The sequence below is a fragment of the Rhodovarius crocodyli genome (assembly GCF_004005855.1).
Classification (GTDB): domain Bacteria; phylum Pseudomonadota; class Alphaproteobacteria; order Acetobacterales; family Acetobacteraceae; genus Rhodovarius; species Rhodovarius crocodyli.
On record NZ_SACL01000011.1, the window covers coordinates 1 to 52,155 of the forward strand.

Sequence of the window (52,155 nt, forward strand, 5' to 3'; positions counted from 1 at the left end):
GCCGGCCTCCTGCTCGCGCAGGATCCCGATGATCTGCTCTTCCGTGAACCGTGATCGCTTCATTCGTCCGTCCTTGGGTCGGGCGGACTCCAGTTATTTTTGGAGGAGTCTCAGGGGGGCACGTCACACGCCACCGCGTGTCGTCAGCGGGCCGACCCTGCTGACCGGCATCTGCTTCTGCGAGAAGTGCGGCGGGGCCATGACGATCCGCACCGGCAAGGGCGGGCGCTATCGCTATTACACCTGCTCGATCAAGGCGCGGCAGGGCGAGACCGGCTGTTCCGGCCGCTCGATCCCGATGCCGCAGCTCGACGCCATCGTCTGCGATCATATCGAGAACCGGTTGCTCCAGCCCGAGCGGCTGGAGGAGATACTGGCCTCGATCCTCGACCGGCGTGAGGAGCGGGCCGATCGCCGACGCGAGCATATCGCCGAATTGAACCGGCGCGCGGCCGAGACCGAACTGCGCCTGAAGCGTCTCTACGAGGCGATCGAATCAGGTGTCGCCGATCTGAACGACCCGGCGCTGAAGGAGCGTGTCGTCGCCTTGCGCGCGCTGCGCGATCAGGCGCAGGCTGATTCGGAGCGGGCGCAGGCGCAGCTCGAAAGCTCCGGCCAGATGGCCGTGACGCCGGCCGCGCTGCGCAAGTTCGCGACCTCGGCCCGCAAGCGGCTCCGGCAGGACGGGGGCGGCTATCGGCGGGATCACCTGCGCGCCTTCGCCCAGCGCGTCGAGGTCGGCGAAAGCCATATCCGCATCATGGGATCGAAGGGAGAATTGCTGCGAACCCTGACGGCGGTTTCCGGTGGGAAATCGGCGGCAATCGGCGTGCCCACTATGGGACTGAAATGGCGGACAGGGTGGGATTCGAACCCACGGTAAGCTCACACCTACGCCGGTTTTCAAGACCGGTGCCTTCAACCTCTCGGCCACCTGTCCACTCGTAAAATCAGCGGGTTAAGAAAAAAACCGCTGTGTAGTCTTATCACTGTGCCGACTTTTGTGCCGACCCCCTTGAGGGAAGATCTTCACTCCGGCCGATCAACGAGCCATGCGGAATATACCTCAGTGGTGCGCACCGTGGAATGCCCGAGCCAGCGCGCCAGCCGATAGATCGAACCGCCCTTCTGCAGCCACCGGATTGCAAAGGTGTGCCGCAGGTCATGGAAGCGGAAATGGGCCACGTCGCAGCGCGCGTGGGCTTCTCTCCAGCGGTTCGCCACTTGGTTGAATCGCTCGCCGTCCCGATTCCGGAAGACGGGCTGGTCAGACCGGCCAGGCTGGCCCAACCACGTCATCAACAGCCGCCGGACGCTCGGCCTCATCTCGATGACACGCGGCGCCTTGGTCTTCGTCCGCGCGAAGGTGATGGTGCCGGCGGTGAAATTCACCTGGCCCCTCTCAAGGCTCGCCGCCTCCTCCTGCCGGCAGCCTGTCTTCGCCGCGAACCGCGACAGGGCGGCCAAGCCGGGGTTGGTCAGCTCCATCCGGAGGATCACGGTGGCCAGCTCGCGGAGCCGAACGGGCTTGATCGGCTCCCGCGTCTCCACCAGCCCGTCCTTCTGCTCGGGCACCGGGTCGTACTCGATCCAGCCCGCGCGGCGCGCGACCTTGAAGATGCGGCTGGCCACGGCCAGGTCACGGCGAACCGTCGCCTGGCTGCAGCCCGCGCCCATGCGCTCGGCGATGAAGTCATTGAGCTTGCCCTTGGTGATCTGCTTCAGGGTCAGCTCGCCGAATGCAGGGTCCAGCATGCGGATGGAGGCTTCGTAGCGGCGCCTGGTAGCCGGCCGGAGGCGCGGGAAGTCGATCTTCATCCACCGCTCGACCGCCTCTTCCCAGGTCCGTTTCTGTTCCGCCTCCGCCTTCACCGGGTCGGCGCGGATCTCCTCTGCTTCCCTCAGGAGCTTTTCGACGCGCCCTTTTGCGATTTTCGGACTACTTGTGCGTAGAGACCGCCGGATTTCTCGACCATTGACCTGGATCCGGGCCCAGATCGTGTCGCCCCTGAGAAAGGTGTTGTCAGGGAGTTGAGGCTGTTGTGTTGCCATTCGTTGGGAACCGCTCCATGGGTTACAATGTATTCCTTCACATCATATGCACGGAGCGTCCACCGAGATCCGATGCGCGATGCCGGCAGCTTGCCGGTGGCGATCAGCTTAGCGACCATCCGCCGGGATACGCCCATCAGCCGGGCGGCCTCCGGCGTCTGGATCCGGCGCTCGTCTTCAGGCGCAGGTGATGCGGGAAGAGGTTTGCTCATAGGTCGAAGAGGGGTCCGGCGCTGACCTTCGCCGGCGGCGCGGCCGGCGGGCGGGCCAGGGCAACCTCGCCACCGCAGCGCTCGGCCAAGCGGCGCTTGATGTCGCCGTAGTAGGTGGCGTCCGCCTCGATACCGATGGCGTCGAAGCCCTCCCGGAAGGCAGCTTCCAGGGTGCTGCCGCTGCCGCTGAACGGATCCAGGACGGTCCCGCCAGGCGGTGTCATCAGCCGCACCAGCCACTGCATGAGAGCGAGAGGCTTCACGGTCGGATGCTCGCTCCCTGCCCGGTCGTTCTCCCCGGCCTTGGCCGAATAGAAAAACCGGCTGGCGGTGCCGCGGTCGCCGTGGAAGGCGCCGGAAACCCGCTTCCGGTCTCCGAAAGCATTCTTGGTGGTCGCACTGGGCTCGTCGCCGCGCACCGGCGCGCGGGCGCCCTTGTCGGCGCCGAAGGCGGCGAACGCCTCCTCCACCTCATCCGAGCCGTCATGCAGCACATTGGCAGGCCAGCGATCAAGGCCCGGTTGCCGGTCCACGGCACGGAAGCCCCATTCGCCTTCACGAGAAGCGCGCTCAACGGGTTGACCGTCGCCCTTCACGCCCTGGTGCAGCCGATCGTCGGGCGCGAGCGGCACCCTGCTGGCGTCGATGTTCAGCCCGCCGGTCAGGTAGCGCAGCACGTTCCGGGGCACGCTGGACCATATCGGCTTGCGGGCCAGAACGATGGGTTCCCACGCGGGCTTCAGCGCGGTGCCCCACCCCTCCCACTGCGCCGCCACCGGGCCTGGCCCGAGCAGCTTCACAATGGACTTCGACACGTCATGGCTCTTCGGCCAGCCGGAGCCGTAGAGCCAGGCCAGGCAGTCGCGGATCTCGAATCCGGCATCCTCGATCGCCACCGCCATCCGGTGCCAGGTGCGGGTGCCCCCGAAGGCGCCCAGATGCCCGCCCGGCGGCAGCAGATCCCAGGCGAGGCGCCAAGTCGCCTTGCGGAAGGCGATGTCCGTGTCCCAGGTCTTACCCATGAAGCCGCGCGAGATGCGCTGGAAGGCGCCATCCGAGCCGAATGGGGTCTCCACCGCGTCATCGCCACCGAAGCGGTCGATGATGCTGGTCAGGTTATAGGGCGGGTCGGTGACAATGGCGTGCACCACCCTACCCTGCTCGGCCAGTCGCGCCATGACATCCACGCAGTCGGCATGGATCACCTCGATGGCCGGCCGGCGGGCGGTGGTGGCGTTATCCATGTGCCACCGCCCAGGCGAAGAGCTGCGGGATCCGCGATAGGTCAACATGGCAGGTGTGGCGCGTGTGGCCGTTCGCCAGGCGCTCGCCCGGGTGCATCTCCATGATCCGGCTGGCGTCGATGGCGTCGGCAAGAGCGATGCCGCTGAAGCTCGGCACCTCGCCTTCCTGCACGCCTTCGCGGATCATCCAGGCCTGCACCAGCCTGCTGTTGATCTCCTTCGCCTGGTCCAGGGTCATGGTGCTGTAGGGGAGCGGCGTCATCGCGGGTAAGTCTCCACCATGCTGGCCGCCACCGCCTTGCCCAGGTCGGTCAGGTAGAAGAACACCATGTCGGGCGTGCCATCGAGGAAGCTGGGGTTCATGCGGCTGGCGGCCGGCGGCGTGAAGATCAGCTCCTCGTAGGCGAGGCGCAGCAGGGTCATGTCGCTGGCATGGGTGGCGAAGTGGTCGCGGTAGCCGGGGTTGCGGCTTGTCACCCCATAGGCGTGGGCAATGGCATGCTTTTCGTCGTCGGTAAGGCGTTCCAGGACGGGATGAGGGTGGGACAACCACACGTCCCTTTCGGGCAGCCGGCGGGCACTCAACTCAGCCCAAAGGTTCCCTGACCAGCCACAGTCTTCCATCCTCGACACGAGTTGTGCCTTGGCCTTGGCTGCCGTTGGCGCATAGACGCAATCCGGCTCATCGGCTGAGGAGGCACGCACCTCATATGCCTTGCGGTGGCGGCCGATCATGGCTTGCTCCGCTTCTTGGGTTTCTCAGGGAGGTAGTAGGCTGGGATTGGGGGCAGCTCGATGCCGAGGGACTGGAACATCTCCGCCGTAGCCGCAGCCGCCTCCTTCGCATGCGCCTCCGCAGCGGCGGCGTGCGTAAAGGCGCCAGGCGTCACCTCCTGCACCTTCATCAGCAGCTTCAGCGTCTCCGCCATTTTCTCGGGGGTGTTCTTCCAGCCGTCGATCTGAACGCCGGCAGCGTCGAGAATGGCCGATATCCTCTCGGCGCCGGTGGCGCCGCGTTCCAGGCGCTCCTTCGCGGCGTCCATCTTCCATTTCAACTCGCGCTCGACGGCCTCACGCACCGCCGCATCATGGCTCCGCACCTGAATGGCCTGGCCGGCGCGCAGCAGCGCGGCAACGAAATGCCGGGGCAGGATGTCTTGGCGCTGGTGGCGGGCGGCCTGACGGCTGACGGTGATCTTCAGGTCGGCGCCGACCTTCATCAGGCCCCAGGCCACCGGGATATCGTCCGGCTCCACCGACATGCTTTGCGGCACCACCAGCCACCAGCAGTCGCAATACTGCGCGATCGCCTCAGCCTTCGCCGGTTCCAGCAGCTCGCGTTTCAGATCCTGCTTGGAGACCTTGATCTCGAAGCCCTCGATGCTGAGGCCACGGCTGGGCCACATGTTCATCATCACGGCATCGGCGTGCCGCTTCACATTGAAGCCGGTGCCGTCTGCCACCTCGAAGACGAGCACGCATTCACCGGCTGGGTAGCGGCGACGCAGTGCGTCGCAGATGTCCTGTGATCGCATGGCGCCCTCAGAACGGTATGCCATCGTCGTAGGAAGGGGTTGCCCCCTGTTCCGACGCCGGGCTGTTGAGCGTTGTGACGGTCAGGCCGCGGACTGCGGCAACCTTCAGGGCCTCCAACACGAAGAAGGGCCTGCCGGGGTTCCGCTCCGCCAGGCGTCGGGCCTCCCGCTCCGCGCTCTCTTCCGTGTCATGACGATGGGAAGGCGGGCGCTGGCCAGTCGGGCACCAGACCAGCCAGAATTTCTCGGGATGAGCCATGTCAGGCCTCGTGCTTCGCGGTGGTGGCCGGCTGGGGCGGCCAGGGCAGCAGCTCGGTGCCGCCGGGGATGTAGAGGGGATGGCGGGGCTTGCCGCCCTTGGTCAGGCCAAGATGGAAGGCGGGCACCTCGGCCTTCGCGATCAGCTCGCGGGCGCGGGCCACGCGGTCCGGCCGGGCATGGGCGCCCCAGGCGCAGATCACCCTTTCGCTTCTGGACAGCGTTGCCTGAATGCACTCGTCATTCACCGGCCCGACCGGATCGGGGTGGGTCCACAGGGCCTCGGGCTGCGGGCTTCGCAGCGCATAGAGGTTCACCACCACCAGGGAGCTGAATCCCCACGCCCATGAGAAGGCCATGACGCGCCGCAGGGTCGGATCGTCCTGCGCCGCGTCGGCCGTCGAAGGGTTGAGCATGATCCAGGAGACGCCCGGGCGCCGGATGGCTGCCACCCCCGACTTCACCCGGCCGAGGGTGTAGCGATAGGTGCCGCAGGTGCTGAGGTGGGCCGTGTAGCCCTCCTTCGGGATCAGCAGCTCGCTCATGCCGCCACCTTCGCCGGAGCGTCGATGTTCCGGATCTCGACGCGGCCAGCCATCGCGACCACCTCGGGGTTGGCTGCCCAAGCGTCAGGTCCGTGTAGCTCATCCCAGAAGGCGGAAAGCGCCGCCTGCGGGGAAGAGTGGCAGAGGCCGCAAAGGTCATATCCGAAGCCCGGAACCACGAAGCAGTTGGGGCGTATCATCTTCACCCCTTCCGCCAGGCAGTCCGCGGTGCTGATGCGGTGAAGGGGCTCGCGCTTGACCTCTTCAACCAGCATGGTGATGCGCGATGCCCAGCGCGGGAGGTAGAAGGGTGCGCGCCAGGGGCCCTTTCCGGCATCCGTCCCGCCATTCGTGGATCCCACCGGGAAATCCACGCAGCTGTGCCCGCGCGCATCTTCGTCCAGGCGTGGATCCTCTTTCGGGATTGTGCGGGCTGGCCACCATTCCTCGCCGTCGCGCGAGCCATACCAGAGGTTCCATGCCTCCCTCGCCCATAGGCGGTCGCCTGGCTTCACCTTCTGCCAGACCGAGGGTCGGAAGCTGCCGGCTCTCCCAAGCAGCACCACGACATTGCGCGGGACCGCGCGGGCCGGCTGCCCTTCCTTCGGCGGCTCGGGCGAGTAGTCCGACCATGCCAGCCGCCGCGTCATCGTCTTCTGGCCGGCAAGCAGGGCCAGGATCATCGGGGCGCTGAAGATGATGGGGTAGTCAGCCATGGTCCGCCTCCACAGGCGCGGTGGCGGGCGCGGGCGCGTCAATGTTGCGCTTCACCAGTCGGACCCTGGCCGCGGCGACCCAAGGATTCTCCTCCCAGGTCGCGGCGCCCAGCCGCTCGATGCAGTGAGCCTTCCACGCTGCCAGGCCGGCGGTCACCGGCTTGAAGTCGTAGATGCTGCGCGCCAGGCCCTCGGCGCAGATCTCGCCGAGCGTGGTGTCGTGAAGCCGCTCGCACCGGACGCTCTCGACATGCAGGGTCAGGCGCGACGCCCAGCGCGGCATACGGTCGGGGCGGCGCACCTGCGCCTCGATGAGCTCCGGGCTTCCGGCGAGGTAGTTGACCGGGGTGGCCGGCAACCGCTTCGCATCGGTCCCGTCGAAGCTGTGATGGACGGCCCACGGCTCGCGCACCCACAGCCGGTCGCGCTGCTGGAACGGTGCCAGAATGCACGTTGCGGTCTTCGGATGGTGGATGCCGACAAGGCTCGGCACCTCCACGCGCTCGCCGCGCACGATGCGGAAGACGCCCACGCCCCCGAGGCTGGTGTGCTCCCACGAGCTCAGGTTGCCCGAACCCACCTTGGCGCGAACGCGCGGCATGATCCTGATGATCGCCCGGACCATGGTCTTGCGGCCGTCCAGCAGCGCCATCACCTCGTCAGGGCTCATGTTGATGGAGTGGTCAGCCATGAGCGTCGGCCCCCTTCCAATTCCAGAAGCCTTGCGCGCCGGTGGCGGGGACCGGCGGTTCCAGCGCCCGCACCTCCTCCATCGGCCAGGCGAACATCTGGTGGTTGATCCGGTCGCTATCGACGTATCTGGCCGGCAACTGGCTCGCCAGGATGGGCGTGCCGAGGCGAACGGTGCACACGATGTGGCTGAGCGGCAGCGCCAGGCCGGCAAGGCAGCGTTCTAGCAGCTCGATGGAGGGCTCGACTTCGAGACCTGTGCCCATCTCACCTTCCTTGCGGAGCATCAGAAGCAGCTCCTTCAGCTCGTCTTTCTTCATCGGGCGCGCGCCGGCGTGAATGGCCAGGCGCCTGCCGACCAAGCTCTTCGGCGCCGGCCACTTGCGGAACTCCCACGGCTTCAGCTTCAGGGCGATCAGCGTGGCCCAGGGCTGCCAGACCGTAATGGCGGGGATCGTGTCAGCCATGCCCGAGCTCCTTCCGCGCATTGGCCAGCGCCGCGTTCAGCCGGGCCATGGCATCGTGGCTGCCACCGGGCTTGTCCGGATGCGCTGCGCGGGCGAGGCGCCTATGAGCCTCCTCTGCGTCGGCGAGGGTGGCGCCCGGCGCCAGGCCGAGCGCGGCGCGCCAGGCCTCCGGCGGCGGAAGCGCAGTCAGGCCCGTGAACATGCGGTGCAGCATGTGCTTCGCGCCCCAGCGTTCCAGGCCGCGCAGCGCCTCGATCGACTTCGCGATGGCGCGCAGATTCCCGGCGACGCTGTTCCAGCGGTCGCACGGGATGGCGATCGCCAGCCCGTTCCGGGTGCAGTAGGCCACCACGCCGGGATCCCGAGGGCTTTCCACGCCCAGGGTGACATCGCTTGACAGCACCACGTTGCTTGCGCCGAAGCGCCCCAGCTCTGCCTGGCACTCGCGGAGCGCGTTGGTCAGCGAAGGGTCGTTGCGGGCAGCCCAGCGCTCGCGCTGCCCGCCCGGCGTCCGCGGGAAGCCGTCTGGCCAGGCCAAGGGGAAGGCGGTCGGGGTCCAGCTCATGATCCGGCCACCGCCTTCGGCCCGAACATCTCCCGCGTCTTGATCAGGTCAGCGGCGTGCGCTTCCCGGTCCCAAGGCCAGGGGATGACGATGGCCAGCAGCAGGATGTCGTGCTCGGCCTTATTGATGGCGGAGTTGAACTGGTTGTGCTGGTTGCAGAGCCACACCGCATGCTCGAAATTCTCGGCGGCGTGCACATCATCCGGCCCGAGGACGTTCACGCACCACAGCAGCTTGGCGCGCTGGCTCTCCTGATAGTGGTGCCGGCGCCATTGCCGGAAATGGTGCACCCCCTGCGCCAGCGCGCGGTCCATCTCGTCAGGGGTAGGCCAGCGGATGTCCGCCGGCACCGGGAAATGGGGTCTGCTCAGGCGGAACGCTGGGTCGTTCTCCGCCTCCGACCCGACGCCAAGGACGAATTGCCCGCGGCGCGACCGCAGATGGAAGGGGGTGCCATCAATGGTGCCCTCGACATCGGTTCTGCCGAGCGTAGCCGACCTGTTGGCGATGACGGTGCCCGCGTCCAGCGGCGGGATAGGCGGGGTTCTCATGCGACGGGCTCCGCGGCTGCGGGCGCGGTGGTGGCCAGATCGGCATCCATCAGCGCGTCAATGTTGTGGGGGATGACGCGCACCGACATGGCGCACATCCAGCTATCGGCGGTCGCGCCCGGCATGCTCCACCGAAGCGCGGCATGGGCGGAAGGCAGCACGGGCCCGGTCCAGGGAAGGTCCGAGACCCAGCCGCCCCGGTGCTCCGGGAAGCCCATGCCCTGGGCCATCTCCTCGGTGATGTCGGCCAGGCGAAGCACCTGCACGGCCAGCACCTGCAGCGTGAGCCGGCTGTAGGGCCGCCCCATTGAGGAGCTGGACCGCCAGCGCGGGCCCTCGCCCATCTCGCGCGCTTCGTCGGCGGGCCACTGGCCCGGATAATCGGTGCAGCCGGGCGGCAGGTCAGCCCGAAATTCGAGCCGGCACTCGTCGGCCGGCACCGGGTTCTCCTCCGGCCAGACCAAGCCCCAGGTCTCCTTGACCCACACCAGGTCGCCGGGCGCGGCCAGCACCGGGAACACCGGCAGACACTGCCGATCATCGACGGTCCACCAGCACCAGTGCCGGCTCATGCGGCGCGGGTTCAGCTCGCTGGCCCGGCCGTTGCAGTAGGCGTCCAGGTATGGCGCGGGGTGCTTCGGCGGGTGCACCGCGCTGCTGGTCGGCGCGGGCGGCACCGTCACGGGCATCAGGACGAAGCGCAGCGTGCCCTTCCTGACGGCGCGGATCTGGCGCGCCATCAGCCTGATGGAGGTGGCCTCCTTGCGGGCGGTGGCGGCGTTCATTTCCCGCGCGCCCACTCGGCATAGTCGCGGGAATAGGCCACGGACCACCCGAACTTCTTCCGGAGATCTCTCCCGCCCCCACCACGGCGGACGATGGCCGTGGCCTCGGCGAAATCCTGCTGGTTGGCCGGATCATCGGGATCCGGGTCGCCGTCCTCAATGCCGCGCGGCGGGCCGCCCTTGGGCACCACCGGCGTCTGCGCGGCCGCCGGCGAGGGCTTCGGCGCGGCAGCTTTGGGCGCGCCACCCACCTTCCACTTGCTCGTCTCGGCCAGCCTGCGAATGGCCAGCGGGGTCACGCCGTACCGTTCCGCGATGCCGGGCACGGGATCGCCCTTCTCGAACAGCCCCTGGATCACCCGGCGCTCGGCGGGCGTCAGATCGGTGACGCTGCGCGCTTGCGCTGCTGCCGGCGGCGGCGCCTGCTGGATCTCGATGCTGGTGACGGACGCTGGCGCGGCAGCGGCATCGCCAGGATCCTGCTCGGCCGCCCGCTTCGCCTGGCGCTCTGCCATCGCGGCAGAACGGCGCTTCGCCGAAGCCTCAAGGTTGCGGCGCCCAACTGCCGTGCGGCACCAGACGCGGAAGGCCTCATCCCAATCGAGCTTCTGCGCCTTGTGGCTCACCTCCGTCAGCCAGAAGCGGCGAAAGGCGTGGGCTTCCAGGTCAGCGTCGAGCTGCTGGCCATCGGCGTAGCCGCGCAGCTCGTCGGACATGGCCCAGCTCTCGGGGATACGCGTCGGCTCGGCGCGCGGCTGGGGGGCCACGGGCGCTGCCTCCGGCACCGGCCCAGGCGCGGGCGGCGCGTCCGGGTCAGATGGCGCTTCGAGGGTCGCTTCAGCCTCGGGCTCGACGTGCGCGACGAGCTCCTGAGCCTCCTCGGGAGCGGCGGGCTCAGCCGCCGGCGCGGCGGCCGCCTCCTCGACGCTGGCCAGTGCTTCCACCGCGGCCACCTCGGCCGCCGCAGGCGCATCTTCGATCAGCAGCAGCTCGCCCGGCTCATCCTCTCCCGCTTCGCACGGCTCGGCGGTGGGGCCTGCCTCTTCCGCCTCGGCCATGGCGGCGACTTCGCCGGTGGCCGGTTCTTCGGTCGGCGGGGTCTCGATCATCGGCGCCAGCTCGGACGCGACCTCGTTGCCGGACCAGGCAAGGGGATCCACCTCAGCGGCGATGGAAAGCTGGGCTTCCGCCCCGGCCAGCGGCTCGACAGCAGGGGTGTCGAAGACATACCGAAGAGGCTGGATGTCGCTGGCGTCGGTCTGGTGCCACGCGGTGACGAAGGCGTTGCGTTCCTCCTCGGTCATGACGGGGAGTGACAGCTCGCCGTCACCAGTGACGATCCCGGTGTCACCGATCGTCACCAGCACATCGTCGGGGGCGTAACGCTGCGGGCTGACCGCCTCCGGCATCAGCGCCGCCACTTCGACGGCTGCGCACGGCGGCTCGCTGACCTGGACCGGGATGGCAGGCGGGCTCCTGTTGGCAGGCACCTTGTTCAGCAGTTCGGCGTTCGCGTCGCGCCAGCGATCCAGGCGCGCATCGTCAGGCAGGGTCGGCGCGGCGCTCGGCGTGAACGGGCCCAACTCGGGTGCCTCGGGTGCCTTGCCGGCGGCGAAGCCGGAGAAGTCTTCGGGCGTGCCGGTGAAGCCCGCCAGCAGCCCATCCGCAGCGGTGGCGCTCGCGTGCGCCTCCACCCTACGCTCCTCAGCCTGGCGCGCGTCCAGGTCCATCCGGTCAGCGGCCTCCTCGGCCGCCTCAGCGTCGGTTTCCAGATCGCTGGTCAGATAGCTGGCCATGTCGCGCATCTGGCGGCGGCCTTCCAGCAGCCCCTCGCGAAGACCGGCGGCGTAGGCGCGAAGCTCCGCTTGCGTGCGGAAACGCTCATAGGTGCGGCGCATCAGCGGAACCACATGCTGCAAAGGTTGCGATGGAAGGCACCGGCGTCGCCGCGCCTCATGGCGTCGGTCAATTCGGCGATCGCGCCGATGACCTCCTTGTCCGCCGGCGCTCGGGTGGTGCGCTGTTCCTGGCGGAACAGCTCGGCCGTGCGCATCAGTGCGTAGCGGTCCTGGACGCTGATCGGCGTCAACGGATGCGGCATGCTCAAGGCCGCCGTGGGGTTGTCCATGGGAGGTCTCACTTGTTCTTGGCGCGGGGCGGCAGGCCGAGGGCGTGCGCGCGGCTGTTGACGCTCTGGGCGTTGGCCATGCCGAGGGCTTCGGCCATGGCGTCGGCAGCGACGCCGGTTTCCCAGAGATGGGTGAAGGCGGTGGCATCGACGTGCCGCCGGAAGCGCGGGCCGAAGCCCATGGCGTGCGCGCGGTTCGACACGGCACGCTCGTTGGGGAAGCCGAACTCGGCCTGCATCTCGGCCAGGCTGGCGCGGCCGTGCCACATGGCCCGGAAGGCGATGGCGTCGATCGGGTTCATGCCGTGACGCGGCACGGGCGCGGCGGGCTCGGCTGCCATGGCACGGCGGATCTCCATCGCCATCGAGAGCCGGCCCTGCGCATAGGCGTCATCGGCGATGCGCTGGGCGAGATCCGCGATCACCAGGGCGTTCTTCCTCGGCGGGAGGGGTGACATGGCATTCACCGGGGCAGTTCCGCGGCCATGCAGCCGGCGGAGGTGAAGTAGATGAAGCGGCGGCTTTCCGGCTCGCGCACGCGGTAGAGGCGGACGCCATCAACGCCTCCGACATGCGTGGGAACCTGGCGCCGCATGACCGCAGCGCGCTGTTCCTCATGGAGGCGGGTTCGCTCACTGAACGCGGTCTCGCCGTCCGCGGCGCCATCAGGCCGGCAGGCCGACAGCAGCAGCACCAGGACCAGGGCGGCGGCCAGCAGCACGGCGGTGGGAGGCACCAGTTCCCGGAGAAGGCGGGCGACGGTCCTCACTGGACCTTCGCCTGCTGCTCGGTGGCGGCCAGATAGGCGCCGATCTCGCCGCCCAGCTCGTGGACAAGCTGCGCCAGCATCTGCTGGGTAACGGCCAGCCACGCATCGTAGGGCGCGCCCATCTGCTCCGGCCGCGCCATGAAGTGCGTCATGGTGGCCAACACGCTGTCGCGCAGGCGGATTTCGGGGGCGAGCTTGCTGTAGAGGACGGCGTGCAGCTCCTGAAGGCGCGTCATCCTGGCTTCCCAGGCCTGGGGAACGAAGGTGGTAGGCTCGGCGTGCACGCCCTCGATCCAGTGCTGCACCATGCGCAGCATGAGGCGGCCTTCAGCGTCGAGCACGGGCGGCAGGATGGGCTCCGCCCCCGGCTCGGCGGCGGGAGCGGTGGAATTCTCGGTGGTCACGGTCGGCTGTTGCCTTGTGCGGGGCGCCTTGCGGGGGCGGGCGCGGTGGTGGCTGGACGGGGGGTGAAGACCGGGCCGGCGAGACACGCGACCATGTGCCAGGTGCGGTCAGGCGGGAGGCCGGCTTCGGTGATGGCGGCCGCCTCGTGGCAGGTTGAGGCGGTGACTTCGCGGGCCACGCAGAGCATGGCGCGCGACGGCGCGGCGGGCGGCTGACACAGGTAGGCGAGCATCAGCACCGTGCCGCTCATGCGGAACCGGCCGTGGGTGTGGCGGCGGATAGCGCGATGGCCTGGGGGCTCGGCTCTTCGGCGAACAGGTCGCGGTAGAAAAGGATGATCTCCGCGGCGACGGCGAACTCTTGATCTGCCGAGTTGCCGGTCTCGCCCATGGTGAGCAATTCACCCAGCATGGCACAGACGGCGCAGATGGCGGCTCCTCGGGGAAAGCCGTGGGCCTTCGGATAGACCACATCGCCCAACGCCTTCACGATGCTGGCGAGGGTCGCACCATCGACTTCGGCCATGGCCAGTTGAGCGAGGCGCTTGGCCTCTGCCGGCGGAAATCGGACGGTCATGCTGAACCGACCGTGGGCGGAAATTCGAGCTCAGCCGGCTTCTTGTGGATGAAGCCGAACGAATGCTCGATCAGGTTCGCCGCGACCATGGCCTGGAACCCATCATCACCGGCCAACCCAATGCTTCTGGCCACCAGCGCGCACGCCGCCGTTATGGCCATCAGCGCCTCGTTGCCCGGGAGGCCGAATGACCGCAGCAAATCGGCCACCGCCCGGATCGCTCCATCGACGCGAGGCCACTCGCACATCACCCCGAAGGACTCCGCGAGGTTACGCGCCAGAAGAACGCGCTCCTCCGACGACGCTGCCTGGATCCGCTGAGACAGCGCGGCAATCTGCTCGGCTCGCTCGGCGGGCGTGGCGTTTGCCACGGCCAGGAACAAGGCGTTCATCTCTTCCGGGCTCATGCGGCACCTTTCGGCTTGCCGAGGCGAGCCGCCTGGCGGGCAGTGACGGCCATGTCATGGCCACCGGCGAGCGCACGAAGGTGCTCCCGGACCAGAAGCCCGGCAGCGCCGACCATGGCGTCCGGCGCAACCGCCGGATCCAGCACGTCCACGCCCGGCATGGCCCGCTCTTTGATGGTGGCGGCGGTGGACAGGGCCAGCGCTGAGAAAACCGTCCCCAGATGCTGGCCATAGAGCAGCGCGCGGATCTGCTGTGCCAAGGCGAAGGTCACCGTGGGATCGGCGGTTTCCATGATGTAGGTGCTGAGGGCGGGTGCGGCCTGTTTCATCCGATGCGAGCCCCCATCAGGCGCCCGGCCGCACGCGCGATGGCGCGGGAAGCGGTGGTGGCGGTCGGCAGCCCTCGGCCGAAGCCGATGGTCAGCAGGCGGGCGGCGTCACCGCAGGGTGTGAGGCGACAGTGGTGGCTGCGGCAGCGCGGCATAATGTCGCCGGGGCCGAAGGCGGTGCTGTTCGGGCCGCCCGCCCGGCCGGAGGCGAACACGCCGTACAGAACGATGGAGAGGCCGAGGCCCGAGTGCGTCCGGGTCTCGGTCTGGCGCATCACCTCCTCAACGGTGATGTTGATCACCGAGTTCTGCGGCAGCAGGCGCCAGGCGCGCATGGCGGGCGAGTAGGCGCCGCCGGAGACGATGTGTTCCGGTTGCCGGAGGACGGGCGCGAGTCGGCGCGCCAGCCTTCCAGTGAGGAAAGCGGGGATCTTCATGGCCAGGCTCCCGATATGATGAGGGTGATGGAGGCCGCCAGGCTGAGGGCGATGAGCAGGAAGCCTGCTGCGAAGGCCATGCTGGCGGTGCGGCGGTTGTCCGTGGTCATCGCCACCACTCCCGCGAGGAGGGTCAGGGCGATCGTGACCATGGAGACGAAGGAGGAGGCTGCGCGCGCGTTCACGGTCACATGCCCAGCGCGCGGCGATACAGATCGCGAAGCGTTTCCAGCTCCTCGATCTCGGCAGCGTCTTTTTTCCGCTGCGCGACGATGATCTTGATGGTCTTCGGGCAGAAGCCGGCGGACTTGGCTTCGGCGTAGATGTCCTTGATGTCAGAACCGATTGCCGCGCGCTCTTCCAGAAGGCGCTCGATCCGCTCCACCAGGGAACGGAGGCGTTCTGCCGCGATGAGATTACCCTTGCGGGTGTTCTCCGGGTTGCGCCCGCCGAGGTAGTCGTCTTCTAAATCGGTCTGACTCATATTCCCTCACTCCATGGGGGATATGAGCCTTCATAGAGGAAGGATTTGAAGTCAGTCAAGCGCGATGGCGGATTTTCCTCCATAACTCATGACAATGGCGCCGAATCCTCCTTCAAACTCTTAACTGGCGGTTAACAGCCAGCTTCCGGCAACGGCGGCTTCGTTTCCTCCGTGGTGAGCGCTGCCTCGGGGCCAGTCTCCGGCGCCGCTGGTGACGCCGAGTCTGCGGCCTCGGCCTCGGGGGGCTTCGGATTGCCTCCGGCGGCTTCCTCTTCAAACAAGGTAATGTCCGAAGCGGATACGCCGACCACCTCATGGGTAGCCAGATTGACGCCCTGCTGCGCCGCGACGCGCAGCGCACGGCGGGTGACATCGTTCGTGAGGGAGAGGATGACGCCTTTGATGGCCGCCAGCGCCGGCGCCTGCGGCGAATGGTCGGGCTGGACCGGCGAGATGGCGAGCACGGCCTGTTGGCAGGCCTGCATGCCCATCAGGCGCTCGGTCATGTGGATGATCGCCGCATCGCTATGCGGGATGGTCTTCTTCACGCTGGGGTCTCCGGTGGGGGATGAGCCCCAGCCGTAAGCCCGCGCGCAGCGCGCCAGCAATGACGCTGCGTTTAGTCCATTCTCGGGACGCCGAGCGGTGCCTAGGCAGCTCGAATGGCGCGAATCCGCCAAAGCTGGCCGTCGCCAACAGGGCGCGCGTTCTCGCTGCCTTCCAGGACTGCCTGGCCGGCGCCGCCCGTGTTCGGGATCAGCACCCCGACGCTTTCGAGCTCGCCTTCTGCGATCAGCGCGACCAAATCACCCAGCTTCGCGCTGTCGGTCGGCTCGCAGATCAGCACGCTGCGCGGCTGAAGGAGCACGCCATGCTGGCGCGTCAGGGTGATGGCGACGGCCTTTTCCGTCACGCCTTCCAGGGTCTCCGCCAGCGGAAAGCGCTCGCTACCGCCAGCGCCTTCGCGCATGTGCTCCACCTGCGCGCCCATCATCTTCGAGCAGCGGCTGGCGGCGGCTGGCCGGTCGGCCGTTGGCCGCTCCGGCGCGGGCCGGCCGGCAATGGAATCTGGCAGCATCTTGGCGCCAGGCCCTGCAAGCAGTTCCTCTGGAATAGAGAGAAGCTGCGCCAGGTCGCGGCGCTCGTGTGGTGGCAGCACCCGGGGGGATCCACGCTGAACAAACTGGCCAAGGTAGCTCTCTGCGCGGCCGATGGACGCGGAAAGCTGCCTTAGCGATAGCCCAGCCTTCTGCGCGGCTTCGACAAGCGCTACGCGGTCTGGACTTGCGCCACGCTTCAGAGAAAGCGGCCTCATGCTGGATCCTCTTCGTGGGATTATTCCCGTCACGGGGGATTAAGTCGGGGAAATCCTGCTGTGCAGCAATACCCCTTCCAAGAAGGAAATCAACAAGAGTTTGTTGCGGCTCCTAAATATGGAGGATAATCCTTCGTTCATGAAGGATATGACTGAAGCCGTTGAGACGTTCTTGCGCGCCTATCCGGAAGTGCGGCCATACCAGTTTGGCAGGAAGGCGCTCGGGGATCCCAAATTCGTCGCGCAGGTTCGGTCGGGCCGCCTGGTCCGACCCGACACCTTCAAGAAGGTCAGCGACTGGATGGCCGCCTATGCCGCCAAGCGCCGGGATGATGAGAAGGCTCGCCGTGCCGACCGGCACCGCATGGAGAAGCTGGCGGGGCTGGCCGCGCCAACAGAAGAACTGAGCGCCGAGCAGCCGGTGCCCTAGGCGATGCCCGCACCAGCCTACTCGCTCTGGCTGGCGGGCATCGTCACCCCGACCCTGAACCAGACGCTCCGCCAGCATTGGCGACAGCGCGGGCAGAAGACGCGCGCCATGGCCTGGGCCATACGTGCGGCGGTTGGGCGTGCCGGATTGCCGGCCACCCCGCTCATGCGGGCCCGCGTGGAGATCGAGCGCCGGTCGGCAGGGCCTGGCGCCGATACCGATGGCCTGGTCGGCGGCTGCAAAGGGCTGATCGACTGCCTGCTGCCGATGGTGGAGAAGCGCCGGCCCTACGGGCTGGGCTTCGTCCATGACGACAGCCCGAAGCACATGGAGCTGGTGGTTCGGGCCTGCCGCGTTCCGCGCGCCGATGTCGGCACGCTGGTCATCATCACCCCTCTGGATTGGCCCACATCATGAAGGCGATGCCGTGGCTCCGGGTCTACACGGAGATGCCCGGGGATATGAAGCTGCGCCGCGTCGCGAAACTGGCTCGGGCGCCTATGGCCAGCGTGCTCTCGGTGTGGGTCTGCATGCTGTGCCACGCGGGCGGCCACGCCGGCGACAGCCGGGGCACCCTGGCCGGCTGGGATGACGGGACGATCGCCACCGGCCTGGATCTCGAAGACGAGCAAGTCACCGCGATCCACGACGCCATGCAGGGGCTGCTTCTGGCGGGCGAGGTGCTGATCGGCTGGGAGCGGCGGCAGGGCGAGCTTCAGCCAGCCGATGGCAAGCCGGCCAGCACCTCGGCCGAGCGCATGCGTCGAATGCGTGAGCGAAAGGCGGAAAATGCTCGCGGTGACGGCGTGACAAATGTGACGCCAGAAGTGACGCATGTGACGCCAGCGGTGACGGTGGTGACAACGCCCGGGGCTGCGGTGACGCCTGTTACGGATGTGACGCCCCTAGAAGAGAGAAGAGAAGAAGAGAAGAAGAAGGGTTGTTCTGATCCTGGGGAGGGGGTGCAGGGGGATGTGACGCAGCGCGCGGAGCGCACGCCCCCGCCCCAGCCGAACCTGCCCACGCTTTCGGCGCCGAAGCCGAAGGAGAAGCCGCCGCACTTCCTGCCGGCGGATTGGTCGCCGCGCCTCGATGACCTGACCCTGGCTGCAACCAAGGGCCTGGACGGGCAGGCGGAGGCAACCTCCTTCCGCGACTACTGGATGAGCGAGGGCGGCGCCCGCGCCAAGAAGCGGGATTGGGATGCGGCCTTCCGCGTCTGGCTCGGGCGTAGCTCGCGACCATCTGCCGGCGGCATGGGCGTTCAGCCACCCCGCGGCCCGCGCCCCCCTACGCCCTCGGCGCAGGAGCGCGCTGATTCGCGGCATGCCGAGGCGGTGGATGAGCTGGGCCGCTACCTGAGCGGCGACCCGCTGGACGCGGGCTATGGCGCCAGCGTGGTGATCGACGGATGAGCGGCGAAGACGAACCCCGCATGCTCGGCCAGATGCTGACCGGTGGCGGTCAGTCCCGCGAGATCTCCATTCCCTCACGCCCGGTCGATCTGCCGCCGCGGCTGGCCGGTGCCCTGCGGGATCTGTCCTACCCGGCGATGCCCCGGACGGTGGCGGTCGATGTCCGCGACGAGGCCTGGCGGCTGCTGCCGGCGGCGGAAGCGGCCTGCGCGCCTGCCACCGCGCGGCAGTGGGCCCTCTTCCTGGGCCCGCTGATCTTGCTGCGCGTTGCCCGCTACCCGGAGAAGGATGTGGGCAAGCAGATGGAGCTGCTGGCCAGGTTCCTGACCTCGGTGCCGGCCCGCGTGCTGACCGAGGCGCGGCAGGCAGAGGCAACCCGCCGCTTTCACTACTGGCCAAGCGTCAAGGAACTGGCCGAGTGGCTCGAACCGGCTGGCGCGGGCCTGCGCGACCGAGTGATGGCGCTGCGCCGCCTGGCCTCGGCGCCGGTGGCGGCCAAGCCCGAGAAGGCCGCCGCCGTCCAGGCGCGGGCGCTGTCCGATCTCGCATCCGAGCTGCGCGTGAACGCCATGCAGCGCGACGCGGTGCTGCGCGACGCCCGAAAGGTGCGCGCCGCTCCCGTGGCGGTGGAGGCGCGCAACGCCGGCTACGAGGCCGCCGCCCGAAAGGCTGAGGCCGAGGGCGATCCTGCCCGGGCCGCACGACTTCGCCTGGGGATCCGCCCCACGGCCATGAACCCGAACATCGAAGGGAAAGCGCAATGAGCGAGCAGACTGCCCCTGGCCCGGATCGAGAGCTGCGGAAAATGATCCCGCATGAAGGGCCCGGCACCACGGTCGAAACCCTAAGCAGCCTCAATCTACTTGGCCTGCTGGGCTTCCTTGAAGACGCGCGCAGATGCCGTATCTTCGCGACGCCCGGCAACCCTGGGCTTGAGCTGACCCCAAGCGGCCAGGCACTGCTGGTGGAGGCGGTCACGCGGCTGATCGGCCAGGCTGCGACAAGCCCGCGCGCCGCCTACGCAGAACGAATGCTCCGCGGGCCTGATTGCACGCTCACGGTCGAGAAGGTAGCGGACAATCTCGTCGGCCTTCGCTCAGGACGGGACGGTCACGAGGCCGTGGAGTTGCTGAGCTGCGCGGAGGCCAAGAAGCTTGGCCAGATGCTGCTGAATGTCGGCCAGCGCTCGGTGGCTGAAGCGGCCGCCTCTCCCACGGAACCGGACGGTATGCTGGCCTACGCGCTGGCCATCCAGAACCCTAGCCGCGAGGATCCGAACTGGCCGCTTCCCAGCTTTGATGCCCAGGATTGGGCGACGGCCTTCTGCGAGAAGAACCCCGGCGTTGATGAGGGCGTTGCTCTGGCGTGGTTCTCGAACGCCCTGATGCGCGGGTTTGACGAGCACGCATACCGCCAGAGCGGCGGTGGCAGCAAATGCGCGCCGGTCCGCGCCGCGGCCGCACCCGGGGAGCTGTCGCGGCAGGCCGCGCGGAGGGATGCTGCGAAGCTCGACGCTTCGCTGCAGGCCCGTCGCGACAACGCCATGGAGGCCTACTGCAGCGCCAGCAGCCGCGAAGAGAAAGAACGCTGCTGGGGCCAGGCGCAGGCCTACCGCGACGCGCTGACGCTGCTGCGCGACCTTCAGGCGAAGCTTACGAAGGCCGACACGGTGGCGGCTGAGGTGGCGGCATGAGCGCGCCCCTGGCACGCGGTGGCATGAGCAGGCTGCCGCCAAACCGCCCCACGGATGGCCAGATCCTGGCCGCGCTGGGGTCCACCGGCGCCCGCGCCTGGCGTATCGCCAACCGCTTCGGAGAAGAAATCACGCCCCGCTACATCCGCGTCAGGCTTAACGCCATGGAGAAGCGAGGGCTGGTGACGCGCGGGGTATCCAAGGTCGTGCCTACTGACATCCACTGGATGCGTGCGGTGGCGGACACGCCGAAGGAAGGTGCCGCATGAGGAGGCTCAGCACCCTTTCAGCGCTGGGCATGACCACGCTGCTGATGAGCACGCCGGCGGTCATCACGGAGCCCGCTGCCCGTGTCGAAGTGAGGCCCGCGCCGCCGGAGGCGCCGCGCGCGCCAATGCCCGCATTGCCTCCCAACCCCAACAGCCCGCGCGCCAGCGTGCCGGGCAGCGTGCGCCGGCGCCTGGCGCGCCAGGGAGGTGGCAATGTGTAAGTGCACCCCAGAGGTCCGCACCCCGTTTTGCAGCAAGCCGGGCTGCGGCTGGCCCGCCCAAACCTCTGCGGCGCCCGCCGCGGAGATCTGGGACGGCAGGCCTGAGCGGCCAGAGCTGTCGCGCAAGCACTACGTCGCGCTGCGGAATCCGCGTCTGACGCGGGAAGGCGGACACCTCATCGCCTGGGAGGCTGGCGAAGGTGGATACTGGTGGCATTACGCGCTGGGCGAGCGATGGAGTCCGGCGGAGGTGGCCGCGAAATGGCGCTACATCGGCCCGTGGCGGGATCCCGAGCTGGTCGAGACCGCCATCACCAAGCTGCAGGCCATCATGGATTGGGCGGACACGGTGGAGGCGCGGCCGCAGCTTTTCGCGAGCGGCGGGCCGGCGGGCAACCTGCGTGGCCCGGTCTTCGATGACGCGCGGGCGGTGCTGGCGGCTATGGATGGAGGGCTGCTTGCGCCGGCGCTGGTCGAACTATCCGGAAATTCCGGGGGGGTGGCTTGCGGGTTCGATCCGAGGCCCATGGCTATGGCAGCGACCGATCATGATGTCCGAATGCTCCGGCTGGCGCTGAAGCGAGACAAGGATCTCGGGCGTTCTCAGGCGCGCATCCCCTTCGACATGCTTGCTGCCCTGTTCGCCCGCATCGAGGAGGATGCAGTCGCTCTTCAAGGGCTGGGGAAGGCCGTGGCACGAGAAGCATCGGAGGCCTTCAAAGGCAACGTTGCCGCGGTCAGCCTGGCCGGGCTCAACACCATGGACGTGCAGCCCCTGCTGATGGCGGTGCAATCTTGGGACATCAGCACCGGCCGGGCGCGCGAGCTTCTGCGATGCTGGATCCTGGGCACCTTCTCACCGGAGATGCTGCCGCCCATGAAAGACCTGGGGCTGGCGGAAACTGACGATCCTGGTGACGTGCTGCTCGGGATGCGCGCCGCCCGCGAAGCTGATGCTCGGGCGTTGGAGGTGCGCGCGGCCGAGGTGGAAGCCGATCTTGCCGCACGAAGCCAGACCGCCGGCAAGGATGAGCGGAACGGCCTGAGTGACCTGGCTCGCGAGCTGCGCGCCCAGGCCGCGGCCATCCGCGCCCGCGGCCACCATTCTCCCGGCGCCGGGCAAATGGTCGCGGCGCCTATCCAGGTCTGGCCCTTCCATGAAGCGCCAGAGGCCCTGCGCGAGCTCTCCACCAATGGCGGCGATGAGGACTGGCTGGTGCTGATCGCGGCGGGCACTCGCTGGGTGGAGGAGACGCCCATGTGGTTGGAAGAGGGGCGCGGGGGCTTCGGGGTGTGCTGTGTCCTTCGGTTCTCGCAGCCTGACGGCTCTGTCGTCCTGATCGGCTGCCACTCATGATCCGCCGCCTCGAAACTCGCCTGTGCAACTGGCTGACGCGGCGCCGCGACGAGCGGACCGAGGAGCGCGTGGGGGGGTCTCAGAAGTGCCCCTGGTGCCGGCAGTGGACCCATATGTCGCCCGGCTGGGGACTGACGGAATGGGCCGAAGATCCAAGCCTGGATGTCCTGACCTGCGGCGTCTGCGGCGGAACCAGCGCCTGGCTGTTCGGCCCGGTCATGATCGCGATGGGGCCCCTTGTCCCTCCTGCGCCGGAGCCGGACTTCCCCGATGAGCTGCGGCGCAAGCCGCCAATCATGGCACCCGAGCTGAGCGACGATCTGCGACGTGCGGTATGGCGGGCCCAATACGAGCACAAGCGGGCGGAGAAGTACCCCAACGTTACCGACGAAGAGATCGCGGCACTGGTGGAGGCGAGGATTGCTGACGCTGGCCAGGCCGCCATGGACCGCGCGGCGTATGCGGCTCAGCTCGCGTTCGTGCAGCGGGCGTCTCTGCCGGGAGGCGAGCATGGGTGATCCGGTCCTTGAGGCGGGCAGGCGTCCCGTCCTACGCGCGCTCCTTCGCTGCTACGAATGTGCCGAGGACGGGCAGGATACCGATGTCGGCCGAGACATGCTCGGGAAGCTGGTGGCCGCCGGCTGGCTCACGAAGGACGGCAGGAATCGGTGGCAATTCACAATCGCCGGGCAAGCCATCGTTACAGCCATCGACGCCATCCCCGGCATGCGGGATGTGGTCGAAGAACGCGCGGTCGTGTTGCCGATCGGGTCGAAAACTCCCGTGGCGGATATGCTCGAAGCCTGCGCGCGTGAGGGCCGTGTCGTCCCGCCTGGCACCTATCATCCCGAGCGAGACCTGAACCTGCATGGGGCCACCCTCATAGGCTCCGGTCCTGGCAGGAGCGTAATTCGCTTCTTTCCGCCCTTCGAGGACTGGGGTGGGAACCTTGGCTAAGGCGTCGCGGCATAGAGAGGCGTCGGGCCACCTCGTCCGCCACCGCGTGGTCATTAAGCCGCTGTGCCTCCTGATAGGCGTGGGCGCCCTGCTGGCTGTGCCTTGGCACCCCGAGCTCGCGCCGATGTTGTGGCTCGGGGGCGGTCTGGCGCTGCTCGACTTCATCATCGGGCTGGTCTGGGGCAGATAGCCCCAGCGCCGCCTTCCAATGGACTTTCGTAAACATGACATTCGGCATGAAGACTTTCGGATTGGCACCTGTGAGGGTTCTGCCCCGGTGATCGAGCAAACCCTTGCCGAACTCAGGGCTGCCGGGTGGCGCCTGAACAACCTGTATGAGCATGACAATGGCCAATGGGTGGCGAACGCCCGCCGCCCGGCTGCTGACGGCGGCACGGACATCGACTTCGCGCGCGGCGACTGTGCGGTCGAAGCGTTGCGGACGCTGACCGCTAAGCTGGGCATGGCGCAGCACGCGCCCGCCTTCCACGTGCCGGCGGTCGCCGCGGTCTCGCCGCATCCTCAGCGACCAGCGTCACCTGCACCACCTGCACCACCTGCACCCGGAGCCATCGCGCAGGGCGAGCTGTTCTAGGGACCATGGGAATGCGAGCACATGCCGCCCTCGCTCTGATGGGCCTCGCCCTCGTCGCTTGGTCCACCGCCGCGGCCTTCGGGCCGAGCGGTGAGATGATCGCCTTCATCTCCACGCTGGTCTGCTGCCTGCTGGCGGTGCTGGTCCTCCCGATCAACGGTCCGGCCGCAGATCCGGCGTGCCCGGCCCGCGCCCGGCCGATTTCTCAATTTCGCCGGCCAGATCCCCGGCTTGCCCGGAAATTCCCGCCCCGCCGTGCGGTCGCGACCGGGAACCGCCCGGACACGGCCGGGCACAGGCCGGTCTAGGCGAAGCGGGCAGGAAGAGCGCAGCATGCTGGCCTCCATGCAGGCAGATTGTCCAGAAATCGGGAAAGTGGCGGAAATCGGCGGACGGCCCGCCGTGGCGCGGCCATGAGCGCATCCGCTAACGACCAGCCGCCCGCCGGCGCCAGCACCACCGATTCCACCCACGCGGAGGAGATGGCCGCCTTCGACGCGCTCCCGGGCCGAGTGCGCTGGAAGCTCGACAATGCGCTTCGCCCTTGGTCGGCGGTGAATCTGCTAGCGCGCTGGCAGCGGTGCGCGTCGGTTTATGGCCGGCAGCGGGCAACGGAGCGCGCGGTAGCGGAGATCGAAAGGGCGGATCTCCAGGAGATCGAAGCGCGGCGCCGCCACGGGCGCGACTGAAAAGAGCCCCCTGGAGGGACCACGCTTGTTCACCATTCGTTTCTATATGGTGCACTACCGCATCCACAAGCATGGGGGTGGTGAGCCCTCATACCAATCGGCTAACGTGACCTGCGTGTGCTTGTTGTGCAGTCGAATCCCCGGCGTAGCGTGAACAAGCTCCGCAGCAACGAAAGGAGCAACTGCCTTGTTAGGGCAGATCTGGATCAAGCTGGCCGAGAGGGCCCTTGAAGCGTTAACGGCGCTTCTCTGGTTCCTCTCGGCTCTGCTCTCTTAACCCAGGCCTAACCCGAGGCTCAGTTTCCAGGCCGTGTCTCAGGGTAGTCCCAAAGCTGGCGGCGGCGACGCTGCCGCCGGCACCAACTGCTGCGAAAGATCGTGCGGAACGTCGATTTCGTCAATTGAAACTGGAAATGGGCCTATTCCGGTCCTATCGCGTGTCGGCCCTTCCGCGTGTGCGAAGTGGACAGTTCATGAGCTCTGCTTGGTCCGCCGCGCCCCACCGGGAAGCGATCAGCGTCTTCGGCCAACAGTCCCTCTTCAATGCTCAGGCTGCGCATGAAGAAGTAGGCCTGCTTCCGGCCGTCATCGCTCATCTCATCCCAGAGTCGGATGAACTCGGCGCGGTCGGCGGGCCCGGGCTTACGCCCCGGGATGCGCTTCTTCACCGTGCCGTCTTCGGGCTTGGCGGTTGGTATCGTGCGGGGCTTGGTGACCATCTGAGCTCCATCCCTTCGGCGGCGGAGCCAAGACTATACCCGATGGTGCGTCAGAACAGGCGCATGGCCTGCGCGGCCGCGGCGCGTATCGGCGCCAGCAGGGGCAGCAGGTGCGGGGCCAGATAGGTGAGCATGGCGGTGCCGATCGCCAACAGCACGGTCAGAATGCGGCGCAGCAGCTTATCCTGGGCGGTCAGCCGCTCGTCTATCTTGTCGTCCCAGTCCTTGAACTGCTTCTGCATCAGCCGCCAGCGATAGCCCGCCATCTCGACATGGATGGCCAGGTCGCTCTTTTCCTGTTCGAGCACGGCACGCTCATGGTCGGTCATGGGTGATTCGCTGCTCGGCAGGTCTGGATCGATGGCACGCGCGTCATGCACCAGCTTTAGGGTCACGACGCCCCGGGCGGGATGCCGCAGCGCCGCGGCCATCACAGCTTCACCATGACGTTGAGGGCGATCGAGGGCTGGACGTTGGGGTGTGCCTCGTTCCCGCCGGCGGCGGCGATGGTGTGCCTGTGCGCTGGGGCCGCGCTGACCGTCGCCGTGTGGGCGTGCACCCCGCCGACAGAGACGGTGATGGAGTGGGTGTGCGCGCCGGCGTTGCCCAGGGTGATCTGATGGGCGTGCTTCCCGGCGGTGCTGGTGCGCGACCACTGATAGACATCGTAGTAGATGCCGCTGACCGGGCTATAGTTCCAGTTGCGCGGCCCAATCAGGATGCCACCGCCGTGCATGTCATACATGCCCTCATGGCCATCGGTGTGCCAATGGTCGCCGTCCTGGCTGCAGGCTGCCGAGTGCACATGGGTGCCGGCGCTGCCGGTGGAAGCGTCGTGCGCATGCCCGCCGCCTTCCGAAACGGTGACGGTGTGGTCATGGGCGCCGGCGGCTCCTGTCTCGGCCCCGTGGTCGTGCTGCGGCATCTGGGCGTAGGTCAGCACATGGGTTTCGGTGCCGAAGGTGCTGCCCAGAGCGCGCGCGGTCAGGCCGGTGCCCTGCCCTGCCCCCACCACCGCGCGGCCGCGCATGTCGGGGAGGGTGATGCGCTTGCCGGCGGTGAAGTCGGCTGCCGCGCTGGCGCCGCGCCCGCCCACCACCGGGGCCTGGGCATCGGCCAGGTTGTTCCAGAGCAGAGTGAAGAGGTCGGCCGTATCCGCGTTGGCTCGGGCCGTGCCGCTGGAAGCGGCGTTGCCGATGGTGCCGCCGGTCAGCATCAGCCAGCCGGGATCCGCCGCGGCCTTCAGGGTTAGCTTGGTGTCGCCGGTGGTGTAGACCGCCTGCCCGGCCAGCAGGGCACGCACCCATTCGGTGGTGACGAGCTCGGTGTTGTTGGCCGAGGGGCTGGGGGTAACGGCGGTGCTGGTGCCGCGCAGCGCCACGCCTTCCAGCTCGGTCGGGCTGCCCGCCACGCTGCTGCCATCGGTCCAGATGAGGCGGCTGCGGCCGCTGGTGACGGCCACGCCCCCGCTCTGGCCGGCGGTTCGCACGGTGACGGTCTGGGTGCTGCCGTTCAGCAGGATCCAGTCGGCGGCTTCGCCCGGCAGGATGAGCGTGGTGGCGGCGCCAGGCGAGCCCGTCAGGGAGATGATGGGCCCGGTCAGTGCGGTATCAGCCGGGGTGATCGTGCCGCCGGCGGACACGTCGATCTCGGCGCGCCCCCTGCCCCACTGCCGCGCGAAGGCGGTGGTGGCGAGCTGGGTGGTGGCGGTGCCGGCCGGCGCCGTAGGCGCGGTAGGGGTGCCGGTCAGAGAGAGATTCCGGGCCTCGGTGGTGGTCGGCAGCATGTCGGTGCCGTCGCACCAAACCTGCTGGGATTTTCCCTGAGCCAGCAGCACACCGCCACCGCCTGCCGCGCGGAAGGTGACGGTGAAGCCGCCCGTGGTGCGGTTGGTGACGGTCCAGCGCCCATTGGCAGCCGGCACGCTTACGGTTGCGTCGCCCGTGAGGTTGCCTGTCAGGATGATGGCGCTCTTGCCGGCCTCGATCGCCGTCAGCGCGGTGTTGCCTGCGGCGATATTCTTCGTGGTCTGCCCGCGGATCAGACCCTGCACCCATTCGGTGGTGGCCAGGCGGCGCGTGCTGTCGCCGTCCGCCGGCGTGACCGCCATGGCCGAGCCGGTGAAGTCCGGGCTGTTCAGCGGAGCCTTGGTCGGCAGCGCCTCTTCCAGCGTATCCACATGAGCCTTGAGGTAGGCGGTGCGGTTGGCCAGGTTCAGGAGCGGCGTGTTCGACGGGCCTTCCGGGCCGCCCAGCACCGGGGTGGTGGTTTCAAGCTGGAAGACGCCGGGCGCCCAGACGGCAGTTTCGGTCAGGTTGCTCATCGGGCGGCCTCCAACGCGGCCAGGCGCGCGGTCAAGGTGGCGATCTGCTGTTCGAGCTGCTGGATCCCCAGCACGGTGTAGGGGGCGAGCTCATCCGGCTTCAGCATGAGCGGCAGGGGCTTCCCATCCGCCCCCAGCGCCTCGATCACGGCTTCAGGCACGGAGCGGCGCAGGTTCTGGGCGATGAAGCCGGCCCGCTTGTGGATGCGATCCCCGGACAGGCGCTGCATGGCGATGCCGCGCTCATTGAAGCTGAAGGTGGAGATCTCGATGCCGCGCAAAACCGCCAGCGCATCGACCTCGGCGGGGCGAATGTTGTCCTTCAACTCCTCGTCCGAATAGGCCGAGGGATAGAAGATCATGTTGGTGTCGTCCTGCTGGTGCACCAGCATGGAATACGTGCCACCCCAATCGCGACCGTCGATGTAGTTGAGGTTCGGCGAGTGGATCATCCACGTTTCGGAAGCCTCGTTAAGCCGCAGCTTCCAGTGCCCGGCATCATAGCGCCAGCAGATGGTGTCGTTGCTGCCCCAGGCCTTCAGCACGCCGGCGTCATTCGCGCCTGCCCCGCCCTTCAGCAGGGAGGCACGCACATTGCCGGCGGAGATGACATCACCGGGGACGATGAAGCTGCCATCGTTCTTGAAGTCCCAATTGTTTGAGCCCGCGAAGACGCGATACCCGAACCAGTTGCCCGGGACATGCACGGCCTGCGCACCAATGTCATTGCCGGTCGCAGCCTGGCCTGAATGGAAATCGTGGAAGTAGTTGCCCCCAGCTTCCCGTGCCGAAGAGTGGTAGATGCCCCAATCCGTGTGCTGAGACTGAATACGGCCGTTCATCCGCAGCCAGTTGGCGAGGGTAACGGTGCCGGTGCTCTCCGCGATGGAGATCGCTGTCAGCACCACGTTGGAGGCATTCTGCCGGAAGATGCGCAGGGCATTCGCATCGTCCACGTCGATATTCCAGGTGGAGGCCGACTGCCCCAGCACGGCCGTGTTGCCGGCGTAGCCCAGCACGAGCTGGCCACCCTCCGACCCGTTGCCACGCAGCACCAGGTTTCCTTGGGCAATCAGATCGTCCGAGAAGAAGAACCGGCCCCAGCTATGGATCTCACGGCCCTGACCGCTGACGGTCTGCGTGCCGACGATGTTCAGGCCGGAATCGAAGAGGCCGGCGGCGATCGTGCCATCATCGGCATCGAGCTGGTTGGCGTGCCCGAAGCGCAGGCGGGCGCCGGACGCAAATTGATGGCCGCCGGTGTAGCTGTCCCCGCCCTTCAGCGCCCGCAGTGCATCGGCGGTGTCCACATAGCCCTTGTTGGTGCCATGCACGGCGTTCGTCGGCGCGGTGGGCATGTCGAGCGTTGAGGTGAAGAACACCTTGCCGTTCGTCGGGTCGATGCGGAACGGGGCGTCCTGATAGACGCCGGCGGTGTAACGCTCGATCTGGAACCAACCATCGGTATTCGGCATGCGCAGCGCCCAGCTATCGGTGCCATCGCGGCGCCCGATCAGGCCGGCCCTGGTGCTGCTTCCCCTGGAGTTGATGTAGATGGTGCCGTTGGAATTGGCGGTTCGCGGATCAATGCTCAGGTAGGCGTCGCCGCTGAGGGGTTCCACCGCGACATTACCGCCGTGGACCGTCAGGAAGTCACTGCGCCGGACGAACAGGGCCTCGCCGATCCAATCCCCAGCGTTGGAGAAGCCCCCCAGGCGGGCGTTCGAGCCGCCAGCATAGCCGCTCTCGGGGTCTTCGTCGCCGAGATCCCAGAGCCAGCGCGGCGAGGTGCCATTGCGGGCGGTGATGCGCGATGCCCGCCCAGAGCCGGAGCCGCCCTTATCCAGGAAGAGTTGGGCAGCGGCGCCGGTGGGGGCGAGCACACTGAAATTCGCCACACGCACATTCACGCTCTCGGGCGTGATCTCAACCGTGTCGTACTGCGTGCCGTCCGAGAATGTGCTGAGGAGGAGCCGCCCGCCGGTGCCGCTGCCGATGCGCTGCCCTCGGATCAGGCCGCGCATGACCTGGCCGGAGCCGTCGCCCGTGTAGAACCCGATTGCGATGTTGTCCCACGGCAGGTTGTCCGGGTTCCGGAGCGCCAGTGCCTGGGCATTGCCGGCCAGATCGAAGGTGATCGGCCCCGTCATGGTGCCGCCGGCGAGATCCAGCTTGTTGGCATCGCGCGGGTGCACATGGTCGGCGCGGGCGTAGCGGAGCGACGTGCCTGCAGCCGCCGTGCCGGGTGCGGCCGGCGTTACGGCGCTCGCCTGCCCCAGCACAAAGGCGGTGGTGGCGAGCTGGCTGGTGTTGGTGTCCTGGGCAGGCGTGGGCGCGATCGGGATCCCGGTGAACTGCGGACTGGCAATGGCCGCGCGCAGCTCCACCTGGGCCTTCAGCCATGCGGTGCGATTGGCCAGGGTCTGAGCCTGGCTGTTCATCACGCCACCGGGACCGGCGAGCGCTTCCGTGTTGGTTTCGAGCTGGAACACGCCAGCGGCCCAGGTAGAGGTCTCGGTCAGGTATGCCATCGCCCGGCGTTCCTCAGTTGTAGGTGATGGTCCAGGTGCCGCTGAAGCTGAGATCCGAGGCCTTGACCAAGGCGCCCGTGCGCACCCGCCGCGCGAACAGCGTGTCGTTGTTGCAGATCAGCCCGAACTCGATGATCGAGAGGCCATTGCCCTCGCCGGTGCCCAGCGTGAAGGCGAACTGCACGCTGTTCCACGCGGGATAGGTCACGCCCGACAGGGCCTTCTTGAAGGCGTTGGTCAGGCCGGAATTGCTGGCGTCAGCCGCGCCACTGCCTTCGCCGAAGCCGATTTGCGTGATCGAGCGGCCGACGACATCCCCGCCGATCAGCCGGGCCTGCTGCGTCCGCGCGCCGTTGACGATGATGTTGGGATGGTCATCCACCTCCACCAGCACGCCGCGGCGCCGCACTTCGAGGCGGAAATGGCCACGCGGGCCAGGAACGGGTTCGGAGAGGGCAAGGCTCGTCATGCCGGCAGGGTGCCGTCACGACATCCGCAAGGTGGCCGCCGTTCAGAGGCCTTCGTTCATGGTCAGGCCCGAGGAGAGCGGGCGGGTGCCGTTCAGCGTCCAGCTACCGTCAAGCGTGTGCGTGAAGGCGATCGCCAGGTCGCCAGCATCATCCGGCGCCAGGCTGTCATCGGCCAGGTTGGTTTCGAGGTTCGCGCCCATCGCGGAATCCGTCGCCTCGCTCGCCTCCGCCATGGGCAAACCGATGGTCATGCCGAGATCCGCGATACCACCAGGCTCGGCGGCGGGCCCTGCGGCAGCGTCCGCCATGCTACCGCCGGTGATGGCAACGCTGCGCAGGCTCGTGCCGGCCGCGCGCAGGCGCTTCGCCTGGGCGCTGATGGTGGCGATGAACTCGGTCAGACCGGTGCCGCCTTCCAGCGCGAAACCCGTCTCCACATCGAAGACGCCATGCAGGGCTTTCGCGTCGGCGTCGTGCTGGTAGGCGCCATCGTGGGTGATCGCGCCATCGTATAGCGGCACGGTCGGGCCATAGAGGGTGACATCGCGCACCGAGGTGGCCTGGCCGGTCGCACGCTCGATCACGGCGGCCATGGCTAGGTTGTTCGACTTCGGCTGGATGAGCTCGGCAATGATGCGCGCCCGGTAGTCCTCCACCGCCTCGCTGGGCAGGCGAGGGATGCCATATTGGTCGCCCAGCTCGACAAGCCAGATCTCGTCGGCCGAAGTCACCGAAAGCTGAACGCCGACGCTGGCGGCAACTTCTGCGACGGCCGCCAGCTCGACGGCGTTGGCGTCTAGGTGCGCGAAGATCGGGTTGTCATAGGCCAGCAGCGTGCCGCCCGGCCGATCGGCGGGGGTAACGGTCTCCTCGATGAGGCAGATGGCGCCGCGGTCGCGATGCTCCGGATGCAGGTCTTCGACGTTCCAGCCCAGGTCGGTGATGGCGGCGGCCAGGGTGCGCAGGGTATGGGCGCGGAGGTCCAGCACGCTGGCCACCGGCAGCGGGTCACTCAGCGGCTGAAGCGTGATCGAGGCCTCGGCGACGGTCCAGCTCCCGCCGTCCGGATGGCGGATGCGCATCGCCGCGATGGCGTCGGGGTCGCTGCTGGCCGCGCTGTAGAGGTTGGAGAGGAGCTTGCGGAGGAAGCGCATGGTCAGGTCACGGTGATGGCGCCAGGCGCCAGCTTCTCGTGGTTGGCAGGGACGATGTTCGCCGCCGGCTCCGAAAGGACGATATCGGTCACGCCCGCCACCGCCTTCGCCCGGGCAATGACTTCGCTGCGGTAGAAGGTCGCACCGACCGGCAGGGTGGAGAGGTAGGAGAAGATCACGCCGCTGACCGTCGCCTTGATGGCCGTGGCGTCATAGCCGGTGGCCACGACCAAGGCGGCATCGACATCCACCAGGGTGCGAGTGGCCTTCTTTACCGTGATGGGCACCCCGGCGGCCTTCCAGCCCGTCACCTTCTCGCCGGTGCTGGGGTCAATGTAGCCGTCGATGATTTGCTGGCAGCGAACCATGAGGGCGGATGAGGGATCACCCACCCGGTTCTCAATGTAGAGCCAGGCCTGCCCGGGGGCATAGGTGATGGGGTCCACCTCCCACGGATTGACGACGCGGGCGCTGGTGACGCGCTCGATGACCGTGCCGCTGGCGTCCTTCACATTGGCCAGGGTGGCGGCATATTCCACGGCGCGATCGGTGCTGCGTTCCAGGCTGGCGATATACTGCTGGAAGCGGGCCTTGCGCTGGTCAGGGGTCTCGCCATCGTCACCGCCGGACAGGCCCCCAGGCGCAGCGGCTGACACGAAGGCGAGCGGCTGGGGGGTCAGGGTGAAGGTGGTGCCGCCCACCACATTGCCGGCGCTGCCCGTGCTGGTGGCGCTGACCGCCACATCCACGAAGCTGGCGGTGGCGGCAATGATGGTGTCGGCCGTGCTGACATACTGCACGGTGCCGCTGCCCACCGGGGAGAACACGCTGCCCGCCGGGATGAGGGTGTCGGTGGAAATCGGGGTGATGCTGACGCGGATGAGGCCGCCGGCGCCGGAAGCTGCCAGCGGCTCGAAGCGGAAGGTGCGATAGGTTGCGACCGGGATGGCCTCGCGGATCCCCACGAACATCATCTGGTAGAGCTGGTCGATCTCCTGAGCGACGGCTTCCAACATGCTGCGCACGATGCTGCCGATCTCGAAATCGGTCACGCGGCGCTGCGCGGCCCGCATCCAATTGAGCATGGAAGCCGTGATGGAGGCGAAATCTTTGATCTGGAATGCCATGGTCAGGCCTCCGCGCTGATGGTGGTGACGGCGGCGGAGCCGATGGGGGTCACGCTGGCCTCGATCGGGGCGCGGTGGCCGGCGGCGCTGACCACGACACGACCGACCTCCTGCACGCGGGGATCCTGCAGAAGGGCCCGGCGCACCGCGCGGCCGGCCAGCGCGGCGCCGGTTGGGCCGTTCACTGAGCCGATGATGGAGCGCACCGCGCACCCGTAGCTGGGATGGAAGGGCAGCTCGCCGAGCTCGATGCTCAGGCGGCGAGCGAGCGAGGCCTTGAAGTTTTCCATCCCGCTGACCGTGCCATAGTCGCCGTTCTCGACGGTCAGGCGGCCGGCCACCAGCGCCAGATCGGTCAGGAACACCTCTTCCGGGTCGGTCTGCGCGTCGGCTGTGGCGCTGGCAGCGAACACCCGGATGGAGGCGCCGTAGGCCAGCACCCGCCCGCCGCTCGCCGTCACCTCGGCCGGATCGCCCGACAGGTATGGCGGCACCAGGTCGTTCAGGCTGGCCAGGTCCGCCCAGCGCGAGGCGCTGCCCAGGTGGCGCAGAGCAAGCGCCTGCAGGGTGTCGCCGTGGCGGATGGCCACGAAGCGCCAACCGGCGGCATAGCGGGTGGTGGAATAGCTCCCGCTCATGCTGCCTCGCTGGCGATGCTCGCCCCGTCCTGCACATCGGTAAGGGCGTCTTCGAGCTGGTTGTCGTTCAGCGGGTGCAGCACCGGATCCGAACTGGCGAGGGTGATGATGCCGGCGCGAGCGGCAGGGCTCAGCGAGATCCCGAGCGTCGAAGCCTCTGGGTTGGAGAGGCTTTCCCAGGCGCTGCTGGTGGTGAAGATGCTGGCCGGCCGGCCACCGCTGATGGAGGAACAGCCGGAGGCCCCGTAGAACCCGGCATAATCCCCATAGGCCAGGCGCGTGGAGCGGGCGCGAAGCAGCCAGCACAGCAGGTTGCTGAAGGCGCTGGCGGTGGCCATGACATCGTTCCTGATGGCCATGGGGAGGCTGACCACGGCGCCGATGGTGTGGAAGAGGTTCACCCCTGCCTGCGCCAGCATGGTCGGCACCGCCAGAACGGACGCCACCAGGTTGCGCACGCTGCGCACCACGCCCACCACCGCGGTGAACACCCGGTTCGCGAGGTTCAAGAAGTTGCGCACGGGCGCGATGAGGTTGGTCTGCACCCATGCGCTGGCGCGTGTGATCGCGGATCGCACCGCGCTGATGGACTGCACCACGGAGCTGAAGAAGCCGCCCTCCTCGCCTGGCGTCTTCGTGGCGTCGCCGCCCTGCAGGAACTGGATCTGCCCGGCGTTCTGGTCCACCACGGTCAGGTTGAGCTGATACTGGATCAGCAGCGGCCGCGACTTCGAGCGGCGGAGCGTCAGCGTCATCGGCGCCACCTCCACCACGAAATCCGACAGGGCATCGGTGTAGATCAGCTTGACGGTGGAGGGGTCGCGGCCCTCCTGGACGGCCTGCTTGCGCAAGCTCGCCCAGCGGTTCCACACCTGGTCGCGAAGCGCCACCCACCGCTCTTCGCCGTTGCCGTCGCTGCCGCCGCGCCAGCCGGTGTGGCCTGCGATGTTGATGACGGGCAGCCCCTGACCGAAGCTATCCACGAAGGCGCCGCCGAGCGTGTGGTGCACGGTGGTGCGCATCTGGTCGGTGCGGGTCATATCCTCGGGCCGCAGGCCCAGGGTCACGCTGCTGACGATCGCGCCATTGTCTTCAAGGGTGAAGCCGATGGGGCGGTTCTTCTGCGAAGGCGGTGGGCCGGCATAGCCAAGCGCACCGGAGACCGCCCCGATGGCGCTGCTTACGCTATTGGCCGCATCTGAGAGGGATCCCGACATACCGCCAGGGTGGCGTCACGACGCGCCAGGGGGTTCACCCCAGCAGGGATCGGGCTCTGCCGCCGCCCGCGGCTGGCGGCTATGAAGGCTTCCAGGTCGCGGGCAGTCGCGTGGAAGGTGGCGAGCTCGACATCTGAGAGCCCCGTGGATTCCTGGTCCAGGCCTTCAAGCGCGCGGCGGAACCGTGCGGCGATGCCCTGGACGGTGGTGGCCGGGGTCTCCACGATCCGGCATTCCAGCTCTATCAGCTCGTCGGCACTCAGGTGCGGTGCCCCTTCGGCTTGCTCTTGGTCCATGGCAAGCAGCGCGAGAACCGGATCTGCAACGCAGTCGGCGGCGGTCAGGCTCATAAGGGAATGTCCCCTCGGGGGCGGGGTTCGGAGGCGGGAAAGCAATATCATTTTCTCGAACTCGGACTCGGCTGGGGGGATGAACATTTCTTCTTGGGGCGGCGCAACCAGTGGTTGTTTCCGGCTTCACCTCCCATTCATCTAGATGGCGGCATTTCCTCCATTCGGTCTAGCGTCACTCACGGTTTCGCCAGGAACATTACAACAGAATCATTTTATGGATTGCCAGACAATGCATTGCGCCACTACGGAGAACGGCGCTTCGCTAGGCTTGGCTCCACGTCTATCATTCGTTTGCGCTACGCCCCTTAAATGACATCCTCGTAATTACTCATTTCCTCCGCGCATTCAGGCGTTGGCATTCAATTCTGCGTTGCATCGCTGTCACCTTGGGCTTGCTGGCCCGCCGTGATTTCCAGCATTATGCGTCCACGCTCGGGAGTGATGATGATGATCCGCCTCGCCGCCGCATTGGCGGTCATCGGGATGGCAGCCGGCAGCCAGAATGCAGGCGCCCAGCCTGCCTCAACCGCCTCCGCACGCCCGGCAGCGCCGGCGAGCATCTGGTTTTCGGCGAGCGAGAACCTGGACCGCTGCGTGCGCAGCACCTCCCCTGCCGAGGCCCTGATGGCCCTGCGCCGGCGGGGCCGTGATGACGCCTGGATTGATGATCGGCCCGTGGCCAGCGACCGTGAGCGGGTCATGGTCGGGTGGGGCACGTCCGACTACATGGGCCTCATGATCTGGCGCAATCAGGGCGCATGCGAAGCCGAGCTCCGCGCCAGCCAACGCATCCCGGATCGCTACCGCTAGATCGGCGTGCCGGTATTGCCGGCGCCGCCCTGCACGCCGCTGTGGCGGTGTCCCTGCAGGCTGATACCGCCGGCCGTCACGTCGCCGGCGGCCTCGATCGAGCCACTGAACTTCGCCACCGGCACATCGAATGTAGCCTCCCCGATCGCCTTCACAGCCAGCTTTCCATCGGTGTCGATCGTAAAGCTGGCGCCAGATGGCATCGCCACATGCAAGCCGACCTGAGCGGCAGCCGCGGCCCCGCCGTGGCGCCACTGACCATCGACATCGCCCCCCACTGGGTTGGTCGGGGCGAGGTTCGGCCCGAACACCACCACCGCGCCGCTGGGATGGCCAATTGTCACCGTGCCATCTGGGGCAATCATGCTCCATGCGCCGCTGCTGTGCCGCGTCACCTGGCGGCCCGGCTCCGCGCTCAGCACGCCATTCACCTGCGGGAAGAGGAAGCCTACGCACACCCAATTGCCACCTGCCGTGGGTGCCAGCATCGCCACCGCATCATTGCTACCGCGGGCGGGGACGTTCCAACGCGCCTCGCCCGCGGGCGCGTCCACTGGTGGAAGGTTGCTGGTGCCGGTGTTGGTGCTGGCGCCTGGCGCCGCCACCTGCACCCCCACGCATCGCTGTCCGGTGCGGATGATGGCGCAGTCGATGCTGTGGTCTTCGGGATGGATCGCGACGACGCGCGCGAGCTCAATCATGGTCGGCCTTCAGTCGATCGAGGCGCTGGGCTGCGCCGAGGTGGAAGGTAGGGCGCCGCCTTCGGTCAGGGGGCTGGCGCCGCCGGCGGCCGTGCCAGGCTCGCCGGTCTGGCCCATGCTGCGCTCGCCGTCGCCGGCGTTGCCTGTGCCGCTGCGCGCCGGATCCTGCGAGGCGGCCGCCCCCGCGCCCATCTCGATCAGCCAGGGGCTGATATCGCCCGTCGCCTGGATCCTGCGCGCGAAGCCCTGCCCACGCTCAAGCGGCAAAGAGGTGAAGAAGCCCACGAATGGGATGTATTCGTGGGTGACGCTCGGGACGTAATACGGCGCGGCCAGCGCGCCCTCGCCGATCATGACGTGGCTGCCCGCCCGGGCATTCTCATTGCCCGCGATGCGGCACTCGCCGGATTCGAGCAGCATGTTGTCCTTGTTCGTCTCGCTGAGGATGCGGCGGCGATCGTCCAGCCATTCCATGGTCTGCATCTCGCGCTGACTGGTGACGGCGGCGCTCTGTCCGCTCGTCATGACCTCGCTGGCCCCCATCTGCGTGCTGACGATCATGGGTCGCATGCCGAAGATCGCCGGGCTGTTGTTCGGATAGTCGGTCATGTAGACCGTCTGCTGCTGCGCGCCGGTGGCGGCCATGTAGCGGGCCGGCAGGTCCGAAACCAGCTCGAAGCGCGGCCCCTCAACCCAGAAGTAGTTCGCCACGTTCTCATCGCCGCGGCTCAGCTCCAAGCTCATGATGTCCATAGCCGGGATGCTCAGCCTGGTGGGCAGCGCCGGCGTCTCCGGATCCGTAGCCACCGCTTCCGTTGCGGTCAGGGGCGTGTCCTGAACCGAAAGCTCCGGGATCGCGATGGCGCCTGCCGGCGTCGGGATGGTCTCGGTGCCCGGGGTCTCGGTCAGCGGGGGCGTGGCGGGGGTAGCCGCAGGCGGGGCAGCTTCTGGCTGCACGGCGGCGGGTTGCTGGATCGGCCGGCCGCTCAGGTCGATCGCCGGATTGGGCCGGTAGACCACCACCACCTGGTCTTCACGGTCCTCGATGAACAGCTCGTTGAAGCCGACCGTCACGTCCAGGAACTGCGCCAGGATGCTGTAGATGGAGCCTTCGCTGTTCTGCGGCCCTGTCAGGCTGGTGACGCCACGGTCGGCGACGGCCTCCACCGCCAGGCTGCGCGGCATCGGCCAATCCTCTGGCAGCATGGTCGCCAGATGCGGGTTGATCACCTTCTCCACCACCTCGCGCACCAGCTCGTCGCCCCGCTTGCCGGTGGCGATGGCCAGGCCGAAGCGCTCGAACAGCGGGAAGGAGGAGATGAAGGCCTCGCCCATCACGTTGTGCGGGTGCCAGGAGACGCGCAGCATCTCCCAGATCTTCCCGTAGTCGTGCCCGGTGACGCTGACGGTGCGCATCGGCGCGCCGGTGTTCTGGTTCACGCTCTGACCGCGCGAGGGCCGCGATACGAAGCCGCGCATGACGATTGGCGGCCGGCGGCCGGTCAGGTGGTTCCGGGCCAGGCGGATCTCGATGCCGTCATTCGGCTCGATCAGGCCGTAGAGCGTTTCGAGCGCGCGCCAATTCTGATCCCGCTGCGCGGCGCTCGGTGCATCCTGGTTCCCCGCCAGGGCGCCAAAGGGGATATCGGCAAATTGAAGCGTGAAGCCGCCAGCCCCGCCACGAACGGATTTCCGGGTGCTGATGCTGCCCAGATCCGAAAAGTAGCTGCTGATGTCGATGGTGCGACCGGTCTGCTGGAAGCGGGTGCTGGCGGGGATGTTGCTGGACACGACTTCCCGGCGGGTCAGCTTGTGCAGCTTCACCTGGAACTGCGGCTGGAAGATCCGGGCGGCGCTCATCCGAAGCTGCCCGCCGGGCGCGGCTGGCCCCACGCCGTCTGCACGCGCAGGGGGTTGGCCAGCTCGCGGCCTCGCGGATCCTGAAGCACAAAGACACCCTCGAAATTGCCGCTGACTCGCTGCGGTGGCGCAGCGGGGCGGCCGGCATCCTCAACCGCGTTCGGCGGCGCGCCAGGTGGCAATGGTGTGCCGGCCGCTGCCTCTGGCGGGATGGGCGGGGTCGGAAGACGGTTGAAGCGGCTCGCCACGCCGCCCAGGCTCGTGGCGAACCGCGGGTCAGTGGCATAGCCGCCGGCCTGCAGCCTCCGGCCATAAACGGTGGCGGAGGAGCTTCCGATGGCGTTAGAGGCGCGCCGCTGCACCCAACTGACATAGGCGCGCATGAAGTCCTCTCGGGTCTCGAAATCACGAAAGCGCTGAGTGATGCGGTTGCCGGCTCCATCCCGGTCAGCTCCTGGCGTAGCAGGCTGGCTGGCGAGCGCCGTCATGTTCCCGAGGTTGTTGCGCCCGGCAAAGGCTCGCCCGTTGTTGGTTTCCAGGCTCCAATGCGCCAGGACGGTTTCGGCCGGCACACCAAGCTGGGCTGCCGCTTGTGCCGCCAGGGGGCCAAACTCCTCCCGGAACTGCGCGTCGCTCCGTTCACGGCGCGAGATATCGCCCTCTCCACCGGCGCCTCCACCGGCCGCAATGGCTTCGGCATTCCGACGCGCCTGGCTGACGCGCTCCGCCCCGCGAGCTTCAGCGCGGCCGTCGCGGATCACGCCCTGCCGGCGCGCGTCGTGGTCGGTGATGATCTGGCCGCGCCGCTCCTGAAGAGCCTCATAGCGCTGCTGCGCCTCCGCCGCGCGGCGCTGAAGATCCTCATCACCCGGATTGTTGTTGGCCAGACCCACCGCGCGGGCATGCGCTTCCGACGCGGTGCGGATCTCGCCATCAACCGCCGCAAGCTGGTCGCGCTGGCTCTCATCCACCTCGGCCAGTGCGCCAGCCAGCACCCGGCGCCGAACCTCGCCGGCAGTCAGTGCACGGCCGTCCCGCCCTGCCAGCACCAGCAGAGCGTCGCGCGCGGTGTTCATGGGACCGACAAAAGCCGTCGCCATGTCACGAATGGCCTTCTCGACATCCTGGACCGTGCGGCGGGTCCGGCCACCCTCGGTCTCCTCCTGCTGCCGGCCGGCAGCGATCTCGGCAAGAACCCGCCTGAGCTGCTGCACCGCCTCGCTGTCGCCGGACAGCGCCGCGGTGCGGGCTTCGGACAGGCGGCGGCTCTCCGCCGGGGTCAGCGCATCCCGCCCGGTGCGTCCTGCGAACTCGTCGGCGATGCTGTTCAGCTCGGGCATGCCGCCGCGCCCGATGCGCGCGAGGGACTGGATCCCGGTGGCGGAGAGCGTGCGGATGCCATCAGCACCCAACAGGCCCTCGATGGAGTTGAGCTCCGCCGGCTGCAGCCGCGACAAGGCATCGGCCTGGCGCATGTTCAGGCCGAACATGTTGGCCGTTGCGTTCAGCCGCAGGACCGGGTTGCTGTAGCGGCTGCGCAGGCCTTCCGTGACCATCTGGAAGACGGTGGTGTCGCTTCCAGCCGCGCGCCCCGGGATGCTCACGCCGGAAGCCCGCAGGGAATCGCCCAAGGCGGTGCCGGCACCAAAGGTGTTCCGGCCGGTGGCGAACATGCCCCCTTCCTGCAACATCGTGGCCATGAGCGGATCCAGCCCGAGGCGCCGCCCCACGGTGGACCACATGAAGCTCTGCCCCGCCTCGCCGGCCGCGCCGCCGCGCTCGATCGCGCTGTTGGCGCGCGACAGCAGGTTGGCCGCACCAGAAACGTCCAGGCCCGGCTGGCGCATGGCCAGCAGCCCAGCCAGCGCGCCGGTGTAGCCCTCCACATTCGCCCGCGAGAGGCTAGAACGGGTCTGCTGCTCCGAGAACCCCGCGATCTCGGCCAGGAACTCCTCCGCCTTGGCGAACACACCGCCGTGGGCGATGCCCTCCGCGATCATGAGGCCCAGGCGGCGGCCCTCCTCGGCGTTGCTGGTGATCCCCATGCCCCGCATGGAGGCGAAGGCAGCCACACCGGAAGAGGGATCGAAACCGAAGGAGCGCGCGAAGCCGCCGGCCTGCGTCACGTCATCGGCGATGCCGAGGCTGTTGCTGTTGCCGCGCCGGGCGAAGAGGCCGGCAAGCGCCTGCGTCTCCTCATAGGTGGTGGCCGTCTCGAAGCTGCTGGCGCGCAGGCGGTCGCGCAGGCGGTTGAAGCCGATGCCGCTGCCGGTACCGCCGAGCTGGTTCCGCAGCGTGTCGTAGACGATGCTCTCCTGCTGAGCCGCCCCGATCTCCTGGCGCACGGCGCCGATCAGGGAGGAGAGCGCGAAGGCGCCCATGGCGCCGGCTGCCCCCATCACGCCGGCACCGAAGCCCCCGGCGGCGCCCGCGCGCAGGCCGGTGGCGGCCACACCGCCGAGCGGGCCCGCAGCCTGCAGGCCCTGCCGAAAGACATCGCCAGCCGTCTGCCCTACCGAGGGAGGCTGTGGCCCGGCAGGCCGGCCAGATCCGGGCGGACGGTTCGGTGGCGGCGGCGGAACGGCCGGGGGCTTGGGCGGCGGCGCTGGCGGAGCGGGCGCGTCGATGAAGCCCAGGCCGGTGGCCATCTCGAAGACGCCACGCTGCGCGCGCTTCCGCGCATGGGCATTCGCGTATGCCTTGCCCCAATCCACATCGAGGAGGGGCGTGCCTTCCTGGCCAGAACCCTTCAGGTGGCGGGCGATCTCGGGCGCGAGCTGGCGGATGTTGCGCAGGGTGCGCTCCACCCGCTGCAGCATCTCCACGCTGGCCTTGTCGATCGGGTTGAACTGCACGCCATGGGTGCTGGCGATGCTCTTCCCCATGCCGTTGATCTTGCGCGTGAGCTCATCGACGCGCCGGCCGATATCGGGGTCAAGCTGGGCCCCGATCTTCACATTGACGGTCATGACGGCAGGTCTTCCCAATCCTCGGGAGGCGTGGCCGCTGCCGCGGCCCGCGCCGCCTCCGCGGCTTCACCCTCTTCCTCGGCCCGGCGGATCTCGGCCGCCAGGTCGAAATCGCCGTCCTCGAACTCCTCGCTGCCGGCTTTCCCGTCTGCGTATTGGTGCATCCAGAAGTCGGCCTCGATCATCTCGACGGTCGCGCTCAGAAAGCGCGGGTCATTCGGCGGCAGGCTGTACTTGCGGCGGAACCACGCTTCCAGCGTCTGCGACTGAGCCTTGCCCAAGCGCTTTGAATCGCCTTTGGCCTTCCGGGCGAAACACGTCCTCCCGTAGGCAAAACGCCCCATGCACGCGAAGCAGGTCTTTGATGCGGTCGTCCATGACCGCGTCCATCTCCTTCACCTCGGCCGGGGCCCAGCCCCCCGGCCAAGTGTTGGCCAGCACCGTATAGGTGGCCATCGCCGTCGCCAGGCTGTCGAGATAGGAACTCGGCTCGGCCAGACCGCCCACCATCTCGTCGTAGGCGGCCTGGATCTTGATCTCGTCGCCGATGGTGCGGCGACGGAACGTGAAGGCGCCGATGCCATCGACCTTGACCGGGAATACAGTGCTCTGGCTCATGCGCCGTACCCGGTCACGTTCAGCGCGTTAAACACGCCGGACTGCATCAGGATGGAGTGCTTGTTGATCTCAAGCCCACCGCTGGCATAGCTGCACCCGTGGTAGGTGCGCAGGATAGCGCCGGTCTCCTTGTCCGCGCTCACGATATCGAACACCAGGCCGCGCAGCATCGCGTCGCCATTCTCCGGGATGATGCCGAGCTCCAGCAGGCTGTTCTTGCGCAGCACCATCGCGGTCACGTTGAGGGAGTGCCGGGCCATGGTCGGCACGTATTCCTCGACGTGGATATCCCCGATGCCGCTGGCCGGCTCCGGCGAGTAGTCGTCCTGCATGCTGACGCTCTGCATCAGCCCGACCTGGACGCCATCCAGCAGCACCAGGATGTGGTTGCCGGAGCGGACCTTGTGATTGACGGTTGCCATGGACGCGCCTCCTTACGCCGCGACCGAGCCGGAATACGGCTGCGCGAAAATGACGATGGGGATGTAGTTGATCGGGATGACCGGGCTGGCCTGGACTTCCAGGCGCAGAACGTCGCCGCTGATGGAAATCTTCAGCCCCTTCCAGGCCGGGTTGTCGGCATCGCCAGCCAGCACGCCCAGGCCCTGCGGCTCCGCACGCGCCAGCTCATTCAGCACGGTGGTGGCGCGGGCCTTGGCTTCCGCCAGGCGCGCGGCGTTGCCGTTCTTGCCGATGATGGGCTGCATGGCTTCGCGAAGCGCGCGCGCGGCGTAGTCCAGGGCCGCACCCGTGCTCAGCTCGCGCCGGTTGTAGTTGGTGTTGGTCAGCCAGGTGCTGATCGACTGGACCACGAAGTAGCCGGTCGGGCGGTCTTCCAGCGGGATGACGCCGCCGCGCAGCAGCACATCGGTATCGGTCGGGTTCCGCAGCTTACGTTCCAGCCCGCGCACCGACAGCGCCTTGTTGGTCAGCGCGGTGCCCGGGTTCACGCCGGCGAAGCCGCCGCCCAGGATCGCCGCGGCGATGTAGGGGCTGAAGAGGGTCAGCTTGCCGGCGGTATTGTAGTCGTAGACCCCGAGATGCACGAGGCCCACGCGATCGCTGTTGATGGCCTTGGCGGCCGCGATGGCAGCGGCGTCCGTGGTGCTCAGTGCGGTGCCGACGATGGCGCGGCGCTCCTTCGCCATCACGTCGCTCATGAACTTCACATGGGCGGCTACCAGCGCGTGCACGGCGGCATCGCCCGAGACCGGGACCACCCACTGAGTGTCCTCGCTCTGCAGCATGGTCAGCGCCTCGGCCCAATCCGAGACTTGGGTGTTGCCGTTGCTGCCGCCGGCCAGGAAGGAGCTGGTAATGTTCGTCGGCACATTGCCGGCGCCGGCCACCTTGGTGGCGGTCATCAGCGGCTCGGCCGTGCCATTGATCCAGTCCACCACCGCCTGAAGGTCGGCGTAGAGCGGCAGGTCGGCGGTCTTCGCATCCACGCCCGTCAGGAAGTCGAGCGCGCCGGCGGTCGGATGCTCGCCGCTGCCATCGGCCACACTGGCCGTCCAGCCGCTGACCAGGCTGATGCGGTCCACCAGATCCGCGACGGTGGCGAAGGTGGCCAGGTCCAGCGTCGCCACCGTGGTGCCGGTGGGGGCCGAAAGCGTCAGCGTGGTGGAGTTGATGGTCACGGTCGCGGAGGCGGCGTTGCCCGAATAGCGGATGTTGGCCACCTGGCGGCCCACGTTGTCCGCCTCATAGGTCTCGCTGTCGAGCTTGGTGGTGATCTTCTTGCCGCGGGTGGTGGCGGCCGCGATAGCGATCTGCAGCCGGTTCGCCAGCGTGCCGTAGACGCTGGAAGCCAGGTTGATCACTGTGGCGTCGCCACTGTCCTTCAGCGCGAGGGTGGAGCCGGTGGCCGGCTGCACGCGCACGGCAATGATCTCGCTCGGGCCTGGCGTTTCGGTCATGCCGCCGAAGGCGCGGCTCACCGCGTCCAGCAGCTCGCCACCGCGCAACACGGCGGCCGCCTCGCTGGCGCTCCCGAAGCGGAGCGCCTTCTTCGGCTCGCCGGCATCGGCGCGGCCGAGAATGGTCAGAACGTTGCCCACGGCGGGGTTGGCATTGAACATGGCGCTGTCGTCCACCCGGCTTGCGACGGTCGGGGTGGTGATGAGGCGCCCATTGAAGAAAATCGGCATGCGTCTGCTCCTTTAGGCCGGCTGCGCGCCGAAGGCGGCGTAGGCCACACCCCACTCGGTGGCGGTGCGCGTGAAGATCCCGGCGGCGCGCTGCGTCGCCACGAAGGCGTTCAGCAGCTCGACGCGGCGGTCGGTTTTGCTGAGGGCCTGCGCCCACTGATCGAGGGTCAGAGGCTCCGTGGCCGGATCGGGCTGCGGAAGGGTGTCGGGCGTGGTCTTAGCCATTGGTGGACTCCAGGGCGGTGATGACGGTCTCGATGCCCACGCCCGCGGCGGTCGCATCCGAGGAAGCCAGGCAGTTGAAGCTGGCCGTGGCGAGGTAGAGCGCGGCCGCATTCGTCTCGGGCAGCAGCTCGGTGTGGCTGACGGAAAGGGTCGGGTTCTGCAGGCCCTGCTGCTCGAAGATGTCGAGATTGGTCACGACGATGTGGCTCAGCAGCCGGCCAAGGGCGTTGCGCTCGTCGGGATTGAGGCTGACGGCGATGATGTTGACGGTGACGCGCGTGAGGTTGCCTTCAGTCTCGTCGCTGCCGATGCCTTCCAGGGGCTCCGTTTCCAGAAGTCCGGACAGGCCGAACTCGCTGGGCTGCTGGCTGTCCAGGTGGATCGTCACCATGGGCAGCTCGGTCTTCCCGGGATCCACGAAGGGGGCGCACAACACCTGCACGCGCCCGCTCTTTGGCCGGATCTTCCCTGCATCAACAGCCTGGGCCAGGCCCTTGCTGAAGCGGTCGGACAGCACCGCCAGCACGTCCACGGAGGTATCGCGGGCGGTGTAGGAGGGGATGGCGACGGCGGAGGGTGCGCGCGGCAGGATCTCGGCGCCTGCGGCATCGCGATAGAACACCGCGTAGTAGACCTCTGTGCCGTTCAGCAGACCCTGGATGTCCGTGAAGCCTTCCTCGCGCCCCCACTCGGCCACCACCACCGCGCCCGTGTCGTCGGGGCCGGTGATGGTGTCGGTGGTGCGCCGAAGCACGCGCCAGCTTGCCGCGCCCGAGGGCGGGGCCAGGATGACACGCACGGCGTTGCCGGCGGGATGGGCTTGCAGCAGGGCGAACATTGCCCCGCCAGGGTGTCGTCACGACGCCCGGCGCGGGATTATCCGATCCTCAGCAGGGCCTGCACATCGGCCTCCACCGCCTTGCCGAAGGCCTTCTCCGCCAGCGGCTCGATCTGCTTGCCCACGGTCTCGGCGATATGCAGGCCTGGCCGCGCGGGAGCACGCCAGCCCTTGCTGCCCTCCATCATCACCCGGAAGTTGATGAACTGGCTGTGGCCGCCACCGCTCTTGCCTTCCGAGGCGGGCTTGTCGAAGCGATACATGCCAGCGAACCGCCGCACCGCCTCCTTGCCCAGGCCCATGCGCTCGATGTCGCCCTTGGTCAGCTTGCTGCCGTAGGAGTAGTTGCGCTTCGTGACATCCACGATCTCGCCGCGCCGTTCCCGGATGCCACCGCCCTCCTGGTTGCGGAACGCGATGGCGCCGGTCCCCGAGGCGCGCCAGCCTACCGAGGTGATGTGCGAATTGGTGCGATCCCCGCCCTTCCACCAGTCGTGGATAGCCTGCGGCATGCGGGCGCCGATGTTGCTGGTCGGGCCGTAGCTCCGAAAGGGGATGATGAGGTAGCGCTTACCCTGCTTGCTGATGCGGACCTTGAGCGAACGGCCCAGGATCTGCGTCATGTCGCGGGCCGGTGCGCCGTACTCGATCACCCTGGCATAGGGCAGCTCGGTATAGACCTCGCCCTCGAACTCGCCGAGCTGGCGGAGCATAATGGAACGGGCATAGGTGCCGGTCCTATTGGAGACGCTGCGGCCGTTTGGCAGCGGTGCGCCACTGGCGTAGGCCACCCACTGGCTGTGGGCATGTTCCGTCAGCGTCTTCACCGCGAAGGCTAGGTTGGGGAACGCGCCCTGCCCGCCCCCCTGCAGGGCGGCGCCCGTGGGGATCAGGTGGGCGATGTCGATGCTGATGCGGAAGTCGCCCATGGCTCCTCACTCCTTCTGCCCAGCGCCGAAGAGCTCGAAGCGGCGCCCGACCACGCGGCGCGGGAGATCCTTGCCGCCATGGTGTGCCCTGTCCTGCGGAAGGTTCTTGAAGATGAAGAAGGTCGGCCGCCGGCGGGCGCGAATGCTGTATTGCTGCCCCTCGGCCGGCCCCTGTCCATCTGGCCAGATCGGCGCCCCGCCGGCCTGCATCGACGCCAGGCCTGGCCGGGCCACGGTCTCGGGCCCATTGCCGGTCAGCACGAACACATCCTCGATCTTCACCAGGTAAGCGGGCAGCCGCTCATCCGGCGCACCGCGCGTGAGCGTGCCGTTCCAGGTCTCCTCGCTGTTGATCATGACCACCTGGTCGCTTTCGCCGGCGCCGTAGAGCGCGGAATCGGATGGCACCGACCACACCACGTCGCCGCTCTCCCACATGCCGAAGGAGGCCCATTCGCGTGCCGTCTTCAGGCCGGTCAGCCCGGTGTGCGCCTCGATATGCTTGGTCCAGAAGGTGCCCAGGCCATTGCAGTTGGGACAGAGGTGGTCCGCCGCGCCGCTGTATGGCGTGCGACAAGGGCACAGGAAGGCGCGCCGCCAGTGGCAGGCCTGGCCCATGTCGCCGAGAAGGCGGTTGAAGGCGGCCGGCTGAAGCTGCATCAGACGAACACCAGGCGCGGGCCCTGGATGGCGTCGCGCAGCTTGTCCAGCTTGGTCTCGATCGTATCGCGGTGCTTGTCCGCCTCGAAGCTGATGCTCTGGCTCAGGCCATCCGCCGACACGCTGCCGGACTGCGGCATCAGCATGTCATCCACGATGGAGAGCAACGCCATGCGCTTCACGATCTGGGCCAGGTCGGGATAGCGCCGGTTCACGTCCTCGATGCCGGCGCGGTAGGCCACCGCCAGCATGAAAGGCACGCGGTTGCCACCGCCGAGGATCGACATGATGAAGGTGTTGAGCGGTAGGCTGACCGTGCCGGTGCTCGGCACGATGTTCACCTTGTTGGTGGTGCCTTCCGGCCGGAGCCAGTTGGCCGGGATCTCGCTCAGATTGCTGCCAGGGTTCGGGTAGGCGAAGCGGACCCACCGGACCACGCTGATGGGTCGCTGGCGCAGTTCCAGCAGGCCCCAACGCGAGCCGTCGAACAGGGCTGGATCGTAATCATAGCCGGGCTCTCGCTCCACGCGCTCGCCGGCAGCGGCCAGGGCAGCGGCGTCGGCATCATAGACCGGATCCGCTGGCAGGACTTCGCGCGGCGCAAGCCACACCCGCAGATGGCGCTCCGCCTCGGCCTCGGCCGCGAGGATCTTGCCCCAGATCACGTCATCGGTGAGCTCGTCGCCACCGAGATGGGACTTCGCCAGCTTCACCAGCCGATCGCGCCGGATCCCTGCCACCGCGTCGGGTGGGAATGGGAAAAGCGCGCTGCCGGTGGTGGGAAGGCCGGCCGTGAACAGGAGCATGAAGGTGCGGCAGCGCACCTGGCCGCCGGGCAGCTCCACGGTGTTGGTGACGCCATACCAGCGCCCGGCCTCGCCGCCGGAGATCAGCGCTTCCGTCTCGTTGCCCGAACGCTCGGCCACGATCGCCAGGCCTTCGGGCTTGCACGTCCAGATGGAGGTGCTGGGCACGCTGTCCCAGCTGAAGGCGTAGCGGGCTGTCTCGCCTGGCAACTGCTCAGCCCAGGCGCCCCCGGCGGTTTCGCGGATCGTGCCCATGGCTCAGCTCAGGAGCGGCTGGCCAGGTCGGCGACGACAGCCGGCAGCGTCGCGTTCGCCGTGGTGGTGTAGTTGGTGTCGGTTACGCCGGCGTCGGTATCGAGCTTGGCGGTCAGGGCCAGCACGGTGGCGCGCAGCGCGTTGTTCGAGGCGATCAGATCGAGCACAGCCTGGCCGAGATCCGCATCACGCGCGGCGGGCCCAAGGCGGGCGAGATCTTTGCGGTGCTGGGCGTTCGTCTTCTTGGGCATGGGCGGGATCTCCGGAAGGAAGGGTCAGGAGCGCCCATGCTGGCGTCACGACGCGCCCCGCAGGGCGCGCCATGGTTGGCGTCAGGCGCCTTCGGGGTCATCGCCCTTCTGGTCGGCCTCGCCCTCGGCGCCGCCCTGCTGGCCCTGGTCGGTGCCCTCGCCGCCGTCCTGGCCGGATTGGCCACTTTGCTGCTGGCCGGCCGCCGCCTGCTCGGCCTGCTTACGGGCACGGGTGGCGGCAGCCTTCTGCGCAGCGGTCAGCGGTGGCTCGCCCCCCGGCGTCGCGCCACCAGTGGCTGGCGTCGTGGTGGCCGGCGGCTTGGCCGGCACTGCGATGGTCTGAAAGCCGTGGAGGGTGGCGAGCCGCGCCGCTGCCTCGTCGCTGATCTCGTCGCTGACGAGCTGGCCGCGATCCTCGTTGAAGCGGATGCCGTCGATTTCGCCGCCGGGAAGCGGCAGGGTGTAGATCACACGCGCCATGGTGTGGCCTTTCACTCGGTTGGGTGGGGAGAAGACGAAAAAGGCCGACGCTTTCGCGCCGGCCTCGGTCAGCGGGCCGGGCCCGCTGCGCTGGTCAGCCGAACGGCTTCCAGGTGGCGTTGTTCGGCAGGATGTTGTCGAACATCGCGTGGTGCTTCAGCTTCGAGATGCGAAGGTAGCCGAACAGCATCTGCGCCCACGGCAGCACCGGCTGGCTGGTCGGGAAGAGCTCAAACTTGAACATCGGCAGCAACTGGCGCCAGGTGATGGCGGTGTCGCCCGGCGTCAGGTTCAGCATATAGGCGCGCGTGGTGCCCGGGATGAACACGTTCCGGTCCACGAAGGTGGTGGTGGCACCGGCCTTCGCCACGCGCTTCAGCAGCCGGAAATCGGCCGGCGCGTTGGTCCCGCCCTTGCGGCTCCGGTAAACGGCGTAGCCCGTCTCCTGACCGCCGGCGGAAGCGGTGATGGTCAGCGTCACGGACTCGCCGGTCGCGATGGACTTCGCGGCGCTGACGACGCCGGTGCTCTGCCCCTTCGCATTCAGGCCGCACACCAGCCAGTAATAGGCACCGGCATGCGCGGCCTCAAAGCGGGACGCGGCATCGGCCGCCGCGTTGGCCACGGCCAGGGTGGGCTTCAGGCTGTCGTTCTTGGAGGCCGACGCGGCGTAGATCGCGCCGCGGGCCTCATAGGGCGCCAGCATCTTGTCGTTCGGGATGAACACGTCCTTGTTCACCTTCACGTCGCCATCGGACAGGGCGATGCCCTTCACCGGGGAGCCCAGCTTGATGGCTTCGGAGTTGCCGGTCAGGTTCACGCGGAAGGCCGGGTCCAGGTTGGCATCCATGTCGGCCTGCACGCCCTGCGACCAGAACACGTCCGTGGGCACGCCGAAGGAGCCATAGCTGGAAACCGCGGCGCCAGCCCGGGTGAACGGCTCCACGCTGTTCAGCGGACCACCGCGCATGTCGATGACATGATCGTTGTCCACCTGGCCGGAGGTGACGGCCGCCTTGAGCTGCGCGGCGATGCCGTCGAACTCGGTGGGGACCACGCTGGAATCGCCTTCGTAGGAGAGGAAATTCGCGTCGCTCAGCAGCTGCACGGCCCCGTTCGAGTGCTCGGTCGCCTTCGCATCCACGATGTTCTGGGTGATGTTGGCCACCAGGCTCACGCTGCGCCGGGTCATGAGGTACTTGACCATGCCGACGCGCCGGTCGTACTGGCCCGTCGCATCCTGGATGTCGCCGGTTTCGGTGTTGGTGCTGCCGCCCAGCACGCCGCCGGCTTCACTCTGCTCGGTCCATTCGTCCACCGTGCTGCCGATCTTGGGCTTCGGCAGGCGGTTGAACAGCACGAAATGCTTGGACTGCGCGATGGTCGCCTGCATCGTCGTGTCCAGGGACTGCACGCGCAGCGCGCCGCCGCCGGTCAGCGTCGCGGAATCGGTGCCGTAGCCCATCTCCAGCGCCTTCTGCAGGGCGCCCAGGGCGTTCTCGTTGACGGCGCCGGTGCTGCCGCCATCGAAGTCGATGTTCATCGGGTTCATGGTGTGTCGTGTTCCTCAGAGAGAAGGGGATCAGGCCTTGTTGACGGCGGCCAGAAGGTCGTCGGGGATGGGCAGGCGGTCGTTCAGGCGCGCCTCGATGCGCGCCACATCGTTCCAGCCGATGCGGCCTTCCTTGGCGGCACTCAGGGACTTCGCCATGAGGTCGCCTCCGGTCGGCATCTGCTGGGCCGGATCCTGCTTCGCGGGGGCCTGCAGCGTGCTCTGGCGCCCGCCGGGCTGCTCGCGCAGCGAGTTGATCATCTCGCCATGCTTGCCGCTGGCGTCGGTCAGCGCCTTCAGGATGGGGGCGAGATCGGCAGTCGCGCCGGCGAAGCCGTCGAAGCGCGCGGTCAGCGCCTTCAGCGCTGCGTCCTGAGCCGTGATGAGGGTGTGCATGGCCTTCATCATCTCAGTGCCGTCATAGGCATCGGTCTCGGTGCCGTCTTCCAGCTTCACCCGAAAGGACTTCACGAACTCGTCGCTCGGCGGGGCATCGCCACCCTTGCCAGCCGCGCCATCCTGGGTGGCTCCGCCGGCAGGGTCATTCTTGTCGGCGCCATCGGCGGCCTGCTCGATCTTCTTGTCGTCGCTGAGCTGGTCGATGCCCTGCGCCTTCAGAAGCACGTCGCCGAGCTCGGCTTTCAGCTTGTCATAGTCGGTCACGCGGTTACTCCTTCGCGTTGTTGGACGGGGAGGCGGTGCCGGGAAGGCTCGCCAGAAAGCGCTCGGTCCACTCGGCCGCCTCGTCGGGATCGAGGCCGAGCTGTTCGCCGTGCGAGCTGATGGCGCGGGCGTTCATGGCGAGACCGCCCTTGCGGATCTCGCGCGCCGCGCGGTTACGAAAATCGAAGTAGGAGGAGACGCCGCGATCGAGGCTCTGCTTGACCAGGGCCGCGCTACCGGAAAGGCTGGCTGCGTCGCTACCTGCGCCCGCCATGGTCAGCGCCTTGGTCAGATCCAGCCCGTCCACCCCCCAGCTCTTCGCGAGCACGCCGTAGGGCACCGTGCTGACGGTCGGCACCGACAGGTTCACGGGGGTCTTCGAGAGGCCGATGTTCACCCACCGCGTCCGCGTCACCACCGTGCGGCGGTTGCCTTGGGCGTCGATCTCGTTGGAGCGTTCCAGAACGGCGCCACCCACGCTCGGATACCAGCGCTGCGGCGGGTTGAGCCGAGTGAGGCTGTCCCAAACCAGGTTGGCGTTGATCGCGGTGGGGCCCGTGCCGGTGAAGAGCTCGCCCTTCACCATCACGCGGCTGCGCTCGGCCTTCACATCCACCGGCCGGCCAATCTCGTAGAGGGCGTAGTCGGCGGGCCCGCGGCGCGGCCCGGTGACGGTCACATGGTCCAGGTCCAGGTTGCCGTATCGCAGATAGTATTCAGCGCTGGCGGACAGGGCCCGGGCCAGGATCACCTCGCCCTGGTAGTCCACGCTCTCATTGCTGGCCTCGATATAAAGGTAGCGTCGGCCGCTCTCCTCGGCCGGGCGCGCCTTCAGCATCCCGCCAATCGACAGGAACTCGCAGGCCTCAGCGGCGGCAGCGTCGAACATGAACCCCCTCGAAAACGACAAAGCCGCCCGCCCCGCGCCGGGGGATCCGGGCGGGTGGGGCGGCTCATGGAAAAGCCCTTGACTGGCGCCTGGCGGGCGCCGCGATGCGATTAGCCTGCCGTCACGACGCGCGGGGGGCGAACACCAGAAGCCGTGGCGGCAGGGCCAGCGGCGTCTCGACGTGCTCCTTGTTCGCGCTCTCCCGGACCTCCTGGAAGCGTTCAGGTCCTAGGATCAGCGGGCCGGCGTAGGGCTGCATCTGCTCGGGCGGCGTCGGCCAGCCACCAGGTGGCGCGCGATAGCTGACGGTCACATGCGGGTGGTAGCTGTCGTGATCCCAGCTCGCCCCAGCCTGCCGGAAGCGGCGCCAGCGCTGTTCGAGCGCCGAGGAGTGGAAGCGCAGCACCACAGCCTTGCCCAACTCCATCACCTTGGTGCTGCGGTCGGGCGGGAGCTGCAACGCGAGCTGGTCGGTGGCGGGAGGCACCTTGTGCCAGTCCACCGCCTCCTTGGAGAAGGCGACGGTGACGTGCATGTCGTCTGCCGGCAGCGCAGTGCTGAAGCCGGCCACGCGCGCCCAGGCGCGTATCGCGGCGGCATTTAGCACCGGGCGGCAGACATACAGGCTGCGCATCAGGCTGCCGCGATGCCGCCGGCGATCGCGGCGCCGAAGACGCATTCAGCGCTCTCGACGGGGTATCGGTCGGTGATCTGCCAGCAGATGGCGTAGATCACGCCACAGGTGCCGCCGACCAGCAGCAGCCAGGTGCCGTCGCCCGTGCCAGTCAGCACGAACAGCAGCGCCGCCGGGCCCGTCCAGATGAAGCCCCGGAGCGTGTGCCAGGCGATATCACCCCAAAGGGTGCCGTGC

The 52,155-nt window shown here is 68.0% G+C and carries 71 protein-coding genes, 1 tRNA gene and 1 pseudogene (1 of these 73 only partly in view); 15 read left to right on the forward strand and 58 right to left on the reverse strand.

Translation table 11 applies throughout. From position 1 onward, the window contains the following. Positions 1–43: 43 nt before the first annotated feature. Positions 44–883 (forward strand): zinc ribbon domain-containing protein, encoded by an 840-nt coding sequence (locus EOD42_RS22150; RefSeq protein ID WP_276318166.1) that lies wholly within the window; start codon positions 44–46, stop codon positions 881–883. On the opposite strand, the gene EOD42_RS22155 is transcribed toward EOD42_RS22150, so the two are convergent. The 29 genes and pseudogenes from EOD42_RS22155 to EOD42_RS22295 all read right to left on the reverse strand — a co-directional run bounded on the left by EOD42_RS22155 (position 851) and on the right by EOD42_RS22295 (position 16,314). Beyond that, a tRNA-Ser gene (locus EOD42_RS22155) sits at positions 851–940 on the reverse strand. The genes EOD42_RS22150 and EOD42_RS22155 overlap by 33 nt on opposite strands. A gap of 89 nt (positions 941–1,029) precedes the next feature. After that, positions 1,030–2,052 carry a tyrosine-type recombinase/integrase gene (locus tag EOD42_RS22160; RefSeq protein ID WP_127789777.1) on the reverse strand — a complete coding sequence of 341 codons (1,023 nt, stop codon included), beginning with the start codon at positions 2,050–2,052 and terminating at the stop codon, positions 1,030–1,032. A 38-nt stretch (positions 2,053–2,090) separates the two neighbouring features. Next, positions 2,091–2,264, reverse strand: a pseudogene (locus EOD42_RS26685) (helix-turn-helix domain-containing protein); the annotation flags it as partial. Then, positions 2,261–3,508, reverse strand: a complete 1,248-nt coding sequence (locus EOD42_RS22170; RefSeq protein WP_164868076.1) for a DNA-methyltransferase — start codon at positions 3,506–3,508, stop codon at positions 2,261–2,263. The gene EOD42_RS22170 and the pseudogene EOD42_RS26685, both read right to left, overlap by 4 nt. Beyond that, positions 3,501–3,770, reverse strand: a complete 270-nt coding sequence (locus tag EOD42_RS22175; protein WP_127789780.1) for a hypothetical protein — start codon at positions 3,768–3,770, stop codon at positions 3,501–3,503. The genes EOD42_RS22170 and EOD42_RS22175 overlap by 8 nt, the downstream gene beginning before the upstream one ends. Beyond that, on the reverse strand, positions 3,767–4,243 hold the full coding sequence (locus EOD42_RS22180) for a hypothetical protein (RefSeq protein WP_127789781.1): 477 nt from the start codon (positions 4,241–4,243) through the stop codon (positions 3,767–3,769). Before EOD42_RS22180 ends, EOD42_RS22175 begins: the two co-directional genes overlap by 4 nt. Next, entirely contained in the window at positions 4,240–5,043 is an 804-nt protein-coding gene (locus EOD42_RS22185) for a hypothetical protein (protein ID WP_127789782.1), read from the reverse strand. Before EOD42_RS22185 ends, EOD42_RS22180 begins: the two co-directional genes overlap by 4 nt. 7 nt (positions 5,044–5,050) lie before the next feature. After that, entirely contained in the window at positions 5,051–5,302 is a 252-nt protein-coding gene (locus EOD42_RS22190) for a hypothetical protein (protein WP_127789783.1), read from the reverse strand. Position 5,303: 1 nt separating this feature from the next. Beyond that, positions 5,304–5,846: a DUF1643 domain-containing protein gene (locus EOD42_RS22195; RefSeq protein ID WP_127789784.1), complete on the reverse strand. Its 543-nt coding sequence runs from the start codon at positions 5,844–5,846 to the stop codon at positions 5,304–5,306. Then, a complete protein-coding gene (locus EOD42_RS22200; RefSeq protein ID WP_127789785.1) occupies positions 5,843–6,562 on the reverse strand; it encodes a hypothetical protein in 720 nt (239 codons plus the stop codon). The genes EOD42_RS22195 and EOD42_RS22200 overlap by 4 nt, the downstream gene beginning before the upstream one ends. After that, positions 6,555–7,253 (reverse strand): hypothetical protein, encoded by a 699-nt coding sequence (locus EOD42_RS22205; RefSeq protein WP_127789786.1) that lies wholly within the window; start codon positions 7,251–7,253, stop codon positions 6,555–6,557. Before EOD42_RS22205 ends, EOD42_RS22200 begins: the two co-directional genes overlap by 8 nt. Next, positions 7,246–7,719, reverse strand: coding sequence for an ASCH domain-containing protein (locus tag EOD42_RS22210; RefSeq protein WP_127789787.1), 474 nt, complete (start codon positions 7,717–7,719; stop codon positions 7,246–7,248). The genes EOD42_RS22205 and EOD42_RS22210 overlap by 8 nt, the downstream gene beginning before the upstream one ends. Next, positions 7,712–8,284 (reverse strand): J domain-containing protein, encoded by a 573-nt coding sequence (locus EOD42_RS22215; RefSeq protein WP_127789788.1) that lies wholly within the window; start codon positions 8,282–8,284, stop codon positions 7,712–7,714. Before EOD42_RS22215 ends, EOD42_RS22210 begins: the two co-directional genes overlap by 8 nt. Further along, positions 8,281–8,835 carry a hypothetical protein gene (locus EOD42_RS22220; RefSeq protein WP_127789789.1) on the reverse strand — a complete coding sequence of 185 codons (555 nt, stop codon included), beginning with the start codon at positions 8,833–8,835 and terminating at the stop codon, positions 8,281–8,283. Before EOD42_RS22220 ends, EOD42_RS22215 begins: the two co-directional genes overlap by 4 nt. Next, positions 8,832–9,620: a hypothetical protein gene (locus tag EOD42_RS22225; RefSeq protein WP_127789790.1), complete on the reverse strand. Its 789-nt coding sequence runs from the start codon at positions 9,618–9,620 to the stop codon at positions 8,832–8,834. Before EOD42_RS22225 ends, EOD42_RS22220 begins: the two co-directional genes overlap by 4 nt. Next, on the reverse strand, positions 9,617–11,518 hold the full coding sequence (locus EOD42_RS22230) for a sigma-70 RNA polymerase sigma factor region 4 domain-containing protein (protein ID WP_127789791.1): 1,902 nt from the start codon (positions 11,516–11,518) through the stop codon (positions 9,617–9,619). The genes EOD42_RS22225 and EOD42_RS22230 overlap by 4 nt, the downstream gene beginning before the upstream one ends. Continuing rightward, the gene (locus EOD42_RS22235; RefSeq protein WP_127789792.1) at positions 11,518–11,748 is read right to left on the reverse strand and encodes a hypothetical protein; all 231 of its coding nucleotides are present in this window, start codon (positions 11,746–11,748) and stop codon (positions 11,518–11,520) included. The genes EOD42_RS22230 and EOD42_RS22235 overlap by 1 nt, the downstream gene beginning before the upstream one ends. Before the next feature lie 8 nt (positions 11,749–11,756). Next, positions 11,757–12,206: a hypothetical protein gene (locus EOD42_RS22240; RefSeq protein ID WP_127789793.1), complete on the reverse strand. Its 450-nt coding sequence runs from the start codon at positions 12,204–12,206 to the stop codon at positions 11,757–11,759. A gap of 5 nt (positions 12,207–12,211) precedes the next feature. Next, on the reverse strand, positions 12,212–12,517 hold the full coding sequence (locus tag EOD42_RS22245; protein ID WP_127789794.1) for a hypothetical protein: 306 nt from the start codon (positions 12,515–12,517) through the stop codon (positions 12,212–12,214). Beyond that, a complete protein-coding gene (locus EOD42_RS22250; RefSeq protein ID WP_127789795.1) occupies positions 12,514–12,921 on the reverse strand; it encodes a hypothetical protein in 408 nt (135 codons plus the stop codon). The genes EOD42_RS22245 and EOD42_RS22250 overlap by 4 nt, the downstream gene beginning before the upstream one ends. Then, positions 12,918–13,172, reverse strand: a complete 255-nt coding sequence (locus EOD42_RS22255) for a hypothetical protein (RefSeq protein ID WP_127789796.1) — start codon at positions 13,170–13,172, stop codon at positions 12,918–12,920. Before EOD42_RS22255 ends, EOD42_RS22250 begins: the two co-directional genes overlap by 4 nt. After that, positions 13,169–13,498 (reverse strand): hypothetical protein, encoded by a 330-nt coding sequence (locus tag EOD42_RS22260; RefSeq protein WP_127789797.1) that lies wholly within the window; start codon positions 13,496–13,498, stop codon positions 13,169–13,171. The genes EOD42_RS22255 and EOD42_RS22260 overlap by 4 nt, the downstream gene beginning before the upstream one ends. Next, positions 13,495–13,905: a hypothetical protein gene (locus tag EOD42_RS22265; protein WP_127789798.1), complete on the reverse strand. Its 411-nt coding sequence runs from the start codon at positions 13,903–13,905 to the stop codon at positions 13,495–13,497. The genes EOD42_RS22260 and EOD42_RS22265 overlap by 4 nt, the downstream gene beginning before the upstream one ends. After that, a complete protein-coding gene (locus EOD42_RS22270) occupies positions 13,902–14,234 on the reverse strand; it encodes a hypothetical protein (RefSeq protein WP_127789799.1) in 333 nt (110 codons plus the stop codon). Before EOD42_RS22270 ends, EOD42_RS22265 begins: the two co-directional genes overlap by 4 nt. Continuing rightward, a complete protein-coding gene (locus tag EOD42_RS22275) occupies positions 14,231–14,671 on the reverse strand; it encodes a hypothetical protein (RefSeq protein ID WP_127789800.1) in 441 nt (146 codons plus the stop codon). The genes EOD42_RS22270 and EOD42_RS22275 overlap by 4 nt, the downstream gene beginning before the upstream one ends. After that, positions 14,668–14,856, reverse strand: a complete 189-nt coding sequence (locus tag EOD42_RS22280) for a hypothetical protein (RefSeq protein ID WP_127789801.1) — start codon at positions 14,854–14,856, stop codon at positions 14,668–14,670. Before EOD42_RS22280 ends, EOD42_RS22275 begins: the two co-directional genes overlap by 4 nt. A gap of 2 nt (positions 14,857–14,858) precedes the next feature. Next, positions 14,859–15,155: a DUF2312 domain-containing protein gene (locus EOD42_RS22285; RefSeq protein ID WP_127789802.1), complete on the reverse strand. Its 297-nt coding sequence runs from the start codon at positions 15,153–15,155 to the stop codon at positions 14,859–14,861. A 131-nt stretch (positions 15,156–15,286) separates the two neighbouring features. Then, on the reverse strand, positions 15,287–15,703 hold the full coding sequence (locus EOD42_RS22290) for a hypothetical protein (RefSeq protein ID WP_127789803.1): 417 nt from the start codon (positions 15,701–15,703) through the stop codon (positions 15,287–15,289). A 101-nt stretch (positions 15,704–15,804) separates the two neighbouring features. Further along, positions 15,805–16,314 carry a hypothetical protein gene (locus EOD42_RS22295; protein WP_127789804.1) on the reverse strand — a complete coding sequence of 170 codons (510 nt, stop codon included), beginning with the start codon at positions 16,312–16,314 and terminating at the stop codon, positions 15,805–15,807. Between the two features lie 295 nt (positions 16,315–16,609). Between EOD42_RS22295 and EOD42_RS22300 the strand changes: the two genes are divergently transcribed. From EOD42_RS22300 to EOD42_RS22360, 13 genes are all read left to right on the forward strand, one after another. Next, positions 16,610–16,900: a hypothetical protein gene (locus EOD42_RS22300; protein WP_127789805.1), complete on the forward strand. Its 291-nt coding sequence runs from the start codon at positions 16,610–16,612 to the stop codon at positions 16,898–16,900. Positions 16,901–16,903: 3 nt separating this feature from the next. Then, positions 16,904–17,317 (forward strand): hypothetical protein, encoded by a 414-nt coding sequence (locus EOD42_RS22305; RefSeq protein ID WP_127789806.1) that lies wholly within the window; start codon positions 16,904–16,906, stop codon positions 17,315–17,317. Then, positions 17,314–18,315, forward strand: coding sequence for a hypothetical protein (locus EOD42_RS22310; protein WP_127789807.1), 1,002 nt, complete (start codon positions 17,314–17,316; stop codon positions 18,313–18,315). Before EOD42_RS22305 ends, EOD42_RS22310 begins: the two co-directional genes overlap by 4 nt. Next, complete coding sequence (locus tag EOD42_RS22315; protein ID WP_127789808.1) at positions 18,312–19,079, forward strand: hypothetical protein; 768 nt, start codon at positions 18,312–18,314, stop codon at positions 19,077–19,079. Before EOD42_RS22310 ends, EOD42_RS22315 begins: the two co-directional genes overlap by 4 nt. Further along, positions 19,076–20,008 (forward strand): hypothetical protein, encoded by a 933-nt coding sequence (locus EOD42_RS22320; RefSeq protein WP_127789809.1) that lies wholly within the window; start codon positions 19,076–19,078, stop codon positions 20,006–20,008. Before EOD42_RS22315 ends, EOD42_RS22320 begins: the two co-directional genes overlap by 4 nt. After that, positions 20,005–20,277 (forward strand): hypothetical protein, encoded by a 273-nt coding sequence (locus EOD42_RS22325; RefSeq protein WP_127789810.1) that lies wholly within the window; start codon positions 20,005–20,007, stop codon positions 20,275–20,277. The genes EOD42_RS22320 and EOD42_RS22325 overlap by 4 nt, the downstream gene beginning before the upstream one ends. After that, on the forward strand, positions 20,274–20,498 hold the full coding sequence (locus EOD42_RS22330; RefSeq protein WP_127789811.1) for a hypothetical protein: 225 nt from the start codon (positions 20,274–20,276) through the stop codon (positions 20,496–20,498). The genes EOD42_RS22325 and EOD42_RS22330 overlap by 4 nt, the downstream gene beginning before the upstream one ends. Then, on the forward strand, positions 20,491–21,855 hold the full coding sequence (locus EOD42_RS22335; protein ID WP_127789812.1) for a hypothetical protein: 1,365 nt from the start codon (positions 20,491–20,493) through the stop codon (positions 21,853–21,855). Before EOD42_RS22330 ends, EOD42_RS22335 begins: the two co-directional genes overlap by 8 nt. Then, positions 21,852–22,373 (forward strand): hypothetical protein, encoded by a 522-nt coding sequence (locus EOD42_RS22340; RefSeq protein WP_127789813.1) that lies wholly within the window; start codon positions 21,852–21,854, stop codon positions 22,371–22,373. The genes EOD42_RS22335 and EOD42_RS22340 overlap by 4 nt, the downstream gene beginning before the upstream one ends. Further along, complete coding sequence (locus tag EOD42_RS22345) at positions 22,366–22,812, forward strand: hypothetical protein (protein WP_127789814.1); 447 nt, start codon at positions 22,366–22,368, stop codon at positions 22,810–22,812. The genes EOD42_RS22340 and EOD42_RS22345 overlap by 8 nt, the downstream gene beginning before the upstream one ends. A 277-nt stretch (positions 22,813–23,089) precedes the next feature. After that, on the forward strand, positions 23,090–23,407 hold the full coding sequence (locus tag EOD42_RS22350; protein WP_127789815.1) for a hypothetical protein: 318 nt from the start codon (positions 23,090–23,092) through the stop codon (positions 23,405–23,407). Positions 23,408–23,418: 11 nt separating this feature from the next. After that, on the forward strand, positions 23,419–23,715 hold the full coding sequence (locus tag EOD42_RS22355) for a hypothetical protein (RefSeq protein WP_127789816.1): 297 nt from the start codon (positions 23,419–23,421) through the stop codon (positions 23,713–23,715). 105 nt (positions 23,716–23,820) lie between these two features. Next, the gene (locus EOD42_RS22360) at positions 23,821–24,096 is read left to right on the forward strand and encodes a DUF6525 family protein (protein WP_127789817.1); all 276 of its coding nucleotides are present in this window, start codon (positions 23,821–23,823) and stop codon (positions 24,094–24,096) included. Positions 24,097–24,515: 419 nt separating this feature from the next. Here EOD42_RS22360 and EOD42_RS22365 read toward each other — a convergent pair whose 3' ends face one another. From EOD42_RS22365 to EOD42_RS22410, 10 genes are read right to left on the reverse strand one after another with little or no spacing between them, the layout of a single operon-like run. Further along, the gene (locus EOD42_RS22365) at positions 24,516–24,815 is read right to left on the reverse strand and encodes a hypothetical protein (protein WP_127789818.1); all 300 of its coding nucleotides are present in this window, start codon (positions 24,813–24,815) and stop codon (positions 24,516–24,518) included. Between the two features lie 50 nt (positions 24,816–24,865). Beyond that, positions 24,866–25,246, reverse strand: coding sequence for a hypothetical protein (locus EOD42_RS22370; protein WP_127789819.1), 381 nt, complete (start codon positions 25,244–25,246; stop codon positions 24,866–24,868). After that, on the reverse strand, positions 25,246–27,138 hold the full coding sequence (locus tag EOD42_RS22375; RefSeq protein ID WP_127789820.1) for a phage tail protein: 1,893 nt from the start codon (positions 27,136–27,138) through the stop codon (positions 25,246–25,248). The genes EOD42_RS22370 and EOD42_RS22375 overlap by 1 nt, the downstream gene beginning before the upstream one ends. Further along, on the reverse strand, positions 27,135–29,669 hold the full coding sequence (locus EOD42_RS22380; RefSeq protein WP_127789821.1) for a tail fiber domain-containing protein: 2,535 nt from the start codon (positions 29,667–29,669) through the stop codon (positions 27,135–27,137). The genes EOD42_RS22375 and EOD42_RS22380 overlap by 4 nt, the downstream gene beginning before the upstream one ends. 13 nt (positions 29,670–29,682) lie before the next feature. Then, positions 29,683–30,138: a hypothetical protein gene (locus EOD42_RS22385; RefSeq protein ID WP_127789822.1), complete on the reverse strand. Its 456-nt coding sequence runs from the start codon at positions 30,136–30,138 to the stop codon at positions 29,683–29,685. A gap of 42 nt (positions 30,139–30,180) precedes the next feature. Continuing rightward, positions 30,181–31,293 (reverse strand): hypothetical protein, encoded by a 1,113-nt coding sequence (locus EOD42_RS22390; RefSeq protein ID WP_127789823.1) that lies wholly within the window; start codon positions 31,291–31,293, stop codon positions 30,181–30,183. Between the two features lie 2 nt (positions 31,294–31,295). Continuing rightward, the gene (locus tag EOD42_RS22395; RefSeq protein ID WP_127789824.1) at positions 31,296–32,420 is read right to left on the reverse strand and encodes a baseplate J/gp47 family protein; all 1,125 of its coding nucleotides are present in this window, start codon (positions 32,418–32,420) and stop codon (positions 31,296–31,298) included. Positions 32,421–32,422: 2 nt separating this feature from the next. Then, a complete protein-coding gene (locus tag EOD42_RS22400; protein WP_127789825.1) occupies positions 32,423–33,058 on the reverse strand; it encodes a GPW/gp25 family protein in 636 nt (211 codons plus the stop codon). Then, a complete protein-coding gene (locus EOD42_RS22405; protein WP_127789826.1) occupies positions 33,055–34,275 on the reverse strand; it encodes a hypothetical protein in 1,221 nt (406 codons plus the stop codon). Before EOD42_RS22405 ends, EOD42_RS22400 begins: the two co-directional genes overlap by 4 nt. After that, positions 34,239–34,625 carry a hypothetical protein gene (locus EOD42_RS22410; protein WP_127789827.1) on the reverse strand — a complete coding sequence of 129 codons (387 nt, stop codon included), beginning with the start codon at positions 34,623–34,625 and terminating at the stop codon, positions 34,239–34,241. The genes EOD42_RS22405 and EOD42_RS22410 overlap by 37 nt, the downstream gene beginning before the upstream one ends. Positions 34,626–35,069: 444 nt before the next feature. On the opposite strand from EOD42_RS22410, the gene EOD42_RS22415 reads away from it, so the two are divergent. Next, positions 35,070–35,438: a hypothetical protein gene (locus tag EOD42_RS22415; RefSeq protein WP_127789828.1), complete on the forward strand. Its 369-nt coding sequence runs from the start codon at positions 35,070–35,072 to the stop codon at positions 35,436–35,438. Here EOD42_RS22415 and EOD42_RS22420 read toward each other — a convergent pair. The 19 genes from EOD42_RS22420 to EOD42_RS22510 all read right to left on the reverse strand — a co-directional run. Further along, positions 35,435–36,139, reverse strand: a complete 705-nt coding sequence (locus EOD42_RS22420) for a phage baseplate assembly protein (protein WP_127789829.1) — start codon at positions 36,137–36,139, stop codon at positions 35,435–35,437. The two genes, EOD42_RS22415 and EOD42_RS22420, sit on opposite strands and share 4 nt — an antisense overlap. Before the next feature lie 9 nt (positions 36,140–36,148). Continuing rightward, the gene (locus tag EOD42_RS22425) at positions 36,149–37,999 is read right to left on the reverse strand and encodes a hypothetical protein (RefSeq protein ID WP_127789830.1); all 1,851 of its coding nucleotides are present in this window, start codon (positions 37,997–37,999) and stop codon (positions 36,149–36,151) included. Further along, positions 37,996–40,968, reverse strand: a complete 2,973-nt coding sequence (locus EOD42_RS22430) for a glucosaminidase domain-containing protein (RefSeq protein ID WP_127789831.1) — start codon at positions 40,966–40,968, stop codon at positions 37,996–37,998. The genes EOD42_RS22425 and EOD42_RS22430 overlap by 4 nt, the downstream gene beginning before the upstream one ends. After that, positions 40,965–41,249 (reverse strand): hypothetical protein, encoded by a 285-nt coding sequence (locus EOD42_RS22435; protein ID WP_127789832.1) that lies wholly within the window; start codon positions 41,247–41,249, stop codon positions 40,965–40,967. Before EOD42_RS22435 ends, EOD42_RS22430 begins: the two co-directional genes overlap by 4 nt. Then, positions 41,182–41,586: a hypothetical protein gene (locus EOD42_RS22440; RefSeq protein ID WP_127789833.1), complete on the reverse strand. Its 405-nt coding sequence runs from the start codon at positions 41,584–41,586 to the stop codon at positions 41,182–41,184. The genes EOD42_RS22435 and EOD42_RS22440 overlap by 68 nt, the downstream gene beginning before the upstream one ends. Continuing rightward, the gene (locus EOD42_RS22445; RefSeq protein WP_127789834.1) at positions 41,583–42,008 is read right to left on the reverse strand and encodes a hypothetical protein; all 426 of its coding nucleotides are present in this window, start codon (positions 42,006–42,008) and stop codon (positions 41,583–41,585) included. The genes EOD42_RS22440 and EOD42_RS22445 overlap by 4 nt, the downstream gene beginning before the upstream one ends. A gap of 12 nt (positions 42,009–42,020) precedes the next feature. Then, complete coding sequence (locus EOD42_RS22450; RefSeq protein WP_127789835.1) at positions 42,021–43,736, reverse strand: hypothetical protein; 1,716 nt, start codon at positions 43,734–43,736, stop codon at positions 42,021–42,023. Between the two features lie 12 nt (positions 43,737–43,748). Next, positions 43,749–43,961, reverse strand: coding sequence for a hypothetical protein (locus tag EOD42_RS22455; protein ID WP_127789836.1), 213 nt, complete (start codon positions 43,959–43,961; stop codon positions 43,749–43,751). Continuing rightward, complete coding sequence (locus EOD42_RS22460) at positions 43,954–44,799, reverse strand: hypothetical protein (RefSeq protein ID WP_127789837.1); 846 nt, start codon at positions 44,797–44,799, stop codon at positions 43,954–43,956. The genes EOD42_RS22455 and EOD42_RS22460 overlap by 8 nt, the downstream gene beginning before the upstream one ends. A 38-nt stretch (positions 44,800–44,837) precedes the next feature. Next, entirely contained in the window at positions 44,838–45,728 is an 891-nt protein-coding gene (locus EOD42_RS22465) for a hypothetical protein (protein WP_127789838.1), read from the reverse strand. A 6-nt stretch (positions 45,729–45,734) separates the two neighbouring features. Then, complete coding sequence (locus tag EOD42_RS22470) at positions 45,735–46,388, reverse strand: hypothetical protein (RefSeq protein WP_127789839.1); 654 nt, start codon at positions 46,386–46,388, stop codon at positions 45,735–45,737. Then, positions 46,388–47,449, reverse strand: a complete 1,062-nt coding sequence (locus tag EOD42_RS22475) for a phage fiber-tail adaptor protein (protein WP_127789840.1) — start codon at positions 47,447–47,449, stop codon at positions 46,388–46,390. Before EOD42_RS22475 ends, EOD42_RS22470 begins: the two co-directional genes overlap by 1 nt. Positions 47,450–47,457: 8 nt before the next feature. Further along, positions 47,458–47,700: a hypothetical protein gene (locus tag EOD42_RS22480; protein ID WP_127789841.1), complete on the reverse strand. Its 243-nt coding sequence runs from the start codon at positions 47,698–47,700 to the stop codon at positions 47,458–47,460. 81 nt (positions 47,701–47,781) lie between these two features. Beyond that, positions 47,782–48,180, reverse strand: a complete 399-nt coding sequence (locus EOD42_RS22485) for a hypothetical protein (protein ID WP_127789842.1) — start codon at positions 48,178–48,180, stop codon at positions 47,782–47,784. 94 nt (positions 48,181–48,274) lie between these two features. Then, positions 48,275–49,732, reverse strand: coding sequence for a hypothetical protein (locus EOD42_RS22490; protein ID WP_127789843.1), 1,458 nt, complete (start codon positions 49,730–49,732; stop codon positions 48,275–48,277). Positions 49,733–49,762: 30 nt separating this feature from the next. After that, positions 49,763–50,395 (reverse strand): hypothetical protein, encoded by a 633-nt coding sequence (locus EOD42_RS22495; protein ID WP_127789844.1) that lies wholly within the window; start codon positions 50,393–50,395, stop codon positions 49,763–49,765. Positions 50,396–50,399: 4 nt separating this feature from the next. Then, positions 50,400–51,284: a hypothetical protein gene (locus tag EOD42_RS22500; RefSeq protein ID WP_127789845.1), complete on the reverse strand. Its 885-nt coding sequence runs from the start codon at positions 51,282–51,284 to the stop codon at positions 50,400–50,402. Between the two features lie 121 nt (positions 51,285–51,405). Continuing rightward, positions 51,406–51,963, reverse strand: coding sequence for a hypothetical protein (locus EOD42_RS22505; protein WP_127789846.1), 558 nt, complete (start codon positions 51,961–51,963; stop codon positions 51,406–51,408). Next, positions 51,918–52,155: the 3' portion of a hypothetical protein gene (locus tag EOD42_RS22510; protein WP_127789847.1), read on the reverse strand. It continues 248 nt past the right edge of the window; the window shows 238 of its 486 coding nt (coding positions 249–486); the start codon falls outside the window, past its right edge; it ends in the stop codon at positions 51,918–51,920. Before EOD42_RS22510 ends, EOD42_RS22505 begins: the two co-directional genes overlap by 46 nt.

Coding starts and splice junctions, on each gene's coding strand:
- EOD42_RS22160 (WP_127789777.1), bottom strand. CDS start 2,052: ATGGCAACACAACAGCCTCAACTCCCTGACAACACCTTTCTCAGGGGC.
- EOD42_RS22170 (WP_164868076.1), bottom strand. CDS start 3,508: ATGGATAACGCCACCACCGCCCGCCGGCCGGCCATCGAGGTGATCCAT.
- EOD42_RS22175 (WP_127789780.1), bottom strand. CDS start 3,770: ATGACGCCGCTCCCCTACAGCACCATGACCCTGGACCAGGCGAAGGAG.
- EOD42_RS22180 (WP_127789781.1), bottom strand. CDS start 4,243: ATGATCGGCCGCCACCGCAAGGCATATGAGGTGCGTGCCTCCTCAGCC.
- EOD42_RS22185 (WP_127789782.1), bottom strand. CDS start 5,043: ATGCGATCACAGGACATCTGCGACGCACTGCGTCGCCGCTACCCAGCC.
- EOD42_RS22190 (WP_127789783.1), bottom strand. CDS start 5,302: ATGGCTCATCCCGAGAAATTCTGGCTGGTCTGGTGCCCGACTGGCCAG.
- EOD42_RS22195 (WP_127789784.1), bottom strand. CDS start 5,846: ATGAGCGAGCTGCTGATCCCGAAGGAGGGCTACACGGCCCACCTCAGC.
- EOD42_RS22200 (WP_127789785.1), bottom strand. CDS start 6,562: ATGGCTGACTACCCCATCATCTTCAGCGCCCCGATGATCCTGGCCCTG.
- EOD42_RS22205 (WP_127789786.1), bottom strand. CDS start 7,253: ATGGCTGACCACTCCATCAACATGAGCCCTGACGAGGTGATGGCGCTG.
- EOD42_RS22210 (WP_127789787.1), bottom strand. CDS start 7,719: ATGGCTGACACGATCCCCGCCATTACGGTCTGGCAGCCCTGGGCCACG.
- EOD42_RS22215 (WP_127789788.1), bottom strand. CDS start 8,284: ATGAGCTGGACCCCGACCGCCTTCCCCTTGGCCTGGCCAGACGGCTTC.
- EOD42_RS22220 (WP_127789789.1), bottom strand. CDS start 8,835: ATGAGAACCCCGCCTATCCCGCCGCTGGACGCGGGCACCGTCATCGCC.
- EOD42_RS22225 (WP_127789790.1), bottom strand. CDS start 9,620: ATGAACGCCGCCACCGCCCGCAAGGAGGCCACCTCCATCAGGCTGATG.
- EOD42_RS22230 (WP_127789791.1), bottom strand. CDS start 11,518: ATGCGCCGCACCTATGAGCGTTTCCGCACGCAAGCGGAGCTTCGCGCC.
- EOD42_RS22235 (WP_127789792.1), bottom strand. CDS start 11,748: ATGGACAACCCCACGGCGGCCTTGAGCATGCCGCATCCGTTGACGCCG.
- EOD42_RS22240 (WP_127789793.1), bottom strand. CDS start 12,206: ATGTCACCCCTCCCGCCGAGGAAGAACGCCCTGGTGATCGCGGATCTC.
- EOD42_RS22255 (WP_127789796.1), bottom strand. CDS start 13,172: ATGAGCGGCACGGTGCTGATGCTCGCCTACCTGTGTCAGCCGCCCGCC.
- EOD42_RS22260 (WP_127789797.1), bottom strand. CDS start 13,498: ATGACCGTCCGATTTCCGCCGGCAGAGGCCAAGCGCCTCGCTCAACTG.
- EOD42_RS22265 (WP_127789798.1), bottom strand. CDS start 13,905: ATGAGCCCGGAAGAGATGAACGCCTTGTTCCTGGCCGTGGCAAACGCC.
- EOD42_RS22270 (WP_127789799.1), bottom strand. CDS start 14,234: ATGAAACAGGCCGCACCCGCCCTCAGCACCTACATCATGGAAACCGCC.
- EOD42_RS22275 (WP_127789800.1), bottom strand. CDS start 14,671: ATGAAGATCCCCGCTTTCCTCACTGGAAGGCTGGCGCGCCGACTCGCG.
- EOD42_RS22285 (WP_127789802.1), bottom strand. CDS start 15,155: ATGAGTCAGACCGATTTAGAAGACGACTACCTCGGCGGGCGCAACCCG.
- EOD42_RS22300 (WP_127789805.1), top strand. CDS start 16,610: ATGAAGGATATGACTGAAGCCGTTGAGACGTTCTTGCGCGCCTATCCG.
- EOD42_RS22305 (WP_127789806.1), top strand. CDS start 16,904: ATGCCCGCACCAGCCTACTCGCTCTGGCTGGCGGGCATCGTCACCCCG.
- EOD42_RS22310 (WP_127789807.1), top strand. CDS start 17,314: ATGAAGGCGATGCCGTGGCTCCGGGTCTACACGGAGATGCCCGGGGAT.
- EOD42_RS22315 (WP_127789808.1), top strand. CDS start 18,312: ATGAGCGGCGAAGACGAACCCCGCATGCTCGGCCAGATGCTGACCGGT.
- EOD42_RS22320 (WP_127789809.1), top strand. CDS start 19,076: ATGAGCGAGCAGACTGCCCCTGGCCCGGATCGAGAGCTGCGGAAAATG.
- EOD42_RS22325 (WP_127789810.1), top strand. CDS start 20,005: ATGAGCGCGCCCCTGGCACGCGGTGGCATGAGCAGGCTGCCGCCAAAC.
- EOD42_RS22330 (WP_127789811.1), top strand. CDS start 20,274: ATGAGGAGGCTCAGCACCCTTTCAGCGCTGGGCATGACCACGCTGCTG.
- EOD42_RS22335 (WP_127789812.1), top strand. CDS start 20,491: ATGTGTAAGTGCACCCCAGAGGTCCGCACCCCGTTTTGCAGCAAGCCG.
- EOD42_RS22340 (WP_127789813.1), top strand. CDS start 21,852: ATGATCCGCCGCCTCGAAACTCGCCTGTGCAACTGGCTGACGCGGCGC.
- EOD42_RS22345 (WP_127789814.1), top strand. CDS start 22,366: ATGGGTGATCCGGTCCTTGAGGCGGGCAGGCGTCCCGTCCTACGCGCG.
- EOD42_RS22355 (WP_127789816.1), top strand. CDS start 23,419: ATGCGAGCACATGCCGCCCTCGCTCTGATGGGCCTCGCCCTCGTCGCT.
- EOD42_RS22360 (WP_127789817.1), top strand. CDS start 23,821: ATGAGCGCATCCGCTAACGACCAGCCGCCCGCCGGCGCCAGCACCACC.
- EOD42_RS22365 (WP_127789818.1), bottom strand. CDS start 24,815: ATGGTCACCAAGCCCCGCACGATACCAACCGCCAAGCCCGAAGACGGC.
- EOD42_RS22370 (WP_127789819.1), bottom strand. CDS start 25,246: ATGGCCGCGGCGCTGCGGCATCCCGCCCGGGGCGTCGTGACCCTAAAG.
- EOD42_RS22375 (WP_127789820.1), bottom strand. CDS start 27,138: ATGAGCAACCTGACCGAAACTGCCGTCTGGGCGCCCGGCGTCTTCCAG.
- EOD42_RS22380 (WP_127789821.1), bottom strand. CDS start 29,669: ATGGCATACCTGACCGAGACCTCTACCTGGGCCGCTGGCGTGTTCCAG.
- EOD42_RS22385 (WP_127789822.1), bottom strand. CDS start 30,138: ATGACGAGCCTTGCCCTCTCCGAACCCGTTCCTGGCCCGCGTGGCCAT.
- EOD42_RS22390 (WP_127789823.1), bottom strand. CDS start 31,293: ATGCGCTTCCTCCGCAAGCTCCTCTCCAACCTCTACAGCGCGGCCAGC.
- EOD42_RS22395 (WP_127789824.1), bottom strand. CDS start 32,420: ATGGCATTCCAGATCAAAGATTTCGCCTCCATCACGGCTTCCATGCTC.
- EOD42_RS22400 (WP_127789825.1), bottom strand. CDS start 33,058: ATGAGCGGGAGCTATTCCACCACCCGCTATGCCGCCGGTTGGCGCTTC.
- EOD42_RS22405 (WP_127789826.1), bottom strand. CDS start 34,275: ATGTCGGGATCCCTCTCAGATGCGGCCAATAGCGTAAGCAGCGCCATC.
- EOD42_RS22410 (WP_127789827.1), bottom strand. CDS start 34,625: ATGAGCCTGACCGCCGCCGACTGCGTTGCAGATCCGGTTCTCGCGCTG.
- EOD42_RS22415 (WP_127789828.1), top strand. CDS start 35,070: ATGATGATGATCCGCCTCGCCGCCGCATTGGCGGTCATCGGGATGGCA.
- EOD42_RS22420 (WP_127789829.1), bottom strand. CDS start 36,139: ATGATTGAGCTCGCGCGCGTCGTCGCGATCCATCCCGAAGACCACAGC.
- EOD42_RS22425 (WP_127789830.1), bottom strand. CDS start 37,999: ATGAGCGCCGCCCGGATCTTCCAGCCGCAGTTCCAGGTGAAGCTGCAC.
- EOD42_RS22430 (WP_127789831.1), bottom strand. CDS start 40,968: ATGACCGTCAATGTGAAGATCGGGGCCCAGCTTGACCCCGATATCGGC.
- EOD42_RS22440 (WP_127789833.1), bottom strand. CDS start 41,586: ATGAGCCAGAGCACTGTATTCCCGGTCAAGGTCGATGGCATCGGCGCC.
- EOD42_RS22445 (WP_127789834.1), bottom strand. CDS start 42,008: ATGGCAACCGTCAATCACAAGGTCCGCTCCGGCAACCACATCCTGGTG.
- EOD42_RS22450 (WP_127789835.1), bottom strand. CDS start 43,736: ATGCCGATTTTCTTCAATGGGCGCCTCATCACCACCCCGACCGTCGCA.
- EOD42_RS22455 (WP_127789836.1), bottom strand. CDS start 43,961: ATGGCTAAGACCACGCCCGACACCCTTCCGCAGCCCGATCCGGCCACG.
- EOD42_RS22460 (WP_127789837.1), bottom strand. CDS start 44,799: ATGTTCGCCCTGCTGCAAGCCCATCCCGCCGGCAACGCCGTGCGTGTC.
- EOD42_RS22465 (WP_127789838.1), bottom strand. CDS start 45,728: ATGGGCGACTTCCGCATCAGCATCGACATCGCCCACCTGATCCCCACG.
- EOD42_RS22470 (WP_127789839.1), bottom strand. CDS start 46,388: ATGCAGCTTCAGCCGGCCGCCTTCAACCGCCTTCTCGGCGACATGGGC.
- EOD42_RS22475 (WP_127789840.1), bottom strand. CDS start 47,449: ATGGGCACGATCCGCGAAACCGCCGGGGGCGCCTGGGCTGAGCAGTTG.
- EOD42_RS22480 (WP_127789841.1), bottom strand. CDS start 47,700: ATGCCCAAGAAGACGAACGCCCAGCACCGCAAAGATCTCGCCCGCCTT.
- EOD42_RS22485 (WP_127789842.1), bottom strand. CDS start 48,180: ATGGCGCGTGTGATCTACACCCTGCCGCTTCCCGGCGGCGAAATCGAC.
- EOD42_RS22490 (WP_127789843.1), bottom strand. CDS start 49,732: ATGAACCCGATGAACATCGACTTCGATGGCGGCAGCACCGGCGCCGTC.
- EOD42_RS22500 (WP_127789845.1), bottom strand. CDS start 51,284: ATGTTCGACGCTGCCGCCGCTGAGGCCTGCGAGTTCCTGTCGATTGGC.
- EOD42_RS22505 (WP_127789846.1), bottom strand. CDS start 51,963: ATGCGTCTTCGGCGCCGCGATCGCCGGCGGCATCGCGGCAGCCTGATG.